Below are 57,671 nucleotides of genomic sequence, written 5' to 3'. Positions count from 1 at the left end.
TCCTTTACCCATCCCTTTATTACCACCCAATTCGTCACCGTTGTCAGAAAAGAGAATACGCAGGAGACCACGCTACGGGCGGGGATGAGTGTGGCGATCGGCGCCGACCACGCGTTACTGGCAAAGCTTAAAGCCCAACACCCCGGCATCCAATGGAAAGAGGTGGAAAACTCCAGCGTAGCCTTGAATCTCGTGGCGACGGGAAAGGTGGACGCGGCCATTTCAAATCAGCTGACGGCCCGCTATATGAGCGAGCATTATTATCCCGATCAGCTCGCCTGGCTCCCGATTCCCGGTGAAGCGCCGGCGGCAATCAGTTTTGCCGTTCCCCGTTCCGAACCGGAACTTCGGCAGATCCTGGACAAAGCCCTGGATGATATTCCGCAAAAAGAGATTTTCCAGATTGTCAGTAAATGGATACGCCTGCCGGACGTCAAAATTGATACCTGGGAGTTGTATAACAGACCGTTTTATCTGGTGGCGATACTGGCGACGTTGCTGGTGGTGAGCAGCTTGCTGTGGGCCGTTTACCTGTCGCGGGAAGTCCGCCAAAGGAAGCGTTCTCAACGCTTACTGGAAGCGGAACGAAACAAGGCACAGCAAGCCAATGAAGAGAAGCGGGAATTTCTTTCCCATATGAGCCACGAGATCCGAACGCCGGTCAGTGCAATTATGGGATTTCTGGAACTCTTGCAGCTCTCCCCCGCTCGCTTCAGCCCTGAGGACAAAGCATCGGTGGATCAGGCCGCCCAGGCCTCGCGATCATTGTTAAAACTGATTGGCGAGATCCTCGATCTGGAAAAGATTGAATCAGGACTCTTAGACACCGTTCCGCAGTGGGTAAATGTTGATGCTCTGATAAAAGAAAAAATGACGCTGTTTAGCGCACTGGCGGCCCAAAAAGGGATCGACCTGCGTTATGACTCGCGGCTGGACCCGCAAGAGGCGATGCATCTGGACCCCCAGTTACTGGGGCAGGTACTCACCAACCTCATTGGCAACGCGGTTAAATTTACGCAGCAAGGGCATGTCAGGATTTCGGCGACAAAGTCCAACGCGATGCTGGCGCTCTCGGTGAGCGACTCCGGTCCGGGTATTAGCACTGAAGAACAGAACCGTTTATTCACCGCCTTTAGTCAGGGGAAAGCGGGTAAGCATCATCGCGGTTCGGGCCTGGGATTAGCGATCAGCCGGGCATTGATGACGCAAATGGGGGGAACCATCGCGCTGCAAAGCGAAATAAACCGTGGAACCACCCTGACGCTGAACCTGCCCGTGCAAACCTCGCGTGATATCACGCCGGTATCTATTGACGCGCCCCCGCCCCCTCCCGTTATTCAGGGGACGCTGCGGGTATTAATCGTTGACGATCATCCCTCCAGTCGACTGCTCCTGAAACGCCAGCTTGCAACGTCAGGTATTGTTGCGGATGAAGCCGAAAACGGCGAAGAGGCCTTACGACACCTTCAGCAACAGCATTATGATTTGCTTATTACCGACCTCAATATGCCCACAATGGACGGCATTGAACTTACCCGTCAGGTACGGAAATTTAATCGCGACCTCACCATCTGGGGGTTGACCGCCTCAGCGCAAGAACATGAACGCGAACGCTGTCTTGCGGCAGGCATGAATGCCTGTATTTTCAAGCCGATTACGTTATCGCAAATCTCGCACTTCCTTTCAGGAATGTGTGAGACAGCCAATACGATGTTTGATATCGAAATGCTGGGTATGCTGGCGCAAGGCAACCGGGCGCTCATGCTTACAGCGTTAAAAGATGCACAGCAGGAGAACCGCCGTGATTTAATCGCCGCCCGACAAGCGGCGCATACTGAAGATTATCTGACCGTGAAGCGCCATATTCATCGCATTAACGGGACTGCCCAACTGCTGGGCGTTAAGGCATTGATGAAGGTAGCGCAGTCGCTGGAAGATAAACTACCTGACGCCATTTCCGCCGCAGACCTTGCCACAGACCTTGATCGCATCGACGCCTTACTTGATGAATTAGATCAGGCTATCGCAACATTCATTCCATAACCTTCCTACACGCGTAGGCGGCGCCTGACAGAAAAATAAGGTGCCGCTGATGTTGTCCCGTTGTTAACCAGGTAAAATTAGCCTTGTTCTGACGGAATATATTTCGTTAATTAAACCTGGGATATTTCCTAAGAAAAATCCATTTTTACCGTCATTTCAAGTTTCAACTATCAAATGACATCAAACCATTAAACCACACCTATCAATAGTGATAGTGTTAAATTTCATCTTTATGGCACATAAATAGTTTTTTATTTCAATAAAGACGGCAATAACTGGATCGTTGTTCTTTTGAAAGGGAACAAATAGAAGAAACGATCGTTTTTATGATTATATTCGAAATCCATTATTTTTGTGGTGTCATCTGATTTTATTTTCTGTAAATTTCACAAAGAAACATGAGGTGAATTTCTGGCGTTAAATAACCAAAGAGGGCATGCCAAAAAGGGAAGTTTTATGGATTTGTCAAACTCCGTTTTTTCTGATGATTATTTTTTTATCGTCGGTATCAGTACGCTGTTAACATCGGAGTTGATTGATGAAAATTACTACATAGTAGATGTTGAGACAACAAACCTCCTGCAGGTTAAAGAGCATTTTTTTGCAGACAGGAAGATTATTGCGTTTATAAGCAATGATCTTGACTACTATGCATTAAAACATCTACGGAGTATTACGTTTGTTGATAAGCGAAGCCGACTTAATGAAATTCTGTCCTGCCTGTTTGTCAATGATTCCCGATATATTTATCGGGTGAAGTACACGCTTTCAATGCGAGAAAGCGAAGTGCTCTCATGTATGCAAAAAGGGCTTGATGCGAATGAGATTGGTAAACAATTAGGTATGACGGTTAAGACATTCTATGCCCACCGGCGCAGTTTGGTTTTTAAACTTCAGGTCGGCAATCGTATATCTTTGTACCGAACTATCGCACGAGTAGAAAGTTATAAGCAGGACACCTGCGAACACAGTATTTCGTTAATCAGACAATGTCATTCGTCAGATAAGTATTTCACTGGAGGGAATTAGCACATTATTAATTAACATTTAAATTATCAGTATATTATTTCTTAAATATTAACTTAACTAACTGGATCTTATATGAAAAAGATTGCACTGATTTCCGCGATTTTATCGCTCTCTGTATTTCAGGCGGCAAATGCTGCTGACGGCGTAATTAGTTTTACTGGCAGCATCACCGGTACGGCCTGTGTGGTGGATACCTCTGCGATTGCGCAGCCTGTCAACCTGGGGACTGTCGCGACAACCGCATTCTCAGGCGGTAGCGGAGCAACGGCGGCGGCAAAGCGTTTTAATATTGTGCTGAAATCCTGCCCGGCCAGCATTTCCAACGCCAGTATTCGTTTTGATGGCATCACCGACACGATTAACCCTTCTATTTTAGCACTGAGCAATGGGCAGACAGCGTCGAATGTTGGTGTCGCGATTTATGAGCAGGACAACTCAACGCTGATCCCTGTGGGTTCCGCATCCTCCAGCGTAGCGCTGGAAGAAGATGTTGATAACACACTGACTTACTTTGCCAAATATATGGCAACCGGCGCTGTTGGCGCGGGTACGGCAAACTCTTCAACCGCGTTTACCGTTATTTACCAGTAAAAGCAGGGCCCTTCGCGGCCCTGAGTAATTCACTCAGGATCTCTTCATGTTTCAGAAAGTCTATAAAAAGATTGCCGTTGGTCTTTTGTTTATCTCCGCAACGGCAATAAGCGGTGTGGAAATAGGCGGCACCCGGCTTATTTATAACGGCAGTGGCAATCAGGCGGCAATCAGCGTTAACAATCCAGATAACAAGCCGTATTTAATTCAGTCATGGGTAAGCAAAAGTGAAAATGGCGACGACAGTGACAATGCATTCATCACCACACCGCCTTTATTCAAATTAAATTCGCAGGCGCAGAATTCAGTACGCGTTATGTTATCAGGCGACACGCTCCCTACGGACAGAGAAAGTGTTTACTGGTTGAATATTAAAGCAATCCCTTCGTCATCACCGGATGCTAAAAATGAATTATTGATTGCGGTCAAAAGTAAAATGAAGCTGTTTTATCGTCCGGCAGGATTAAAAGGCGACCCTTCACTTGCGTATCAGCAGCTAACGTTTTCAAGCGTGGGTGGAAAGTTAAGTGTGCATAACCCCTCGCCGTATAGCGTGTCGCTATACGACATCAAGGTGAATGGGAAACAACTAGCAAAACCTCCAATGGTTTTACCATTTCAAACGGTATCGCTACCTCAGTCGGCGGTAACGGGTGGTGAAGTATCGTGGCGTGCGATTAATGACTTCGGAGGCATTACGGCTGAACATAAATTTAAAATGTAGGTTACAAAGCCATGTTTCATGTCAATGCAGTTTCGGGTTTTGCTAAATTAACTCGGTTATCCACACTTATTTATCTGTGTACGCATACTCCTGCTGTACTGGCTGGCGATTATTTCTCTCCAGATTTTATTGAAACCCGTGGAAATATCCCGCGTGATATTGATATTTCTCGTTTTAATGAAGCTGACGGGCAGGTGCCTGGCGTCTATCACGTTGATGTCTATGTAAATGGAAATTATCTGGCATCACAGGATATTTCATTTATTGACAGTAAGAGTGGGTTAATACCGGTGTTGACTCGTGCAGATCTGGTGCAATGGGGCGTTAAGCGCAATGCACAACCTGAATGGATGCACATAGCAGATACCGCGAACGTTGAACACCTCAGCAAACTGCTTCCCGGCAGCCAGCTTATTTTCCAGTTTGACGGGATGCGCCTGGATCTCTCCGTACCGCAGGAGTATCTACAGCGCGATCCCCGGGGGTCGGTATCGCCTGAGCGGTGGGATGACGGACTGAATATGCTGTTCCTGAACTACAACTTCTCAGGCGCTAACACGCATGGCAGCGACAAGTCGAGTAACGACAGCTATTTGAACCTGCGTAGCGGTATTAACGTTGGGCCCTGGCGATTGCGTCATTACGCCACTTATAACAACAACGATGGCGCTGGTCACTGGAACACCCTTGGCACATCACTGGAGCGTGACATTAAGGCTCTGAAAAGTCAGTTCAGCATAGGCGATGGCTATACGCAGGCCGGTGTGTTCGACAGCGTGAATTTTCGCGGCGCGCAGCTTTATTCAGATGACAGCATGATGCCGGAAAGCGTCCGTGGTTTTGCTCCCGTGGTACGCGGTATTGCACAGACCAACGCGCAGGTCACCATTCGTCAGGGTGGCAACGTTATCTGGCAATCTTATGTGCCGCCAGGCCCGTTCGCGATTGACGATCTGTACCCAACCACCGCCAGCGGCGATCTGGAAGTGGCGGTACGTGAGGCGGATGGGTCGGTGCATCAGTTTATTCAGCCATTTTCCGCGGTGCCGGTGATGCAACGCGAAGGTCAGTTCAAATATGCGCTGGCAGCAGGGAAATATCGCGCGGCAAACAGCAAAGATAAAGAGCCGGAATTTCTACAGGGCACGCTGAGCTACGGTTTACCCTGGGATAGCACGATATATGGCGGCACGCTGGCATCCGCAGATTACTGGGCCGGAGCACTGGGGATCGGAAAAGGGTTCGGTGAATTCGGCTCGCTCTCTTTTGACGCCACTTTCGCCCGTACGCAACTGCCCGGCAAAACAGAAGAAGGCGTGTCGCTACGCGCGCAATACGCCAAAGACTTTGCTTCGACAGGCACCTCATTCAGTTTGATGGGCTATCGCTATTCCTCATCAGGTTTTCGTGATTTCCAGGAAGCGAACGGGGACGTGAATACCTTTCGAATGGGGAGCGACACAATACGTGAAGGCAACAACTGGCGCTATGAACGGAACAAACGCAGCAAGGCGCAGGTGACGCTGAACCAGCGACTTGGCGACTGGGGAAATATAAACCTTTCCGCCTGGCAACAGGATTACTGGGGCGGCGACACCGAGCGCAGCGTTAACGTGGGTTACAACACCAGCATAAACAATATCAACTACGGCCTGAACTACAGCTATTCACGCGGCCCCTGGCACAATGAAAACGATCATATCGTCTCTCTGACGATGCAGATTCCGCTCTCACGTTTCCTGCCAGACAGCTGGATGACGGTATCCGGGAACAGCAACAAAGAAGGCGATACGACTTCGCAGGTGGGGTTATCCGGTTCAGCGCTGGAAGATAAAAACCTGAGCTGGAACGTGCAGCAGGGCTACAACAGCAAAGGCTCGGATGCGATGGGAAGCGCTTCCGTCAATTACAAGGGCCGTCATGGCGAGTATCAGCTTGGTTACAACTACTCTCGCGATAACCGCCAGATGTCGGTTGGAGCGATGGGCGGCATTGTGGTTCACCCTTATGGCGTCTCGGCCACGCAGCCTCTTGGCGAAACCATGGCACTGGTGAAAGCGGACAACGCGGCGGATGTGAAAGTGGCGAATAACAGCGGGATTTACACCGACAGCAGAGGTTTTGCCGTGGTGCCGTATGTCACGCCGTATCGGCAGAACAGTCTGTCATTGGATACCGCATCGCTGAACCCGCATACCGATGTGCTGAATGACACCTACACCGTTGTACCGACCAAAGGCGCGCTGGCGCTGGCTGATTACCCTACCGTCACCGGTTATAAGGTCATGCTTCAGTTCACCGGGAAAGAGATTCCGTTTGGCGCGACGACCCGTATTAAAAATCACGACAACATTCCAGAAGGAATGGTTGACGATCGCAAACGCGTCTGGCTCAACGGCGTACCGGAAAAAGGAAGCGTGATCGTTAACTGGGCCGAGGGAAGTTGTCAGGCAACGTATCAGATAACGCAGATCGCTGACAAACCGCAAACAGTCATCGCGCAATGCCACTGATCTGGAGAGAAAGAAAAATGTATCGAATTTTAATCAGCTTAATTTTTACCTCGCTGGGATTATTTTCACACACCGCCCTGGCGTGGAACTGCACTACGGTTACGTCAACAACAACGATCTCACCGCAGAATGTAACTATCTCGCGGGATCTCCCTGTGGGCTCGATAATAGGAACACAGGTTATTACACCGACAATTAATGCCTTTAACTGTTGGGACTCCGCTGAGGGCGTTATATCCAGGCAGATTTTTGGTATCAGAGCCATTGGCACATTCGATTCGTCACTCAACGGGCGTCAGATATATAAAACGAACATTAGCGGCGTGGGGTATTCCCTGTCCGCCGCAACGACAAAATGTGCCGCAGGCATCGTGACCGTTACGGGAAGCAATACCATACGGGGAGACATAAATACCGCTAAGCTCTGTGAAAATATGGCGGGGATGGTGAACAGCAATTTGGATGGCGTGGTTATCGTGACATTTTATAAGACGGCAGCCGAAACCGGGTCTGGAACCATAACGGCAAGAACCGTGGGATCGCTGGTTATGTTAAATAACGCGCTGCTGTGGCATTCACCCGAATCTTCCGTCAATATCAACGCGTTCACGGTTACCACGCCAGCCTGTAATCTACAAACGACGTTTATCCCCGTGAATATGCAGGACGTAGATAAACAAGCCTTTAATGGCAAAGGCACCACGCCGGGAGACGCACACACAAAGTCTTTCGATCTGCCGATGGTTTGTAATGCCGGAACAAAGGTCAGCGTTAAGATGGAAGGCGATATTTTTGATGCGAGCAAAGGCGTGCTGAAAACCATTGGCGGAAATAATGCCGCCACGGGCGTGGGAATCCAATTACTTTATAACAATCAGCCGATGGCGCTGGGTTCAGATGTCGCCGTTGGCACCTCATCCTCCGGCGGCGGATTCACGGTGCCGCTGAAAGCGCGTTATTACCAGACCGGAGACACCATCACGACCGGTGCAGCGAATGGCGTTTTGTCATTTACCATGACATACCAATAAGACAGTGAGGGGGCGGCAAGACCGAAGCTGAACCACGTCCCCTCGCCATTTATTTTACCGGTTTTCCGTGGCGGTCGCCGGATTACGCAATTGCCCTATCAGCCGCTGCATGTTGTCCTCACAGGAAATCCCGTCAGGCCGGTTTGCAATACTGGCGATCAGACTCAGCAACTCGCCCTTGCTCTCTTCAAGCTGCTTCTGCATGAGTTCAATCTCTGCGATACGCTTCTCCAGGGATTGTATCAACCCCTCGTGATCCCACTTTTTCTGCTCCTGCGGTAAAAAGCAGCGGATCTGCCCAAGTGAAAAACCGGCACGCTGAGCGTTATCAATAATCTTCAGCAGATTCGCCACCTCCGCCGAATAATTACGATACCCGTTGCTCTGACGCTGAGGAGGACTGATCAGCCCTTCTGCTTCGTAAAACCGAATACGGGAGGGCGTAAGCCCCGTTACTTTTGCCAGTTCACCAATCTTCATACCGTTTACAGACCTCTCTTGACCTTAAAGTTAACTTTAAACTTATACTCTCTAAACGGTCAACAGAAGATCGTTGCCGGACGCGCGCGCAGGCCCTGACGTTTCTCCTTTTTCCGGGAGCCAACGTCCTGGCGCTACGCGCAAGACAAGTCTCTCCCTTTAACAACTTACTGAACCGGAGAAACGATATGGGTTACGTAACAACCAGCGATGGCGTTGATATTTTCTATAAGGACTGGGGACCGAAAGAGGGAAAAGTGATCTTCTTCCACCACGGCTGGCCGCTCTCCAGCGACGACTGGGATGCTCAGATGCTGTTTTTCGTGGACAAGGGGTTCAGGGTCGTCGCGCACGACAGGCGTGGTCATGGACGTTCCAGCCAGGTGTGGGACGGTCATGACATGGATCATTATGCCGATGACGTTGCCGCAGTCGTTAAGCATTTAGGCGTCCAGGGCGCAATGCACGTCGGGCATTCAACCGGCGGTGGCGAGGTCGTGCGCTATATCGTGCGTCACGGCGAAGATAACGTCTCCAGGGCCGTGCTGATCAGCGCAGTTCCGCCATTAATGGTAAAAACCGACAGCAATCCGCAGGGTACGCCCCTGTCGGTGTTTGACGACTTCCAGGCACAGCTGGCCGCCAGTCGGGCGCAGTTCTATTACGATATCCCTGCGGGTCCTTTCTATGGCTACAACCGTCCGGGTTCCAGTCCGTCTGAGGCGGTCATCTGGAACTGGTGGCGTCAGGGAATGATGGGGGGAGCCAAAGCGCACTACGACGGTATCGTCGCGTTCTCGCAGACGGATTTCACGGAAGATCTCAAGCGTATCACTATCCCGGTTCTGGTTATCCACGGCGATGACGATCAGGTCGTTCCCTACCATGATTCCGGCGTACTTTCAGCCGGGCTGCTCAAAAACGGTACGCTGAATACGTACAAGGGAGCCCCGCACGGCATCCCCACCACGCATGCAGATCGGGTCAACGCCGACCTGCTGGCCTTTGTGAATAGCTGATATACCAACCACGACGGATGAGCTGGCAAGTCAATTAGCAAAAAAAGGGGTCGCGGGCGGCTGCATTCCAGTTTAAAACATACGAACCTATGTTGAGGAGTCTGACCATGCTGGATCACCGCCCGAACTCACAGGATGATCGCCTGCGGCAGGACACCGCATCGCTGCGTCACGAAATTACCGCAAAAGTCAGAACATATACCGAACATCAGGAGCGGGTCGTTTGCCCGTTCCCCGGTCTGAGCGTTGCTGAACTCCACGGCCCAATGCCGCCGCTTTCTTATATTTACCAGCCCAGCGTGTCGCTGATCCTCCAGGGAGAAAAGCGCGTCACGTTAGGCGATACGGCCTATGTGTACAACGAATCCCGTTTTCTTCTGACGGCGGTCAATCTGCCAACCGTCGCCGAAGTGATGCAGGCCAGCGCCGAGCGTCCTTTTATATCGCTGTTGCTGGAACTGGATTTATCTGTTGCGCGTGAAGTATTGGTTGATATGGAACAGCACGGCAATGACGTGGGATTCGCAGGCGAAGGACTCTCGCTCAGCCATGCCGACCGCTTTTTGTTTGACGCCATACTGCGCTACATCACGCTCGCAGAACACCCGCAGGATAAAGGGTATATCGGCAACCTGATTCAGCGGGAAATTCTGTATCGCATTTTAACCAGCCCGGCAGGTATGACGCTGCGGGAAACCGTACTGACAGGATCGAGCAGCCAGAGGATATCTTCCGCAATCAACTGGTTACGCACGCACTATTCCCAACCGTTAAAAATGGAGGATCTGGCCGGGATTGCAGGAATGGGCGTTTCGACGCTGCATCACCACTTTCGTCGCATGACCAACATGAGCCCGTTGCAGTATCAGAAGCAATTACGGCTCCATGAAGCCAGACGCCTGTTGTTGTCAGATAATGTGGATGCCTCGACAGCGGCCATCAGAGTGGGTTATGAAAGCGTCAGTCAGTTTCACAGGGAGTACAAACGCCTGTTTGGCATCACGCCAATCGGCGATAAAGTGCAGTCGCTGAAAGGCGCAGAACGCGTCCGGGAAGCGGGAACGCTGACCGGGATACCGCGCTGATACACACATATCGGACAGCAAAACAGCCGATCCGATATGCGTTGCTTACCGTCAGTTCGACAGTGAAGCCATATCAATCACAAAGCGGTATTTCACATCACCCCGCTCCATACGCTCAAAAGCCTGATTAATCTGCTGGATATCGATGATCTCACACTCCGGGTACACGCCTTTACGGGCGCAGAAATCCAGCATCTCCTGCGTTTGTGCAATTCCGCCAGACGGTGAACCCGTGATGCGACGACGCCCCAGAATCAGCGGCAAGGTGCTGAACCCTTCCATATTCCCCAGATTACCGACAATAACCAGCGCCCCTTCCACATCAAGTAGCTGAACGTAGGGCGAAACATCATGGCGCGTCGGGATGGTGTCAATAATCACATCAAAAGAGGACGCCGCGTTATTCATCGCCTCTGCGGAGGTCGAGAGCAGAACGTGTTCGGCGCCCAGCTCATGCGCCTCTTTCGCTTTTGACTCACTGCGGGTGATAACCGTCACCTCTGCGCCCAAAGCGGCCGCCAGACGAACCGCAAGGTGCCCCAGGCCACCGATGCCAATCACCCCAACGCGCGATCCGGGGCCAACGTTCCAGGTCCGCAGCGGCGAGTAAACGGTGATGCCCGCGCAAAGCAACGGCGCCGCTCTGGCCGGATCAAGGCCTTCCGGCAGATTCAGGACAAACTCCTCGCGAACCACGATATGTTTTGAGTAACCACCGTAAGTGACGTCTCCTGAGATGCGGTCACGCCCGTTATAGGTCACCGTCGGAAACTCACGGCACATTTGCTCTTCGTGCCTGTGGCACTGATCGCACTCCTGACAGCTATCAACAAGGGTTCCGACCGCCACCTGTTGCCCGACCTGATAACGCGTCACTTTACTGCCGACATCAATCACCCGGCCAATAATTTCGTGTCCGGGAATACAGGGGTAAATCGTCGCGCCCCACTCTTTCCAGTCGTCACGGGTTTGATGCAGATCGCTGTGACAGACGCCTGACCACAGGATTTCGATCGCCACATCATTGGCACGCAATGCGCGTCGTTCAAACGTAAAAGGGGCCAGTGGCGTAGTCGCGTTTAATGCAGCATAACCGATGGTTTTCATAGCAGCTCCAGTTGTTTGTTTTCCACCTGAAACTGTAGCGGCTTGATGAATAGCAGAGTGAGCCTAATCCTGCCGGATGATTGCCTGATACTCCCGACAGAACGTCTGTTACGAATCCCCGGGCATTGAATGGCCCGGGCGGACGCTGGCGCATCACGCCCCAGGCTCTTTTTCAGAAGAGGCTATTCCCCTTTTTCCACAATTAACGGCTCGATATCGCTCTCTTTTTTGATAACCAGCGAATCATCGCCACGCAGACACGTACCGCCATAGTTGCCGCCAACGGTGAAAGTGCAGACCTGAATATACTTCCCGGCCACGTTTGGCAGGCACCACAACTGCTGGTAAATGTTTTTCTGCGCGGCAAATTTCCCACTGGTTTTATCGAGTAACTCTTCCTGATGGCTCACCAGATCGATATTGCTGCCGCAGCGCCCGGCGATCGGTTTCACCGCATAACCGGTGCGCGCCAGTTCGTCATTAACCGTGAAATCGGTATCCAGCAAATAGCGGTGATGCGGGAAGAGCGACCACAGGATAGGCAAAATAGCCTTATTGCCGGGGATCACCGTCCACAGCGGTTCAAACACCAGCACTTCCGGTCGCAATAGCACATCAATCAACCGCACTTCATTTTCAGGATGGCCGGTACGAATCGGCACGGCGGCGTATTCCGTCTCGCTGACTTCACGCACCTGTTCAATTGCGGTTTCCCACGCCCAGGTTTTCCAGACGCAGTTCACCAGGCGGCCATCGCCGTCAATCAGCTGACCGGCATCGTCCCAACGCAGCGCATCCAGTCCCCGGAGAATTTTGCTTTCAAACCCGGCCTGGCGCAGCGCCTGCTGCATAAACTGGGCGTGATAGTTCTCCTCAATGTCCTTATCCTGCATGATGTGGACGAAAGGACGCGCGAGGCTATGTTTCCATGCGCCCGCCAGTTCGTTGATCAACCCTTCCGCCGGATTATGCCCCTTCCCGGTGTAGCCCTTTTCGGCCCAGCGTTCGAGGATCAGCCCCGCTTCGGTATGGCATGATGCGGAATCGGCGTTGTACTCGTACACCTTCAGGCCGCGTTCATCCATACAGAAATCCATACGACCGGTGATCATATGGTGGCGACGACGCTGCCAGGAGAGGCGCAAACGCGGCCAGAGGATTTTCGGAATGTCGAACAGCGCCAGCAGGTTATCGTCTTTCAGCACCTTGTCAGTGGCATGCAGGTACATCAGATGCAGCTCGTTGGTGGCTTTAATCAGCTCCTGCTCGGCGCTTTCCGTAATGGTGAAATACTGATGCGGGTCCTGATTAATCACATGCCCGTTCGCCAGCACATAGGCTTTTTGCAGCGGGTCCCGCTCATCCAGCCATTTGCCGTCAAACTGCCCTTTCTCTTCCAGCCGCGCGCCGCGAATCTTCAGTGGATCGTTGGCGATGTCTGGTTGAGGCAGGCTGTACTGCGTGTCCTCGGTCTGAATCATCCAGCCCAGGATCGTGGTGTCGTCAAAGGTATCGCGCAGGGTATAGCAGCCGTTTTCCACCATCATATCCAGCTCGCGGGTCCACTGTTGCCCTGGGGGCAGAGGCGTGTGGATCACATTCTGTTCGGCGATACGGATCTTGTTGTCCAGCAACTGGGTAATGATCGCCACATGGCCGGTATCTTTAAACTCGCCGCCGTTTTGCCAGATAAGCAGCGCGCCAGCGACCGGCGCGCGGGGCGAACCATTGGGAAACGCCTGTAACGGCAGGATGTTGTCGTTCACCACTTCGCGCAGGAAACGCAGCGAGAAGATCTCCCACGCCATGCCGACATCCGTGAACACAACCCCATAATTGAGAAAGAGAAAGCGGCGGGCGAACTCAACGCACTGCCATTTATGGCCCATATACTCGTTGCCGATGTAGCTGCGAAACGCGGCATCATCGCTGTATTCCCGTGGGTCGAGGGAGCTGTAATCTGAAGAGTAGATTGCTACGCCACCGGGGGCGTAGCCCAATAATGTCCCGAATGGGGCATCCTGACGGGTCGTTCCTTTGCTCATGCACCTTACCTCAAAACAATACAGCCTGAGCAGTATGGCGTGAATTTTTCGCTCTGCTTGCCTGCTCAATAACACTAACCGGACAGAGGTAGATTCATCATACACCTCTACCCGGTCAGACGGCGCACAGAGACAAAAAATTCATAGCGGGAACGATGTTATGTTTTATTGATAACCACCGGCACGCTCTTATAGGCTGGCGTCAGGCTTTCGCTATCGACCGCATCCAGAGATAACAGCACATTCGCTTCCGGCAGATAGGCGCCAATCGATCCTACCGCCATGTTGTAGATCACGACCGTCAGCCCGCGCATCGCGCGATCCTCACAAGGGCGGCCATGATCGTCCAGCGCCTGAATGGTCACCACATCGCCCTGCGCCAGCCCGCGCGCCCTGGCTTCCGCCGCATTTAAAAACACGACGTCACGGCGGCCGGTAATGCCGCGATAACGGTCATTCAGGCCATAAATGGTGGTGTTGTACTGATCGTGGCTGCGCAGCGTTGCCAGCACCAGCGCATCAGCGGGTTGCTGCTGACGCTCAACGGCGCGCTGCTGGCTAACGACAAAGTTGGCTTTGCCATTCCCGGTATGCCACTCACGGCGCGAGGCAGGCGTGTCCATGCGAAATCCGCCCGGCGCGGCAATGCGGGCATTGTAGTCATGAAACGCCGGAATAACGGCTTCAATGGCGTCGCGGATCAGAGCATAGTTTCCCACCATCTCTTCCCAGTTCACCGGCGAACGCGTAAGCGTGGCGCGTGCCATTCCCGCCACAATCGCAGGTTCCGATTTCAGCCACGGCGAAGCCGGTTTCAGAGAGCCGCAGGAGGCGTGCACCATCGACATCGAATCCTCGACGGTGACGGACTGAATCCCCGTCGCCTGAAGGTCGCGCTCCGTTCTGCCCAACGCGGGCAGCAGATAGTTATGCTTCGCCAGCAGCAGGTGCGAGCGGTTCAGTTTGGTTGCCACATGCACCTGCATATCCAGCTTTTGCATTGCCGCAAACGTCCGCTGCGGCTGCGGCATCGCCACGGCCAGATTGCCGCCCATGCAGATTAACGCCTTAGCCTCGCCCCGCTCTATCGCCCGAATGCTCTCCACGCTGGCGCGGCCGTGTTGACGAGGAACGGTAATGGCAAAACGCGCTTCAAGGCGTTGCAGGAAGGCGTCCGACGCTGCTTCGTTAATCCCAACCGAACGGTCGCCCTGCACATTGGAATGCCCACGCAACGGGCAGATACCCGCGCCCGGCTTTCCGATATTGCCTTTCAGCAACAGCAGGTTAACCAGCTGCTGCACATTCCCGGTGCCGTTTTTATGCTGGGTGATCCCCAGGCCGTAGCAAATGATGGTGGCGCGCGATTTATTGTAGCTGTGCGCTAAATCTTCCATCTGGCTGCGCGTCAGACCTGAATCCGCTTCCAGTTCCGCCCAGTTGCACTGGCGCAGGTCATCATACAGCGCCTGATAACCGGCGGTATGCGTAGCAATAAACTCATGATCGAGGCAAGGCTGCTGGTTTAGCAGCAGCCTTGCCTCATCCATTTCAATCAGCGCCTTCATCATGCCTTTGAGCAGCGACGCATCGCCGCCCATTTTCACCTGGTAGTAGCTGCTGCTGAGTTCGGTCGCCTGGCCGGTGAGCATCTCTTTAGGGCTTTGCGGGAAGCTAAAGCGTTCAAGGCCTCGCTCCGCCAGCGGATTGATGGCGATAATTTTGGCGCCGCGCTTTGCCACATCGCGCAGCGTGGTCAGCATACGAGGATGGTTGGTTCCTGGATTATGCCCGATGCAAATCACCAGATCGCAGTGGTCAAAATCCGCCAGTTCAACGGTGCCTTTCCCCAGACCAATAGCGCGCGTCAGCCCTGCGCTGGTCGGGCCGTGGCACATATTGGAACAGTCCGGGAAGTTGTTGCTGCCGTATTCGCGGGCAAACAGCTGATACAGGAACGCCGCTTCATTCGAGGTTCTGCCGGAGGTATAAAACTCTACCTGTTCCGGGGAATCGTAGCTGCGCAGGCGTTCGCCTATTTCCTGAAACGCGATGTCCCATTCCACGGCTTGCCAGGTATCGGTTACCGCATCATATTTCATCGGGTGCGTCAGGCGGCCAATATTTTCCAGCTCGTAATCACTGTACTGCCATAAGGTGGACACCGGATGACGACGGAAAAACGCCGGTGAGGCTTTCTTGCTGGTGGTTTCCCAGGAGACCGCTTTGACGCCATTCTCACAAAGTTCCATCGGCGCCCGATGGCCAGGGTCAGGCCATGCGCAGCCAGGGCAGTCAAAGCCTTTGACCTGATTCATTTTGAACATCGCGATAATATCGCGCGTGACGGCCTTTTGGGAAAACACCGACGCAGAGACCGCTTTCACGGCTCCCCAGCCGCCCGCCGGGCCCTGATAACCGCTTACTCCTGGAACACCATTTTTCATTGTTACTGCTTATTCACTGCCAATTTTTAATGGCGAGTACGGTAACAATTTCCGTCTGATATTGATTTCCTCTTGATGGAGTACAGGCGGGCTACAATTAACGAGTTATATTGTGTTCCCCTTCCAGCGAAAAAACCGGCGCTTAATGTCCCAATCTGTTAAACCGCATGGCCTCCGACTGCTACACTGCTTCAACACACCAACCCAGAAGGCAGGTCAACATGTCAGAGAATACTTATCAACCCGCGAAAGTATGGACGTGGGATAAATCCGCAGGCGGCGGCGCATTCGCCAATATCAACCGTCCCGTTTCTGGCCCGACTCACGACAAGACGTTGCCCGTCGGCAAGCATCCGCTACAGCTCTACTCCCTGGGAACGCCAAACGGCCAGAAAGTGACCATCATGCTGGAGGAGTTGCTGGCGCAGGGCGTGACGGGCGCAGAGTATGACGCCTGGCTGATTCGCATTGGCGACGGCGATCAGTTCTCCAGCGGTTTTGTCGATGTGAACCCAAACTCAAAAATCCCGGCGCTGCGCGACCACTCGCAGAACCCGCCGCTGCGTGTCTTTGAGTCCGGCGCAATCCTGCTCTACCTGGCGGAAAAATTTGGTTATTTCCTGCCGCAGGATCTCGCTAAACGTACCGAAACCCTGAACTGGTTATTCTGGCTCCAGGGGGCGGCGCCGTTCCTCGGCGGCGGCTTTGGTCACTTCTACAACTACGCGCCGGTGAAAATAGAGTACGCGATCAACCGTTTTACGATGGAAGCCAAGCGTCTGCTGGACGTGCTGGATAAGCAGCTGGCGCGTCATCCGTATGTGGCGGGCGATGAGTACACCATTGCCGATATGGCTGTCTGGCCGTGGTTTGGCAATGTCGTGCTCGGCAACGTGTATGACGCCGCAGAATTTCTGGATGCGGGAAGTTATAAGCACGTACAGCGCTGGGCGAAAGAGATTGCGGAACGCCCGGCGGTCAAACGCGGGCGCATTGTGAACCGCACCAACGGGCCGCTCAACGAGCAGCTTCATGAGCGTCACGACGCCAGCGACTTCGACACACAAACCGAAGATAAGCATCAGAGCTAAACCGTGACGCCGGATGAGATTTTAATGTCGCCATCAGGCGTTATATTGCCTGATGGCGCTCCGCTTATCAGGCCCACGGGTTTGTGATAGTCGGCGTTTAATTAAACCCATGTTGCACGAGAATCAGTCCTGCCGGAGTGGAAAGCAGAAATTCGGCAAGCGGTTTTCCGCGCGCCGTCAGACAGGCAAACGCATACTCAGCGATCGGATTATACGGTTCAGGAATATCAACCACGCGCAGAGTACTGATTTGCCGCAGTCTGGGGGCATAGCTGGCATAACCAATAAAAACATCCGTGTAATCGTGGTCGATTAACCATTGCGCCGCCAGCGCTCCGGCGGGAAGCGGCAAAGAATCCCGGCCGCCGACCAGCGCCACAGCACGCGAGCGGATCGCCTCGCCGTCGGCTCCCATTCGCGAAAAAAGCTGTTGCGTGTAATCACCGGAAGGATCGCAGCCCGGCGTTGATGTGCCAATTCGCAGATCCTCGCGCATCAGCAGCGACCGCCAGTCGTCGCCCTCCCGCATAACGTCAGCACGCACGGTCAGGCAGAGGCGATTCAGCGCAAAGGACGAAACCGACAGCGCCCGCCCGCTCGCCAGCAGCGCCTGCGGATGCGCCACATTAGCCGAGGCGAAAAAGTCGCACGGCTCACCGGCTTCAATCCGTTCACGCAGCAATCCCGCCGGGCCAAAATCACAGCGGATCGTCTCTGCCTGAAAACAGGCCATTAGCGGTTGCCAGACGGCACGCAGGCTGCCTGCGGCAAGGATTTTCATCAGTCAACGCCCTGATAGTCAGTGCGATAAAAACGCTGATACCAGTCATTGGCGACCTTGCGCATATCAATATCCTGGAATTTCTGCGGATAGAGTTTTTTCGCCATCCACAGCTCGCCAATGCCCATCGCTTCCGGCATCGGATAGCCCCAGGCCTTCGCGTAGTCCGGCATCAGATAGACGCGATGATTTTTCACCGCATCAATCACCTGCCACTGCGGGCTTTGCAGGATCTCATCCACCACTTTCGGATAGCGATCCTGAACAAAAATCACCTGCGGATTCCAGGCGATAACCTGTTCCATTGCGACCTGCTTAAAGCCTTTAATGGTCGATGCCGCCACGTTCAACGCCCCCGCGTGCGCCATCATCAGGCCAGTATATTTACCGGAGCCGTAAGTGGTCAGTTCCGGGTTCGCCATATAGGCGCGAACGCGTTGATCTTCCGGGATGTCTTTCAGGCGATCGCTCACCATCTTGCGCCCCTTATCCGTTGCGGCAATCAGCGCTTTTGCTTCGTCAGGTTTATTGACGATATCGCCGATCAGCGTGATCCCTTCACGCAGCCCTTGATCGTAAGCCTGCTCTTCATCCGTCATTGTCGGGTTCATTTTAGCCTGTTCGCCCGCCGCATCATGGCGCAGAGAAATCGCCACCACCGAAATGCCCAGGCTGCTGATTTTGTCGATCATTTCCTGCGGCGCATAGTTAGTGACAAACACCACCTGCGGATGCAGCGCGACCAGTTTTTCCGCATCAACGTGGGTTAAATCACCCAACGCGGCTTTCGTTGTCAGCTCCGGCGCCAGGCGGGCATAACCGTCGCCAAGCTGTTGTTTCCAGTTCGCCATCACGCCAACAATTTTGTCGGTGGCGTTCATCTGCACCAGCAAATTCAGCGTCTGATGCTGGAGTACCACCACGCGATCCACCGTATCCGGGACGGTAACCTGGCGACCAATCTGATCGGTAAACGTACGCTCGGCCTGAGCCATAAACGGCAGGGAAAAAAGCAACGCCAGCAGGGAGAGCTGGCGTAAGGATTTAAACATGAGAGATGTCCTCACAATCGATATATATATTAGTATACAACGATTGCAAGGCCGCTTGATAGATTGCCTTCAGGGATTATCAGGCGCTGGTAACGTCATACTCCATTCGGCGTAGCGCGTCTAATGTGGCTTTGGCTTCTTCTTCATCAATGATGCTCATGGCAAATCCCACATGCACCAGCACCCACTGCCCCACCAGCGTTGCAGGGCTGTCTTCGCAGATCAGGGCAATATTCACATCACGCTTGATGCCGCACACTTCAACCTGCGCAAGCTGGTGAATATCTTCACCAACGGACAGAACCTGCCCCGGGACTCCAATACACATAGTTAACCACCTGGACGTTATTCCACTTCAATACTTTTCACTTTCAGCGAGTCGCCGGTATCCACCCGCAGACGATCGCCCTGACAGTGTGGGCACTGCGCGTCATGCTGCGTGATTTCAACCGCCTGGCTGCAATCCCAGCACCACGCCTGAGCGGGTTTATAGTCGATGTGCAACGTACACCCCTGCGCGAGCGTACCCTGGCAAACGATATCAAAGCTGAAGCGCACGGCGCTCTCTTCAACGCACGAGAGCGCGCCAATTTCCAGCCATACGCCGGTGACTCGCGTCACGCCATGCTGTTCTGCCTGCTGCTGGATAATCTCAACCGCGCTCTGGCACAGGGACAGCTCATGCATGCTCGCCGCTCCGGCGTCCAAACAGCAGCGCACGACGCCCTGCCAGCTGCGGCGCATCGGGATCGCTGACCGGCAGCGACAGCAGCATCCGCGCGCAGTCGTCCGCCAGACGCATCCCTTCTTGCGCCGACATACCGTGGTTGAGCGGCGACATCAGCGAGCAGGAGAGGTATTGCGAAACCCCGTCCAGTTCGCCAACGGTAAAGGTCATCGCGCCATACGGCAGACGTAATCCGAGTTTTTCACTGACTTTGCGTACCGGCCAGAGCTGGTCGGGGCCGGGGAAAATCAGCGCGCTCAGCATCCACGGCGCGATCACGCTGCCCGTCCACTGCCCTTCAAACAGGGTGAAGTCAGAGACATACACCGGCATATTCGGGTGCAAAAACGAGAGATCGTGCATTGAGCGTCGGGCAATCTCTTCAAACGCCGCCTGAACCTGCATTCTCGGGGAGGACGGGAACCCTGAAATCTCCTCAGACATGCGCAGCCTCCCGTGGAATAGCCTCAACGCCTGACTCGCGCAGCGCGGCAAGAACCTGCGCCAGAGCAGGTTCAATCATCGCTTCAACCGTTGGCGTCAGGCCGATATGCGGCTCCAGCGATTCCGGGATCACGCCGACCAGCGTCAGCTTTTTCGGAAACTCGCCAGTGAAGCGCAGGGCCGACAGAACGTCGGCCAGGCCAAGCTGATGCGGTGAGATTTTGTTGGTGAACAGCGCAGGCACCTCATCATCACGCAGGATCATAAGGGTTCCCGGCGTGTTCTTTCTCGACACAATGGCGTCCGCGATGATCAGGTGATCTCTGTCCGCCATATCGCCGAGAAGCTCCATTCCCGCCGTGCCGCCATCAAGGATCTCCACGAAATCCGGCAGGATGTACCGCTGTTCTAACGCTTCAACGATACGCACCCCGATGGCTTCATCGGTCAGCAAAATATTGCCGACCCCTAACACTAAAATCCGCATTACAGAACCTTAACTGAGACGACTTCGTTCCCGTCAGCGTCCACTACGTGCACCGCGCACGCCATGCAAGGGTCGAAGGAGTGAATGGTACGCACCACTTCCAGCGGTTTTTCTGGATCGGCGATCGGCGTCCCCACCAGCGACTGCTCGTACGGCCCCACTTCATCGTTAAAGTTACGCGGACCGGAGTTCCAGGTGGACGGAACCACCGCCTGGTAGTTGCTGATAATGCCGTCTTTAATAACCATCCAGTGAGAGAGCATACCGCGCGGCGCCTCAAGGAAGCCCACCCCTTTAAACTCACCCGTCGCCGGGATATCCGGTTTGACGAACGTGGTGTGGTCGCCTTTCCCGATATTGGCGATCAGCGCGCTGTACTGGTTTTGCAGAATACCCTGCAATTCGCAGCAGTGAACGGTGCGGCCAATAATACGCCCCAGCGTGGAGTGCAGTTGCGCTACTTCCAGCGTTTTACCGGTCAGTTTCTGGTAGATCGCGATGATTTCATTCAGTTTGGCCTTCGTGGACTCGCGTCCCGCCGCCAGTTTAACCAGCATATTGGCCAGCGGCCCCACTTCAACGGTTTTGCCGTAAAAGGTCGGGGACTTAACCCACGAGTATTTACCGTCATCAGACCAACCGGTGTATTCCGGGACGGTAGTCCCTTCCCACGGTTCCTGCGGCGCTTCGTCTTTGTACCAGGCGTGCTTCGCGCTCTCCTGAATCCCTTTAATCAGGTATTCATCGGAATGCGAGGCGATCGGGCGATACGTCGACAGATCCGCATTCTGGATATAGCCGCCAGGGAACAGGAAGCTGCCGTTTTTACCGTCGGTCGGAAATTCCGGCGCGCTCAGATAGTTAACCGCGCCTTTTCCGCGCTCCAGCCATTCTGGATAGAACGCCGCGATTACCGCCGTATCCACCTTGTAAACCTGCTCAACAAAGTCGCTCAGCTTGTCGATGAAGGACTTGATGTACATCAGGCGTTCAAGGTTCAGCACGCCGAGACCGTCGAGGTTGATCGGGTTCGCCACCCCGCCCACCGCCAGGTTCTGGATGTGCGGCGTTTTACCGCCCAGCAGCGCCACCACGCGGTTGGCGTCACGCTGGCATTCCAGCGCTTGCAGATAGTGCGCGACCGCAATCAGGTTCACTTCCGGCGGCAGTTTCATCGCCGGGTGTCCCCAGTAGCCGTTAGCGAAAATCCCTAACTGGCCGCTGGCAACGAGGTCTTTGATCTTGTTCTGCACCTTCGTGAACTCTTCCGCGCTATTCAGGTGCCAGCTCGACACGCCGTTCAACAGCGCCGACGCTTTCGCCGGATCGGCTTTCAGCGCAGAGGTGATATCCACCCAGTCCAGCGCAGAAAGCTGGTAGAAGTGCACAATATGGTCATGGGTAGTATGCGCCGCCAGAATGATGTTACGGATGTACTGCGCATTGACCGGAACGTCAATCTTCAGCGCGCTCTCCGCCGCACGAACGGAAGAGATCGCGTGGGTCGTGGTACATACGCCACAGATACGCTGCACAATCATCCAGGCATCGCGCGGATCGCGATTCTTCACGATCTCTTCCATGCCGCGCCACATGGTGCCGGATGCCCATGCTTTTGACACCACACCGTTTTCGATTTCGCAGTCGATGCGTAAATGACCCTCAATACGGGTTACCGGATCAATAGTAATTCTCTGGCTCATGCTTTGCTCGCCTCATGACGATTGTGATCGTTTTGTTTTAATGGAGGAAGTATCGGCAGTAGACGAATGAGTAAGATGTATGCACAAATCTCAATAGCCACAAAACCAATAGAAATCAGCAGTTCTTCCCAGGTGGGGAAGTAGTGGTAGCCGCCGCCGGGATTGAACGCCACCAGCGAGTAGGACATACGCCACGTTGCGCAGCCCAGCAGCATACTGAGGGCGGACAGATACAACATCCGCGAGTCGCCGCGCAGTTTCGGCAGACGGAGCACCACCAGCGGGAAGACCATCAGCAGGACTTCAACCCAGAACAGCAAGGAGTAGTAGTCACCGGCAAACGCATAAGAGAGCTTGTCGCGGTAAATCAGTTCACCAAAACGGCACACGAGGAACAGCGCGATGAAAACGCTGATAGTACCGGTCAGCTTGATAAACAAACTTTTCTCATCCGGGCCGTTGCCTTTTAAGCCGCTCTGCACCAGAGAGCCTTCAAAAATAACGATGGAGAAACCCATGATGAAAGCGGTGAACAATGAGAACAACGGTAGCATTTCATAGCTCTGCCACAGCGGATGTACTTTAATACCGGCGGCAATCATCAACGATCCCATTGACGACTGGTGCATGGTCGGCAGCAACGCCCCGAGGGCGATAACAAAGAACATCACTTTGTTCAGACGCTTCAGCGAGACTTTCCAGCCCAGGCGTTCAAACAGCGCGGGGGCGAACTCCAGCGCCATCACGCCGATGTAGATGGTCATACAGACCGCCGTTTCAAACAGCACCGAGTTCACATTGAAGTGCCCTGGGATGTAGAAATACGGCAGGTTCCAGTAACGACCAACGTCAATGGTGATCGACAGCCCGCCCAAAGAGTAACCGAACAGGCTTGCCAGCAGCGCCGGGCGCACCAGTGGATGGTATTGCCCCCGGTTGAAGACATACACCGCCCACGCCAGCGCCCAACCGCCGCACGCGAAGCCGGTGCCGATCAGCAGGTCAAAAGCGATCCACACGCCCCAGGGGAAGCCGCCGTTCAGATCGGAGACCGATCCCAGCCCGAAGACCAGACGTTTCACAATGAGAAGCATGCACAGGACGACAAGCGGCCCGAAGATGATGATCGGTTTACTGATTATTTTCCCGCCCAGCGGTTTAGGATCATGACTCATGATCGTCTCCTCCGTCGTGATGCTCGTTTTTCGTATTACGACGAACCATCACGGTTAAGCCCGCCAGCACAGCCAGTGGCAGCATCATGCCTTTATACAGGGTGTGTTGAATGTGTTCAGAACGCGCGCCAGTTGACAGATCGGCCAGTTGAGGGAGATCCAGATTCTGGTAAGGAACGCCGGTCAGCACCAGCACCTGCGTGCCGCCGCCTTCTTTTTCACCGTACAGATGCGGGTAATACTTCGGTACGGTATGCAGATACGTATCGCCAGTCTGCAACGTCTGGCGCGGATAGTGGTATTCGCTGCCAGGCTTCAGCGCCAGGCGTTTTTGCGCCTCCGCCATTAGCTCTTCTCGCGTACCAAAAATCACCGCGCCCGCCGGACATACCTCAACGCACCCCGGCAGACCGCCTTTGTCCAGGCGTTCAACGCCCTTCTGGTTGCACAGTTCACACTTGTGCAGCGCGCCAAACGGGTTGTTGTAGTCGTATTTCGGCACGTTGTACGGGCAGGCGACCATGCAGTAGCGACAGCCGGTACAGACGTCTTTGTTGTAATGAACGATGCCGGTTTTCGGGTCTTTCTTCAGCGCGGATACCGGGCAAACGGAGACGCAGTTAGGGTCAACGCAGTGCATACACTGTTTCTTAATGTACGCGTAGCCGTTCTCTGTCTGATCTTTATTGACGCCACTTCCACTATGCCACACCTGAATGATGTTATTGGTGTAAGGCGACAGCTTGTCGTTATTCGACCAGGTTTGCGCCCCTTCCGGGTTACGCGCCGGGAAGTTGATATCCTGGCATTTGGTCACACACGCCTGACAGCCCACGCACAGCGTCGAGTCATACAGCATCCCCAGGGAACCCGGGATAGGCGGACGGTTTTCCGCAGCCGCATGGCTGATGGACGGCGACGCGCCCAGCAGCAATGCCCCGCCAGAGGCTGCTTTAATAAAGTTACGTCTGTTCACGGTTATTCTCCCCGTGAGTCAGCGTTATCTTTCTTCTGCTGACGCCCCAGTTCACGTACCGCCATCACACTGACACCGGCAACCAACCCAACCACGCCGCCAAGCAGCCCGACGGCGCCAGCGGAAATGTGGCCGCCCTCTTTCAGGTTGACATCCGGCTTCTCGGAACGCGGGGTTTGATTTTCCACATGGGCGAGTTGGTGGATGCCTTTATGAAAGCCAACGCCTTCCTCGTTACAGCCGTAGCAGGGGTGTCCAATCGCCACCGGCCATACGCCGCCGACATCGCAGAACTGCAACGTCGAACAGTTGCCGTAGGTTTCAGGCCCTTTACAGCCCAGATGGTAGAGGCACCAGCCTTCACGGTGGCCTTCATCGCCGAACTCTTTGGCGAAGCGACCGGCGTCAAAATGCGGGCGGCGTTCGCAGTGTTCGTGAATCAGACGACCATAGGCGAAGGTTGGACGGTTTTTGGCATCCAGCTTCGGCGGTTTACCGTAAGTGATGATGTGGGCAACCGTTGCCAGGAAGTTATGCGGGTTCGGCGGGCAGCCCGGGATATTGATAACGGTTTTGCCCGGCAGGACTTCCTGCAACCCGACGGCGCCGGTCGGGTTCACGCCAGCGGCAGCGACGCCGCCCCACGCGGAACAGGAGCCGATCGCGATAATCGCCGCCGCGCCTTCCGCCGCCTTGCGGATGTGATCCACAATCGGCTCGCCGGCAACCATGCAGTAAATACCGTTATCTTTTAATGGGATGGAACCATCGACAACCAACACATACTGCCCTTTATACTTCTCCAGAGCGTTATGCTTGTTCTCTTCAACCTGATGGCCGAAGGCGGCGGAGAGAACCTCGTGGTACTCCAGAGAGATCGTTTCCAGAACGAGGTTTTCTACCGTTGGGTGGGTCGCGCGAAGGAGCGATTCGGTACATCCCGTACATTCCTGAGCGCCGATCCAGACGACGGGTGGGCGCTGCGGACGGGAAACCGATTCGGCCATTTCTGCGGCGGCTTTGCTACTGAGCCCCATGGTTGCGGCCAGTGCTGCACAAAGCTTCATGAAATCACGACGATTAACGCCGTGAGAAGTGATGAGAGTATTATCTCCAGTCATTTTATTGTTATTCCGTTGCAAAGACCTGGCTCTATTTTGCACCGTTCACAAATAACTTATTGCGATCGGCGCGCCATTTACCACACTTTCTTTATGGTTATTGAACCATGATACTTTGACGGAACAACAAAACGAAGGAGTAAGACAATAGTGTAATTAATTAAACCGGGGTAATACCCCCTTCGGATCAATTTTCGAGACGATAACCCGCCATAAAGAACCGGATAGTCGTATTCGATTGATTCTCCCGAAAGAAGTCCATCACCATATCTTTGTCCAGGCCATAACGGCGCGTCAGAATCCCCGCTTCCCAGGCGCTTAATTGTCGATCGCCGGTTTTTTCAAACATGCGATGCGAAAATCCTAATACGAATCCGCGCTTATAATCAGAACAAAAACCCGCCACGTTACGCGCGCTATCGGCACACGTTGCGTTTAATCCGGCCATCAGGCCCTTACCAAAATGATTGTCCATGATACCTCCAATCGCTATATAACAAATTATATAGCGATTTTTTAAGCGAACGCCAGAGGTATCACATACTTTTTTTTACCGGATCAGAAGGCGACCCATTCATCGCCTGACTTCGCGGCAGACGCCCCGCGCGGACTGGCTGGAGGGACCGTTTTCGCCGGGCTGATTTGCGCGTCATTATGAGAAAGGCGGAACTGTTGCACAGAGCGTTGCAGCTCTTCCGTTTGCCGTTCCAGCGCCGCCGCTGCCGCAGAAACCTGCTCCACCAGCGCGGCGTTTTGTTGGGTCACGCTGTCCATCTGGGTTATCGCCACGCCAACCTGAGAGATCCCTTTGCTTTGTTCTTCGGAAGCGGCGGCGATCTGCTTCATGATGGTGGTGACTTCGGTTACTCCGCGCAGAATGGCCTCCATCGTCGCGCCCGTCTCCTGCACCAGCTGCGCGCCCTGCTCGACGCGACGCACGGATTCAGCGATCAGCGTTTCAATCTCTTTGGCGGCCCCGGCGCTACGGCTGGCCAGATTACGCACTTCACCGGCGACGACCGCAAACCCACGCCCTTGTTCACCGGCTCTGGCGGCTTCAACGGCGGCGTTCAGCGCCAGAATATTGGTCTGGAAGGCAATACTGTTGATGACATTCGTAATTTCGGCGATCTGTCTGGAGCTGGCTGAAATACCGTCCATCGTCTCGACCACCTCAGAAACCAGCGTGCCGCCTTTTCCGGCCGTCGCGGAAGCGGCATCAGCAAGCTGACTGGCCTGGCGCGCATTATCCGCATTCAATTTCACCGTCGCGGTGAGCTGTTCCATGCTTGCAGCGGTCTCTTCCAGCGCCGCCGCCTGCTCTTCCGTACGGGAAGAGAGATCGTTGTTGCCGCTGGAGATCTCTGTCGCGCCGCGCCAGATATTGTCACTGCCTGAACGAATCGAACTGACCGCTTCTCGCAGGCTATCCTGCATCGCGCTCAGTAGCGGCACCAGGCGACCGACACAGTTACGGCCAAACTCTTCAATCGGCTGGCTCAGATCGCCTTGCGCAATCTGGCGGAACTGTTGGCGAATGCGCGCCAGCGGTTTCACTAACATCGTGACCAGGTAACGGTCGGTAAAGAAAAGAATCACAATTCCCAGAATAACGGCGGTGATAATCAGGGTACGGATAATTGACGTTTTGCCGTCCACCATCACGCGGGTGCTGTCCAGCATCGTGCCGGCCGCGCTGTTAAAACGTTCTGCGCTGGCGCCGAAGGCGCGGCTCAGGGCGGGGGTGACATTATTCGCCTGTTCTGCAAATTCGGTGAGCGTACCCTGCTGCGCCAGTTGCATCTGCGGCGCGACGCCCTTATCAAGCAACGCCTGCCAGTTTGCCAATACCGCAGCGGCGATCTCCGGGTCCATCGGCCCTGGAGAGAGCGTTTTCATCTCTTCCAGCTTTTTGCTCATATTGTCCAGCGCCTGCTGTACTGGTACAAAATCGGGCGTACCGCCGCCGATTTTAACGTCCATCGCACGGCTTAAACGCGTGACAAAACGAAAATACTGATCGTTCCCCTGACTTAGCACCGTCATCTGACGCACAATATGACGATCGATATCATTTCCTTCCGCCACTTTAGATAATGCATGGACGCTGAATAAACCAACGCCCGACCAAAGAAGACAGAAGAGCCCCAATATTGTCAGCATGACAATACGAATAGTGAAGTTTTGCAGCAAACGCATAAGAATTTCCTTGCCGTACTTGAGGGATTCGCCATCAGGCGACACTTATCCTCGTTATCGGCAGAGAATGCAGAATATATACTTTCTTTATTGTTTTTTTACTTAACTAAGTATACGAATCATCGTCAGCACGCTATTCCTGTGAATGCTTATAAAGCATAACGGCATTATTATGCCGCAAAGCAATATGCCGCACCTGAAATAATCGTTTGTTTTTCATTGTAAATATTTCTCAAACCAGGCCAGAGTGCGCGCCCAGGCCAGATCCGCTGCGGCCTTATCATAGCGGGGAGTCGAATCATTATGAAAACCATGATTCACCCCAGGATAGATATACGCTTCATAGACTTTATTATTCGCCTTCAGCGCCGTTTCGTAGGCAGGCCAGCCTTCATTAATTGAGGTATCTAACTCGGCGTAATGTAATAATAAAGGCGCATTAATTTTAGGTACATCTGACGCCGGAGCCTGACGACCATAAAAAGGAACGGCGCACGCCAGTTCTGGATAGGCCACCGCCGCCGCATTTGATACGCCGCCGCCATAGCAGAATCCCGTAATAGCCACTTTTCCGCTGGCCGCCGGATGGCGCTGCATAAACTCAATCGCGGCAAAGAAATCATTCATTAATTTTGTGGGATCAACCTGCTGCTGTAATTCCCGGCCCTTATCGTCATTACCGGGGTATCCGCCTACCGAGCTTAATCCATCAGGCGCCAGCGCAATATAACCCGCTTTCGCCACGCGTCGTGCGACATCCTCAATATAGGGATTCAGCCCCCTGTTCTCGTGTACGACCACGACCGCAGGCGTTTTACCCGTTGCCTTCGCCGGTTTCACCAGATAGCCGCGCACCTCGCCATGCCCGTTCGGTGACGGATACGTAATGTATTCCGGCAAAATGTCCGGGTCGGTAAATTCCACCTGCACCGCCAGCGCGTAATTCGGCTTCAGGAGATTAAACAGCGCAAGCGCGGTCACGCCGCCGACGGCATACTTTGCCGCGAGGTTAAGAAACTCGCGTTTAGAGATTTTTCCATGTGCATAGTAGTCATAGTAATCGAGCAACTCCTGCGGAAAGTCTTTGGCAGTCAGACGCGGCATAGTTTCACTCCTGAGTTGATGTTTTTTTAAGCAAAGCATAACGACGTGTTTTTGCCCAATTTTTCGCATCAATGTGACCTGACGAACGGGATAAACCCCGCTGAGCCGCTAGAATAGAAACGTTGTTTTGAAATTCACTTTCTCTAAGGAGATGACATGGCCTGGTTAGCCAACCCCGAACGTTATGAGCAGATGCTTTATCGCTACTGCGGTAAAAGCGGTTTGCGTTTACCCGCGCTATCGCTGGGTTTGTGGCACAGTTTCGGCCACGTTCAGGCGCTGGATTCACAGCGTGCGCTGCTGCGTAAAGCCTTTGATTCAGGCATCACCCATTTTGATTTAGCCAATAACTACGGCCCGCCGCCGGGAAGCGCAGAAGAGAACTTTGGCCGTTTGCTGCGGGAAGATTTTGCGCCGTATCGCGATGAGCTGATCGTTTCCACCAAAGCGGGTTATGACATGTGGCCTGGGCCATACGGCTCCGGCGGGTCGCGTAAGTACCTGCTCGCCAGCCTCGATCAGAGCCTGAAGCGGATGGGGCTGGACTATGTCGATATCTTCTATTCCCACCGTGTCGATGAAAACACGCCGATGGAAGAGACCGCATCCGCGCTGGCGCAGGCGGTACAAAGCGGTAAGGCGCTTTACGTCGGCATCTCCTCCTATTCGCCTGAGCGAACTCAACGAATGGCGGAACTGCTGCGCGAATGGAAAATCCCGCTGCTGATTCATCAGCCGTCCTACAACCTGCTCAACCGCTGGGTGGATAAAAGCGGCCTGCTGGATACGCTGGCGGCCAACGGCATGGGTTGCATTGCGTTCACACCGCTGGCTCAGGGATTGTTAACCGGAAAATACCTAAACGGTATACCGGAAGGTTCACGTATGCAGCGTGAAGGGAAAAAAGTTCGCGGTCTGACGGAGAATATGCTGACGGAAGCGAATCTGAACAGCCTGCGTTTACTCAATGAGATGGCGCAACGTCGCGGCCAGTCAATGGCGCAGATGGCGCTTAGCTGGCTGTTGAAAGATAATCGCGTAACGTCGGTGCTGATCGGCGCCAGTCGACCAGAGCAGCTGGAAGAAAATGTGCAGGCGTTGTCGAACCTGACATTCAGCGCTGACGAGTTAGCGCAAATCGATAAACATGTCGCGGACGGCGAGCTGAACCTCTGGCAAGCCTCATCGGATAAATAACGCTTTCGGGCACGCGCGCCGGGTGGCGGTTTCGCCTTACCCGGCCAACGTCAGGCGCGTTTATTAAACCTCTTCCGGTTTGATTAGCGGCCGCTGATATTCAGGCCACACCAGAGCAACCAGGGAGGGATACGCCTCCAGGCTAAATTCCCGGAAACATTGCCGCAAGTTAAGTACATCCAGATCGGAATGCGGAACCTTTTCCCCGTTCAGACAACGCTTTTTAATGTTGTCATAATATTTATAGACCGCAGAGTTGAGATCGCTGCAACGGCGCTGCGCATCAAATAACCCCGGCGTGCCGTTTAGCTCCGCCATCGTCATCCGCTTTATCGTTGCGTGAAGAAAATCAATATATTCGTGATTGACTCGCCAGTACCATACCGGTGTAATAGTATTCATGAGCGACGAAAAATGATCTTCGCCCTCCTCTTTGGACAAGGGTTCCGCTTGATTTACTGGATTAGACGCCTCAGCAGAGCGCTGTTTATTAAATTCGTGCATCAAGAAAAGCACGCCGCCAGTGAGTAATAGCAGAGTGATAATAGAATAAAAAATGCTGTTCATATGCCGACTCCATTTTTTTTGATTTTAAAATTACACCATGCTATTGTCAACGAGACCTGCCTTATAAAAAACAATATACTATTGATAGTAAAGGACATTCCAACATGCTTCCCGAGCATCTTGTGCCGACTCGTTTTCATTTATCTGCCTCGCCAGGCGATGCTGAGACCGTAGAAAATAGTGAAAATTTGACTCAGGGAAAGAAAACGCTGAGCGATTACGAGCCAGATATTTTAATTAGCGCCACACCGACTGGTCAATCTAAAAACATGTTACTTGAAGAACGTGACCGTCATTTAAAAGACCGGCTTTATCGCGTAGCTAAAATTGAGACGTTTGCTCGTCTTATTAATAGCCTACAGGCGGAAGGCGATGTTGATGCTCAGGCATTAAGTAAAATTCTGGCAGATGCCACAACAAAAATAAACGATCACGGCAATGAAATTTGGCTTAATCTCATAACCAGAGAGAAAAACTCTCCCGTTTTTTATTCTCTGGAAGAGAAATAATATGAAAGACGTTGAAGATAATAATGTTTATTTAGCTTTAGATAATAATAAAAGCGATGAATTTATCTTAAAGCAAAATCTTAAAGCGCTTATCGCCAATAAAAACGCGACCCTCGAACAGGTGGCGCAGGAGATCGTGTCGATTCCCGCCGCGTTAGTACGGCTGAAATGGCAAAATCGCCGTGAAATCTATGCGCTCCAGGTCAAAGAAGAGATCTACGGTTCGGTTATCAATACGATTATTGAGCAACATCCCGAGATGCGGGACAAAATCATGGCGCGCCTGGAGAGCACATATCAGCACTTACTGGCGCGAGAAACGGCGACCCTGCGCCTGACCCGTAAGCTATCCGATGGCGATTACCGAACGACCAATATCACCACCGTCGCGCTGAATGAAAAACGGTTCTCCACGACGAAGTAATCTGGCGAGTCAGCGATACCGCATCATGCAGGCCTGGTAAGCGCAGCGCCATCAGGCAATAAAAAAGCCGGGTACGGCTTGCGCCCTACCCGGCCTGTCTGTCTGCCCATCAGCAACAACGATTACTTCGCTTTCGCGACCTCTTCACCCACGAGACCAATTTTCAGGTAACCCGCCTGGTGCAGCGTATCCATCACTTTCATCATTGTTTCATAATCAACGGTTTTATCCGCACGGAAGAAGATCGTCGTGTCTTTCTTCCCTTCGGTTAACGCGTTCAGCTCGCCGATCATGGTTTCATCCGTTACCTGATCGTTGCCGATAAACATGCTGTTGTCGGCCTTCACGGACAGATAAACCGGTTTTTCCGGGCGCGGCTGCGGGGTGCTGGTGGACGCAGGAAGATTCACCTTCACGTCCACCGTTGCCAGCGGCGCGGCCACCATAAAGATAATCAGCAGAACCAGCATGACGTCGATAAACGGCGTCACGTTGATTTCATGCATTTCACCGTTATCGTCCAGATTTTCATTAAGACGCATTGCCATGGAACATTATCCTACACGTAATTTCTGCGCGGTACGTACCGGCTGAGCGGAAGCGCTCGCGTTCAGATCCAGATCGCGGCTTTGCAGCAACAGAATCTGTGCCGCCACGTCGCCCAGCGTCGCTTTGTAGCTGCCGATCTGACGTGCGAAAATGTTGTAAATCACAACCGCAGGAATTGCCGCGACCAGGCCGATCGCCGTAGCCAGCAACGCTTCCGCGATACCCGGCGCGACAACCGCGAGGTTGGTGGTCTGGGTTTGCGCGATGCCGATGAAGCTGTTCATGATACCCCATACCGTACCAAACAGACCGACAAACGGAGAGATGGCGCCGATGGTCGCCAGGTAGCCATTACCGCGTCCCATATGACGGCCAACCGCCGCTACGCGACGCTCCAGGCGGAACCCGGTACGCTCTTTAATACCTTCATTGTCTTCACTGCCTTCCGACAGTTCCAGCTCGTTCTGCGCTTCATAGAGCAACTGTGAGCTTAAACTTTTTGCCGCGAATGCGGAGGCAATATTGCTGGCCTGGTCTAAAGAACGCGCTTCAGCCAGCTGCTGTTGTTCACGCTTGAGCCGACGCTTCTGCGTAAAGAACTCAAGACTCTTACTGAAGAAGATAGCCCAGGTGACTACTGACGCCAGAATCAGACCAATCATCACGCACTTAACCACGATGTCGGCGTGCTGATACATACCCCAGACGGAGAGATCCGTCTGCATCAAATTATTACCCACTCTGTATCTCCAGGACGCAAATCACAAATTCTGAGCGTAATAATATCAAAACGACGTCGAATTGATAGTCGTTCTCATTACTATTTACATAGTGCCGCACCTTTGGTTTCTTTTCCTTGCGCTTACGCAGTAAAAAAGTCACCAGATGTCATTTTGAGAAAATTTTCTGCTTTATGCCGATTCTTCAGGATGCGTCACCCATCATTCATGATAGTTTAGACATCCAGACGTATAAAAATGGGTACTCCAACATGGCAGAAAAACATCTTGAAACCAAACTGGTGAGCGCAGGACGCAGCAAAAAATACACGCTGGGATCGGTGAACAGCGTCATTCAGCGCGCCTCCTCGCTGGTATTTGACACCGTAGAAGCCAAAAAGCACGCCACCCGCAACCGCGCCAATGGCGAACTTTTCTATGGACGTCGCGGAACGCTAACCCATTTTTCGCTACAGGAAGCCATGTGCGAACTGGAAGGCGGCGCCGGATGCGCGCTCTTCCCCTGCGGCGCGGCGGCTGTCGCCAACACGATTCTGGCCTTTGTGGAACAGGGCGATCACGTCCTGATGACCAACACCGCTTACGAACCCAGTCAGGATTTTTGCACCAAAGTTCTCGCCAGACTCGGCGTGACGACCGGCTGGTTTGATCCGCTGGTCGGCGCGGATATCGTGAAGCATATTCAGCCCAATACGAAAGTAGTGTTTCTCGAATCCCCTGGCTCCATCACGATGGAAGTGCATGACATCCCGGCGATTGTCGGCGCGGTAAGACGCGTTGCGCCAGACGCTGTCATTATGATTGATAACACCTGGGCGGCGGGCGTGCTGTTTAAGGCGCTGGATTTCGGGATCGATATCTCCATCCAGGCAGGAACGAAATACCTGATTGGTCACTCGGATGCGATGGTCGGCACAGCCGTGTCTAATGCGCGTTGTTGGGAGCAATTACGCGAAAACGCCTATCTGATGGGGCAAATGCTGGACGCGGATACCGCTTATATGACCAGCCGTGGGCTACGTACGCTGGGCGTGCGCTTACGCCAGCATCATGAAAGCAGCCTGAAAGTCGCCGAGTGGCTGGCGAATCACCCTCAGGTCGCCCGCGTTAATCATCCCGCCCTTCCTGGCAGCAAAGGCCACGAATTCTGGAAGCGCGATTTCACGGGCAGCAGCGGGTTGTTCTCGTTTGTGCTGAATAAAAGGCTGAGTAATGAGGCGCTTTCCGCTTATCTGGATAATTTCAGCTTGTTCAGCATGGCTTACTCCTGGGGCGGCTTTGAATCCTTAATTCTGCCTAACCAGCCGGAACATATCGCCGCCATTCGTCCCGAAGGCGACGTTGATTTCACCGGCACGCTGATCCGTTTGCACATCGGTTTAGAGAATGTTGACGATCTGATTGCAGATTTAGCCGCAGGATTCACGCGTATTGTGTAAAGTTTCCGGTCATGGACAGAATTGCAGACACTCCGGGCAGAAAAGTCTGCATTTGTTGCGTCCGGGATCAAGGCATCCCGGGCAATTCAGGAGTACAATAGCCCCATAAACGCGGTTCCACAGGAAAGTCCATGGCTGTCATTCAAGATATTATCGCTGCGCTCTGGCAACACGATTTTGCCGCGCTGGCGGACCCACACGTTGTTAGCGTTGTCTACTTTGTGATGTTTGCCACGCTATTTTTAGAAAATGGCCTGCTCCCGGCCTCTTTTTTACCCGGAGACAGCCTGCTCTTACTGGCAGGCGCGCTGGTTGCACAAGGTGTCATGGACTTTGTCCCCACTATCCTTATTCTGACGACAGCCGCCAGTCTCGGCTGCTGGCTGAGCTATATTCAGGGGCGCTGGCTGGGAAATACGCAAACGGTGAAAGGCTGGCTGGCGCAGCTTCCCGTTAAATACCATCAGCGCGCGACCTGTATGTTCGACCGGCACGGCCTGCTGGCGCTGCTTGCCGGACGCTTTCTGGCGTTTGTGCGCACCCTGCTGCCCACAATGGCGGGGATTTCAGGGCTGTCCAGTCGCCGGTTTCAGTTTTTTAACTGGCTGAGCGGGCTGCTGTGGGTCGGCGTGGTGACCAGTTTCGGCTACGCGCTCAGCATGATCCCATTCGTGAAACGTCATGAAGATCAGGTGATGACGTTTTTGATGATCCTGCCGATTGCCCTGCTGGCCGCCGGTTTGATCGGCACATTATTCGTCGTGATCAAGAAGAAGTATTGCAGCGCCTGATTTGCTGATTGCCGGATGGCGCTCACGCTTATCCGGCTTACACATGATTAGCTTCCCTGCATCATTCTCATTCGTGCCGCATCCTCCCCCGGCGTTACGCCAAAATAGCGTTTGAACTCCCGACTGAACTGCGACGCGCTCTCGTAGCCAACGCGCATCGCAGCGGCGCTGGCTTTCATCCCGTCGTGAATGATCATCATCCGCGCTTTATGCAGACGATAGGTTTTCAGGTACTGCAACGGCGAGGTACTGGTAACGGATTTAAAATTATGATGGAACGCCGAGACGCTCATGTTGGCTTCCGCCGCCAGTTGCTCAACGTTCAGGTTCTCGGTGTATTTGGTTTCAATCCGCTTCAGCACCCGGCTAATCAGGCTGAAATGGGTCTGGCGGCTGACCAGCGCCAGCAGCGCGCCGCCACGCGGCCCCATCAGAACGTGATACAGAATTTCGCGAATAATCTGTTTCCCCAGAATACGCGCATCCAGCGGCCTTTCCATCACATCTAACAGGCGTTCCGCCGCACAAAGAATGTCATCCGACAGCGTGGCGGAGTTAATCCCGCTTGCCGCCATCGACGGTTGAAACAGATCGTCCTCACCAATGTCCATCAGCAACTCCTGCAATTGCAGGATATCAACATTCAGACGAATCCCCGCGAGCGGTACTTCCGGCGTCGCATAAGTTTCACATTCAAAGGGTAAAGGTACTGTCAGCAGCAGATATTCATTGGCATCGTACTGAAATACGCGTTCATTGATATAACCGATCTTATGCCCCGAAAAGAGAAATATGATGCCAGGCTGATACATCACAGGCGTGCGCAACCCCGGCTCCGTGCCGTAGAGCAGACGCACGTCGGGCAGGCAGTCATTCAGGTTATTTTGATTGTTTATCAGCTGTTTAATTTTATCTGTCAGCAACAGGCAGATGGCTTCACGGTTCATGGCGCGCTTTTTTCTCATCGGTTTACGACGCTTTGATTGTGCGCAAATTTATCTTTTTTCTCCAGCGCTCTGGAGAAATGGGCAAGACATTGGCAGAAATGAGCATTGAGAGGAAGGCGGCTGGCGACCACAATGTTCACCATCAGGCAGACATTCGCCTGCCCACTTTTTTACCCACATAAGGGAACGAGCAATGAACAACTTTAATCTGCATACCCCAACCCGCATTCTGTTTGGTAAAGGCGCGATTGCCGATCTGCGCGATCAAATCCCTCAGGGCGCCCGCGTATTGATCACCTACGGCGGCGGCAGCGTGAAAAAGACCGGCGTACTGGATCAGGTACATGACGCGCTGAAAGGTCTGGACGTGCTGGAATTTGGCGGCATCGAGCCAAACCCGTCTTATGAAACGCTGATGAACGCCGTCAACATTGTACGTGATGAGAAAGTGACGTTCCTGCTGGCGGTCGGCGGCGGTTCCGTGCTGGATGGCACTAAATTTATCGCGGCGGCGGCGCAATATGACGAAGGCGTGGACCCGTGGCGCATTCTGGAAACTCGCGGCAACGACGTGAAAAGCGCCGTACCGATGGGATCGGTGCTGACGTTGCCGGCAACGGGTTCAGAATCTAACTCCGGGGCGGTAATTTCCCGTAAAACCACCGGCGATAAGCTGGCCTTTATGACGCCGTTCGTCCAACCCGTGTTTGCGGTGCTCGATCCGGTTTATACCTACACCCTGCCGCCGCGTCAGGTTGCTAATGGCGTTGTGGATGCATTCGTTCACACCGTTGAGCAGTATGTCACTTATCCGGTTGACGGAAAAATTCAGGATCGCTTTGCCGAAGGTATCCTGCTGACGCTTGTCGAAGAAGGCCCGAAAGCGCTGAAAGAGCCGGAAAACTACGATGTCCGCGCCAACGTAATGTGGGCGGCCACTCAGGCGCTGAACGGTCTGATCGGCGCGGGCGTCCCGCAGGACTGGGCAACGCATATGCTGGGTCATGAGCTGACGGCGATGCACGGCCTTGATCACGCGCAGACGCTGGCTATCGTCCTGCCTGCGCTGTGGAATGAAAAACGCGATACCAAACGCGCCAAACTGTTGCAGTACGCAGAGCGAGTCTGGAATATCACCGACGGTTCCGACGATGCGCGTATTGATGCCGCCATCGCCGCCACCCGCCGCTTCTTTGAGCAAATGGGCGTACCGACTCGCCTGTCTGATTACGGTCTGGACGGCAGTTCCATTCCGGCATTGCTGGCAAAACTGGAAGCGCACGGCGGCACAAATCTGGGTGAACATCAGGACATTACGCTTGATGTCAGCCGTCGGATTTACGAAGCGGCTCGCTAAGGTTTTTTCGCCTCTGGCTTTCGTTTTTGGACATTTCGTCCAGACTTAAGTCACACAACCTCACCGGAGTTTGCTCCGGTGAGATCGCATAAAGGAGGAACGCATGGCTAATCCAACCGTTATCAAGCTACAGGATGGCAACGTAATGCCACAACTGGGCCTGGGAGTCTGGAAGGCAAGCAACGAGGAAGCAATTTCCGCCATTCATAAGGCGCTGGAAGTGGGATATCGCTCCATTGATACCGCTGCGGCGTACAAGAATGAAGAAGGCGTCGGAAAAGCGTTAAAAGATGCCGGTATCGACCGGGAAGAGCTGTTTATTACCACCAAACTGTGGAATGACGATCAGAAACGCCCTCGAGAAGCCTTGCAGGAAAGCCTGGATAAGCTCCAGTTGGATCACCTCGATCTCTATCTGATGCACTGGCCCGTTCCGGCTATCGACCATTATGTTGACGCCTGGGAAGGGATGATTGAACTGCAAAGAGAGGGGCTGGTGAAAAGCATCGGCGTGTGTAACTTCCAGGTAAACCACCTCCAGCGTCTGATCGATGAAACCGGCGTTACACCGGTGATCAACCAGATCGAATTGCATCCGCTGATGCAACAGCGTCAGCTGCATGCCTGGAATGCGACGCACAAGATCCAGACCGAGTCCTGGAGCCCGCTGGCGCAAGGCGGCGCAGGCGTTTTCGATCAGAAAATCATTCGCGATCTGGCGGATAAGTACGGTAAATCTCCGGCGCAAATTGTGATCCGCTGGCATCTGGATAACGGGCTGGTGGTGATCCCTAAATCCGTCACCCCTTCACGTATTGCGGAAAACTTCGACGTCTGGGATTTCCGTCTCGACAAAGACGAATTAAGCGAAGTGGCCAAACTTGACCAGGGTAAACGCCTGGGGCCGGACCCGGATCAGTTCGGCGGCTAACCTTCCTTTCCGGCCCGACATTTCTGTCGGGCTTTTTGACTACCAGGCGGGTTTGGTAGAAAGTGTTGAGTCGGTACGACGCGAATTGTGAACTCAGCAACGGAGAAAAGGAATGAGCTGTATTTTTTGCCAAATCGTTGAGGGTAAAGCCCCCTGCCATAAGATCTGGGAAGACGAGCATCATCTGGCCTTCCTCTCCATCTTCCCGAACACCGACGGTTTTACGGTGGTGATCCCGAAGAAGCATTATCCCAGCTATGCGTTCGACTTGCCGCCGCAGGCGCTGGCCGATCTGATGCTTGCCACCCAAAAAGTGGCGAAAAAGCTGGATAACGCCTTCCCGGATGTGGGACGTACGGGAATGTTTTTTGAAGGATTTGGCGTGGATCATGTGCACAGCAAGCTCAGCCCGATGCACGGCACCGCTAACCTGAGCGAATGGAAGCCTATTGAATCGCGGCAGGCGAAATTCTTTGAACAGTACGAAGGCTATTTGTCATCGCATGACCACGAGCGGGCGGATGACGAAAAACTGGCAGCGCTGGCCGCCAGAATTCGTGAAGCGAACGCGTAATCCGTCCGTTTGCCGGATAGCGGTGCAGGCACCTTATCCGGCAAACAGCTAACGGGTTTAACGTCCGGCTACCTTGCTGCGTTTTTTATTGCCCGCAGGCGTCTGACGCTGATGCGCCACTGGCGTATGCTTAGTCAACGCCGGGCGCGTGTTGCGGTTCTGACGACGGGCTTCACGCATCTCGTCCAGCGTAGGCGCCGGAACCAGACACTCGCGACGACTGCCAATCAGATGCTTTTTCCCCATCTCTTCCAGCGCCTGGCGAATCAGCGGCCAGTTCGCCGGATCGTGGTAACGCAGCAGCGCTTTATGCAGACGACGCTGTTTGTCGCCTCTCGGCACCACCACGTCTTCACTCTTATAGCCAATTTTACCCAGCGGGTTTTTCCCGGTGTAATACATGGTCGTTGAGTTCGCCAGCGGCGACGGATAGAAGTTCTGCACCTGATCCAGACGGAAGCGATGGCGTTTCAACCACAGCGCCAGATTCACCATATCTTCGTCCCGCGTACCGGGGTGCGCAGAGATAAAATACGGGATCAGGTACTGCTCTTTCCCGGCCTGTTTTGAGTAAAGGTCGAACAGTTCTTTGAAGCGATCATAGCTGCCCATGCCCGGCTTCATCATCTTCGACAGCGGCCCTTCTTCGGTATGCTCCGGCGCAATCTTCAGATAGCCGCCCACATGATGGCTCGCCAGCTCTTTGATATAACGCGGATCTTCAACGGCAATGTCGTAACGCACGCCGGAGGCGATCAGGATCTTCTTGATGCCTTTCAGATCGCGGGCGCGGCGATAGAGGTTGATCGTCGGCTCATGGTTGGTATCCATATGCGAGCAGATATCCGGGTACACGCACGACAGGCGGCGGCAGGTTTGTTCCGCGCGCGGCGACTTACAGCGCAGCATATACATGTTGGCCGTCGGCCCGCCGAGATCGGAAATCACGCCGGTAAAGCCCGGTACGGTATCGCGGATCGCTTCGATCTCATTGATGATCGAATCTTCTGAACGGCTCTGAATAATGCGGCCTTCATGTTCGGTAATCGAGCAGAACGAGCAGCCGCCGAAACACCCGCGCATGATGTTAATCGAGAAGCGGATCATTTCGTAAGCCGGAATGCGGCTGTCACCGTATGACGGATGCGGCACGCGCTTATACGGCAGCGCAAAAACGCTGTCCATCTCTTCGGTAGAGAGCGGAATGGCGGGCGGGTTGATCCAGATATAGCGATCGCCATGCTTTTGCATCAGCGCACGCGCGCAGCCAGGGTTGGTTTCGTGATGCAGAATACGCGACGCGTGCGCATACAGCACCTTATCGCCCTTCACCTTCTCAAAGGACGGCAGCAGCACGTAGGTTTTCTCCCACGGCTTCGGACGCGGCGGCTGAACGGTCACGGCTTTGGCTTCCTGCTTTTTCGGCGCAACCGGTTTGTTATCCGCGCACGGCAGATCTTCGCCATACGGATGGGGGATCGGATCAATTTTCCCCGGCGTATCCAGACGCGTGGAATCAACCCCACTCCAGCCCGGCAGGGCTTCTTTAACAATAATCGCGGTGTTACGCACATCGCGGATCTGGCCGATCGGCTCCCCCATTGCCAGGCGGTGCGCAACTTCAACCAGCGGGCGCTCGCCGTTGCCGAACATCAGCATATCGGCTTTCGCATCCACCAGCACCGAGCGGCGTACGGTATCAGACCAGTAATCATAGTGCGCGGTACGACGCAGGCTGGCTTCAATACCGCCGAGGATCACCGGCACGTCTTTCCAGGCCTCTTTACAGCGCTGGGTATAGACCAGCGTCGCACGATCCGGGCGCTTGCCCGCCACGTTATCCGGCGTATAGGCGTCGTCATGGCGCAGTCGGCGATCGGCGGTATAACGGTTGATCATCGAGTCCATGTTGCCCGCTGTGACGCCGAAAAACAGATTCGGTTTCCCCAGACGCATAAAGTCATCTTTGCTGTTCCAGTCCGGCTGGGCAATGATGCCGACACGGAAACCCTGCGCTTCCAGCATACGACCGCAAATCGCCATCCCAAAGCTCGGATGATCGACATACGCATCACCGGTAACCAGAATAATGTCGCAGCTATCCCAGCCAAGTTGATCCATTTCGTCGCGTGACATCGGCAAAAAAGGCGCGGGACCAAAACAGGCCGCCCAGTATTGAGGCCAGGAGAAAAGATCTCTGTCTGGCTGGATCAGGGATATTGCGCTCATAATGCTTCCAAAAAATGGTAAAAAAATAATCAAAGGCCGGGGATTATATGCCGGAACGAAAGAGAAAGGTATTCACTTCTCGCCCTTGCGGGCGAGGGAAGATTTACGGCGCCGGGTTCACCAGCATTTGTCCGATAGACCCCCGGTCGGCCATTTCCAGCGTCTGGCTGTTGAAGTAGAACGGGAAGTGCGCCCAGGAAGGCTGTCCGTAATAAACCAGTAATTCCACCTGTCCGTCCACCCATACCGTATCTTTCCAGCCCCGATCTTCCGGGAACGGCATGGCGCCATTGACGTTGCGGATCAGGAAAGAGACACCCTCAATATGGAAAGGCTGCGGCATATCGGCGCGAACGGTCCAGCGCTCCCAGGAACCTTGCTGGGCGGTGATATCAATGCGGTTGACGTCCCACAATTGCCCGTTGATGCCGGGATCGTCCCCGAGGCTGATATCCCGGCTGCGAATCGGCGCGCCGCTGACAATCTCCGTGGGCAATAAACGCATCGGCAGGCTGTCAGTCACCAGCGGCAGCAGCCCGGTTGGCCGTAAGGTCAGCACCAGCGTAGAGACCAGAATGCTGGAAGGTTCAAAGAAGCCACGGATGCGATCGACAATACTGGCCGCTTCCCCGCAGGTGATCGACACCTCATCGCCGTTGGTCATATCGACCAGAATTTCCCGCCGTTCACCGGGCGCCAGCGACAGTTGTTTAACGGACACCGGCGCGGGTAAAAGGCCCTGATCGCCAGAAATAACATGCAGCGCGCGACCGTCGCTCATTTGCAACTGGTAACGGCGAGAGTTTGACGCATTCAGCAAGCGCAGGCGTACCCAGCCGCGGGAAACCTCCACGTAAGGACTCTGTGCGCCGTTGACCAGCAGCGTATCGCCAACAAACCCGCCGCTGCCCGGTTCGCTGTACTCCGGCGTACCGAAATTATCCAGCCGCTTATCCTGGATAATGATCGGGAAATCATCCACGCCGTAATGATTGGGGATCGGCAGCGATTTGCTGACCTCATCCTCGATCAGCCACATCCCGGCAAGGCCGTTATAGACCTGCTGCGCGGTACGGTTTGGCGTATTGGCGTGATACCACAGCACGGCGGCGTTCTGACGAATCGGCAATACCGGCGCCCAGTCAGCGTTGGGCGACATCATCCGCGCAGGGCCGCCCATCAGCGGCCCCGGCACCTGCAATCCGCTGACGGTCATGGAGACATTTTCAGTCAGGCGGTTGCTGTAGATGAGCTTAACGTCATCCCCTTTCCAGACGCGAATCGTCGGCCCCAGGTAACGCCCGTTAATCCCCCAGACGGGCGCGCGCGTACCCTGCGTAAAGGACCAGTGCGCGCGCTGCAACGTCATAAACAACGGCTGCCCGCGACGGGACTCCAGCAGCGGCGGAACGGGCAGAGGCTGCTGCTGACCGGCAGCATTAGCCTTCAGCGGAACGGCACCGGCACACAGTGCGATCCCCGAAGCCTGAATGAACTGACGCCGACTGAGTGACATATAAGCTCCATTTAAAACAGACAAAGAGTGCGCAGGAAGTCGTTTCCCACAAAAACGCGATCACACTGATTCAGACTTTGCCGGTCGCTTCGCGCTCTGCAATTTCCTGATCGAGTTCTGCAATTTTTTGTTCCATCAACGAGCGGCAATGCGCCGCCAGTTCACGAACCTGATCCTTACCAAACTGGCTGATGTCCACCGGCGGCAGCATCTCTACAATCACCAGACCGTTATTCAGTCGGTTAAGCTTAATTTTATTCGATGTATTGGAAACACACACCGGAATCACCGGAACACCGGCGGCGATAGCGGCATGAAAGGCGCCGGTTTTAAACGGCAGCAGGCCACGGCCACGGCTGCGCGTTCCTTCCGGGAACATCCAGATAGAGATACGGCGCTTTTTAAAATGGCTCACCACTTCAGCGATTGTGCCGTGCGCTTTGGCACGATTATTTCGGTCAATCAACAAGTTACCGGTTAACCAGTACAGCTGGCCAAAAAACGGGATCCAGACCAGGCTCTTTTTGCCGACCGTCACCGTAGGCGGTTGCACAATGTTGGCTGCCGTCACCATATCGTAGTTGTTCTGATGGTTAGCGATATAGATAGCGTTGCCATAGCTTTCGGCATCAGCAGGCTTACGGCACTCCACCTTCAGGCCATAAAGCGGCGCCAGACGGCCAAACATATGGCCAAACGTCGCGACATGCTTCGGGTTACGCGGGCTGAAAAGGCAGTAGATCGAACCGAAAATGCAGACAAGAATGCAGTAAATAACGGTAATGATTAGACGAAAGATATATAGCATAACAACCTCTGAAGGCCTAAGAGCGTCGCATTCTACGTCACCTGATATCAGGTTAGGGCTTTGTTAAGAGCGGCTCTCTGGAAAAGCGTATTGTTAATCGCAATGCGCGAATAAACAACGGTTTTACGGGAAATTTTATTGTTAATCCGGCCTGACAGCATCGTTAAAACCGCAGGCCGGACAAGGCGTTTACGCCGCCATCCGGCACAATGAGATGGCCTGATGGCGCTTAAAATCGCCTTATTCTTCGCTGTCGCCGTCGCGGGCGCGTCGTGGCGAGTCAATCTCAATACGATCGATGCGCTGCAAACCGCGCATCAGCGTACCGCGACGACCGCGCTCGCCGGTCACTTTTTGCAGCTCTTCAGGGCGCAGTTTGATTTTGCGCTTGCCGACATGAATCGTGAGCGTGCTTTGCGGCGGCAGAACGTAGAGCTGGGCCAGCGTATCGTCGCCTCTGGCCGCTTCCGCAGACGGAATGTTGATGATCTTGTTCCCTTTCCCCTTCGACAACTGCGGCAGATCGCTGACCGGGAACATCAACATACGCCCGGCGGCGGTGATCGCCAGCAGCATATCGGTTTCATCTTCAATCACCACCGGCGGCATAACGTGCGCGTTTTCCGGCAACGTGATCAGCGCTTTACCCGCGCGGTTGCGGGCCACCAGATCGTTAAAGGTACAGACGAAACCATAGCCGGCGTCCGAGGCCATCAGCAGTTTCTGCTCATCCCCTTCCATCAGCATATGCTCTACGGTCGCGCCCGGCGGCAGCGTCAGCTTACCGGTCAACGGCTCGCCCTGACCACGCGCCGACGGCAGCGTAATCGGGTCGATGGCGTAGCTGCGCCCGGTCGTGTCGATAAACACCACCGGCTGGTTGCTCTTGCCTTTCGCCGAGGCTTTCCAGCTGTCGCCCGATTTATAGTTCAGACCCTGCGCGTCAATATCATGGCCTTTGGCGCTACGCACCCAGCCCATCTGCGACAGCACGATCGTCACCGGTTCAGACGGCAGCATGTCATGCTCGCTCATCGCTTTAGCTTCTTCACGCTCGCGCAGTGGGGAGCGGCGATCGTCGCCATACGCGTCTGAATCCGCCTGCAACTCTTTCTTCAGCAGGGTGTTCATTTTGCGCTCGGAGGCCAGAATGCCCTGCAATTGATCGCGCTCTTTCGCCAGCTCATCCTGTTCGCCGCGAATCTTCATCTCTTCCAGTTTGGCGAGATGGCGCAGTTTCAGTTCGAGGATGGCTTCGGCCTGAGTTTCCGTGATGCCAAAACGCGACATCAGCGCCGGTTTCGGTTCATCCTCATGGCGGATTATCTCAATCACTTCGTCGATATTGAGAAACGCCACCAGCAAACCTTCCAGAATATGCAGGCGCTTGAGGACTTTCTCCAGACGATAGTTCAGGCGGCGGCGCACGGTATCGCGACGGAACGCCAGCCATTCGGTCAGGATCTCCAGCAGGTTTTTCACCGCCGGGCGACCGTCCAGACCGATCATATTCAGGTTGATGCGGTAGCTCTTTTCCAGATCCGTGGTCGCAAACAGGTGGTTCATCACCTGCTCCATATCCACGCGGTTGGAACGCGGCACGATCACCAGACGGGTCGGGTTTTCGTGATCGGACTCGTCGCGCAGATCGTCAACCATCGGCAGCTTTTTGTTCCGCATCTGGGCGGCGATCTGCTCCAGTACGCGAGCGCCGGACACCTGGTGCGGCAGCGCGGTAATCACCACCGCGCCATCTTCTTTTTTCCATACCGCGCGCATACGCACGGAGCCGCGACCATTTTCGTAAATCTTACGGATTTCCGCACGGGAGGTGATGATTTCCGCTTCGGTCGGGTAGTCCGGCCCCTGCACGATATCCAGCACCTGCTCAAGCGTTGTTTTCGGCTGCTCAATCAGGGTGATCGCGGCTTTCGCCACTTCGCGCAGGTTATGCGGCGGAATGTCTGTCGCCATCCCAACGGCGATGCCGGTGGTGCCGTTGAGCAGAATATTGGGCAGACGCGCAGGCAGCATCTTCGGCTCTTGCAGGGTGCCGTCAAAGTTCGGCACCCAGTCCGCCGTCCCCTGACCGAGTTCGCTCAGCAGGACTTCCGCGTATTTCGACAGACGGGATTCGGTATAACGCATCGCCGCGAAGGATTTCGGATCGTCCGGCGCGCCCCAGTTCCCCTGCCCGTCAACCAGCGGGTAACGGTAAGAGAACGGCTGCGCCATCAGCACCATCGCTTCATAACAGGCGCTGTCGCCGTGCGGATGGTATTTACCCAGCACGTCGCCGACGGTACGGGCGGATTTTTTAAATTTGGCGCTGGCGTTCAGCCCCAGTTCAGACATCGCGTACACGATGCGACGCTGAACCGGCTTCAGTCCGTCACCAATAAACGGCAACGCCCTGTCCATGATGACGTACATGGAGTAGTTCAGATAGGCGTTTTCCGTGAATTCATGCAGCGCAAGGCGCTCTGCCATATCGCTCATTAATCGTGGTTCCTCAACTGTTAGCCTGAACAATAACCCAGTATCCGTCAGGCAATATTGCCGCAGATACTACCTTATCTGGCGCGTTGAGTCACAAAGAAAAAGGGCCGCGAGTGCGGCCCTGATGGGGTTTATTTGGCGACTTTGGTGATTTGCTTCACGTCGATTTCAACGGAATTCCAGTCTTTATCCACTTCGCCCTGGATTTCAACCAGGTCCTGCGGCGTTACGGTAACGCCGTTCCAGCGTTTGTGGTCGATATCGACATTCACCGTCCCGGTGGCGTCCTTGAACAGATACAGATCGTCAGAGATACGCTCAACGATGTTACCGCGCAGCGTGACCCAGGCGTCATCACGCATTGATTTCGCGCTTTCTACGGTCGTATTACTCCCGTTCGGGCCAACAAACCCGCCGCCCTGACTTTGCGTCGCCGTCGGGCCAGAAAATCCACCTTGCTGAGCCGCCAGAACCGGAGCGGAACACAACGCCATTACGGCAACCATTGCAGCCAATTTTTTCATGACTCTCTCCCTTTTTACGCTGTTTCGTCTCAATTAAATAAGGTAATCCTTAACAACTTCTTAAGGCAAAAAAAGATACTTTTTTTTCTGTACAACGCGCGCCACGACAGGGTTTACTGGCGAGAGAAAGAGTCACCGCAGGGATGAACATATGCGTATTTTACTGGTAGAAGATGACGCGCTGATTGGCGACGGCATCAAGGCGGGTTTAAGCAAAATGGGATTCAGCGTCGACTGGTTCACCGAAGGTCGTCAGGGTAAAGAAGCGCTCTACAGCGCGCCTTATGATGCGGTGATCCTCGACCTTACGCTACCGGGGATGGACGGGCGGGATATCCTGCGCGAATGGCGTGAACAGGGAAAACGCGAACCCGTATTGATTCTGACGGCGCGCGATGCGCTGGCGGAACGCGTGGAGGGGCTACGTCTGGGAGCGGACGACTATCTGTGCAAACCTTTCGCGCTGATTGAAGTCGCCGCCCGCCTGGAAGCGCTGTTACGCCGCGCTAACGGCCAGGTGAGCAACGAACTGCGCCACGGCCAGGTTACGCTCAATCCCGGTAATCTGGTCGCGACGCTGGCAGGTGAGCCGCTGCCCCTGAAGCCGAAAGAGTTTGCCCTGCTGGAGCTGCTGATGCGCAACGTCGGGCGCGTGTTGCCGCGTAAGCTCATCGAAGAGAAGCTGTATACCTGGGACGAAGATGTCTCCAGCAATACCATTGAGGTACATGTTCATCACTTACGCCGTAAGCTGGGCAGTGATTTTATCCGCACCGTACACGGGATCGGCTACACCCTAGGCAACCCATGAAACTCACACAACGTCTCAGCCTGCGCGTCAGGCTCACGCTTATTTTTCTGATCCTGGCCGCCATCACCTGGGTGGCCTCCAGCTTCGTGGCCTGGAAACAGACGACCGACAACGTCGACGAACTGTTTGATACCCAGCTCATGCTGTTTGCGAAGCGCCTTATTACTCTGGATGTCAACGAAATCTCGGCGCCTGAACGGATGGCGCAGACGCCGAAAAAATTGAAGCATGGTCATGTCGATGACGATGTGCTGGCCTTTGCGGTGTATACCGCCGACGGCAGAATGGTGCTGAACGATGGCGATAATGGCCGGGATATTCCCTACAGCTACCGTCGGGAAGGTTTTGATGACGGATACCTGAATGGCGATGATGATAAATGGCGTTTTGTCTGGCTGACCTCTGCGGATGGCAAGTACCGTATCGTCGTCGCTCAGGAGCTGGAGTACCGCGAGGATATGGCGCTGGCGATTGTCACCGCGCAGCTAACGCCGTGGCTGATCGCGCTTCCGCTGATGCTGCTCATCCTGATTGTGCTGCTTAGCCGGGAGCTCAGGCCGCTGAAAAAGCTCGCCCAGGCGCTGCGTTTGCGCTCCCCGGAATCGGAAGAGCCGCTTGACGATAAAGGTGTGCCAAGTGAGGTTCGTCCGTTAGTCGGCGCGCTCAACCAGTTATTTGCCCGTACGCATTCGATGATGGTGCGCGAGCGGCAATTCACGTCGGACGCGGCGCATGAGTTACGCAGCCCGCTCACTGCGCTGAAAGTACAAACCGAGGTGGCGCAGCTCTCGGACGACGACCCGCAGGCGCGTCAAAAAGCGCTCATGCAACTGCATACGGGGATTGAGCGCGCCACGCGCCTGGTGGATCAGCTCTTAACCCTTTCACGGCTCGACTCGCTCGATAACCTGCAAGATGTCGCGGAAGTCTCGCTGGAGGCGCTACTGCAATCCGCCGTGATGGATATCTGGCAACCGGCCCAGCAGGCGCATATTGACGTGCGTCTGCACGTTAACGCCCACAACGTCACGCGCACGGGCCAACCGCTGCTGCTCAGCCTGCTGGTGCGCAATTTGCTGGATAACGCCATTCGTTACAGTCCACAGGGCAGCGTGGTGAACGTGACGCTGAATGCCCGGTATTTTACCGTCCGGGATAATGGCCCCGGCGTTTCGCCGGCGGTGCTGGCGCGTATCGGCGAACGATTCTATCGCCCGCCAGGTCAGAGCGTCACCGGCAGTGGTCTGGGTTTGTCGATTGTCCGCCGCATCGCCTCGCTGCATGGGATGAGCGTCTCGTTTGGCAATGCGCCGGAAGGAGGCTTTGAAGCCGTAGTAACCTGGTGATCGCGAGATTATTGCGCGATGAGCAAAAGACTTTGCACATTTTGCTCATTTCGCCGGGCCGCTCATCTACGTAAAATCTGTTTCAAATGCATTCCTGAGAGGACAAATAATGAGCAACATTCTGATTATCAACGGGGCGAAAAAATTTGCGCACTCCAATGGTCAGTTGAACGATACCCTGACCGAAGTGGCGGATGGCCTTCTGCGCGACCTCGGGCATGATGTCAAAATCGTCCGCGCTGAAAGTGATTACGATGTCAAAGCCGAAGTCCAGCACTTCGTCTGGGCTGACGTGGTTATCTGGCAGATGCCTGGCTGGTGGATGGGCGCGCCGTGGACCGTGAAAAAATACATGGATGACGTCTTTACCGAAGGCCACGGTACGCTGTACGCCAGCGATGGCCGCACCCGTTCGGACGCGTCAAAAAAATACGGTTCCGGCGGTCTGATTCAGGGGAAAAAATACATGCTTTCTCTGACCTGGAACGCACCGATGGAGGCTTTCACCGACAACGATCAGTTCTTCCACGGCGTTGGCGTGGATGGCGTATACCTGCCGTTCCACAAGGCCAATCAGTTCCTCGGAATGGAAGCGCTGCCGACCTTTATCACCAATGACGTCATCAAAATGCCGGATGTCCCGCGTTATATCGCAGAATATCGCAAGCATCTGAGCGAGATTTTTGGTTAACTAGTAGCCTGGAATTAGAAGGAGTTAACCATGCTTACCGTCATTGCTGAAATCCGTACCCGTCCAGGTCAACATCACCGTCAGGCGGTACTGGATCAGTTTGCCAAAATCATTCCGACCGTACTGAAAGAAGAGGGTTGCCACGGCTACGCGCCGATGGTCGATCACGCTGCGGGCGTGGCCTTTCAGACGACCGCACCTGACTCAATCGTGATGGTTGAACAGTGGGAAAGCGTTGCGCATCTCGAAGCGCATTTGCAAACCCCGCATATGAAAGCCTACGCCGAAGCCGTTAAAGGCGACGTGCTGGAAACAAGTATCCGTATTCTGGAGTCAGGCGTTTAAGTTTTGCGCTAAATGCCGGATGGCGCTTCGCTTATCCGGCCTACAGCACGACAGCGCATTCCCTGAATGTAGGCCCGGTAAGCGCAGTGCCACCGGGCAATTCCAGGCAATTCCGGGCAATATGGTTACCAGTACAGCTTCCAGCACTGGGTAAAACGCGTTAACGCTTCCACGTAGAAATAATCCCCCCAGCTTGCACACTCATCGACCCCTTTGTTGCTCGAAAGGTGGTACACCGAATGTTTCAACAGCCCGTTCCCCTTCTCATTTTTCGCCATCAGATAGCCCTTCGTTAGCGATGACATGATTCCCATCGCCCACTGCTGATAACGCTCACGATCCGGATCGGTCACGGGCAGGTGTTTGATCAACTCCAGCAGGCCACACACGGCAATCGCCGCCGACGAGGCGTCACGCAGCGCGTCTGTCCCCACCAGCGCCAGATCCCAATGGCAGACCGCGTCTTCCGGCAGGCGATTAAGGAAATAGTTCGCCAGCTTTTTCGACAGCGCCACCATCTCTTTGTCGCCCGTATAGATATAGCTCAGCAGGAAGCCATAAATCCCCCACGCCTGACCGCGCGACCAACATGAATCATCCGCATAACCCTGCTGGGTGTTGCCGTAACGCGGCGCGCCGGTTTTCACATCCATGTAGTAAGTATGGAAAGTGGATGCATCTTCACGAATCAGGTATTTCGCGGCCTGCGCCACATGGGCTTTTGCCGCCTCGGCAAAACGCGGATCGCCCGTCTGCTCGCTCGCCCAGTACAGCAGCGGCAGGTTCATGTTGCAGTCGATGATCATCCGCCCGGCCTGTTCGGGATCGTTAAGATCGCCCCACGCCTGGATAATCTGCGCCTTTTCATGGAAACGCTCCAGTAGCGCTTCTGCCGCCATCAGCGAAAAACCACGCGCATCGCGGTTGCCCGTCAGTCGCCAGGCTGCGACGCAGGACAGGGTATAAAGGAACCCCAGATCGTGGGTGTTGGTGTCGTGGCGTCCGGCAATACGCAGGCCAAAAGAACGCACATGTTTTTCCGCCAGTTCACGATATTTCGCCTCGCCGCTCATCTCCCACGCCAGCCACAGCTGCCCGGTCCAGAAGCTGGTGGTCCACTCAACGTTGTCAGTTAACGGGTAATAACCTTTAACGCAGGTTTCGGCAGGAAATTTTTCACCGAATTCCGTTAAATGACGGCTAATCAGTTCGAGGACGTGTTCACGCGCGCCGATCATTTCATCCTGAAAAGTTCCGGCGTCAACCGGGCTGCCAGGAAATGCGCGCAACGTTTCCTCAACGATATGATTTAACATATTTCGGTTCCTTCTAAATTAAACCCAATGAAATTTAATGCGCCGTATTATTTTCGGCGATCTCAATAGCGGTACGATGGTGGGATTTACTCTGACATGCCGATAAGGTAAATGCCGAAATAAGCGTAAAGGTCAGAGCAATAATCCCCATGATGATATACGTTTTCTCAAAACCAATTCGGTCATACATTAATCCGGCAGGTGAAGAGATCACCACATTGCCGACATACAGCATCGCCTGATAGCCCAATAAATACATGGTCGCATTGACGCGTTTATCAAAGTGTTCAGCAATGTATTTAAAGACCGAAACCAACAGCAGACAGATTTCCAGACCATACAGCGGCTTCAGTACGGAGATGAGCAGGTGTGAATCACACAGCCCGGAAATAATCAGACGCGCGCCAACCAGCGCCCCCACAATCAACAAACCGCGTTTAGCGCCGATCGCGTTAACAAATAATGGAACCACCATATACATGACAAATTCCATTCCCGACTGCACGGTTCCCAGATAGCCAAACACCGCGTTGCCTTCATGTACGTCAGAGAAGAAGGTGACAAAGTAGCGGGAGAACTGCTGCTCTGCGATAAACATCATCCACGCCACGCCGGCGACATACAGGCAGAACGCCCAGAACTTACGGCTGCGCAACAGCGCGTAGACATCCGCCGGGACGATTTTCTCTTTTGTCAGCACGTCCGCTGCGTTTGCCGCATTCACATTCACTTTCAGACTCAGCAGTACCACCAGCATCACTACCGACGCCACGCTGCCCATAATGAAGTTATATGCCGGAGAGAGGTTAAACAGCAGGCCGGAAAACGACGACGCCACCGCCCACCCCAGCGAGCCCCACATGCGGATTTGGCCAAACTCCATGCCGTTAAGACGGCTGAAGCGGTCAGAGTAGGATTCACAAGCCGCCACGCCAGCATACCAGGCAAAGCTCAGGTAAATCGCGCCGATAACAATGCCCAGCATGGTGTTTGAAAGCAATAATGGCTGATAAACATAAATAAAGAATGGCGCCATTAGTGCCGACATCATCACAACAAAATAGAGCAGGTATTTGCTCATGCCGATTTTATCGAGAATGTAGCCATAAATGGGCTTCAGAATGACCGCAAAAATACCGTTTACCGCAAACACCGTACCAATAACCGTGCCGCTTAGCTGTGCTTTCTGCCCCAGCCAGATGGCCAGTAAACCAATACTGGCAGACCAGGTAAAGAAATAGAGGAATATAAAGCTACTGATTTTATAATATTCAGTTCTGTTATTTGTTGAACAATTTTTCATACCATCCTCGCCAACGTGTAGGGGCCAGAGTTTTATAAAAAGAACGATAACTGGCGTGCGCTTTCTGGTTCGCGAATAACCACCTGGTTATCGTTTATTTGCAGTTGCGGAATTGCCGTATATTTTTTCTGTTGCCCGGAAGCAGAAACCGCGCAACACAGCCAGCTTTCGCCCTGTGCAATTTCTGCGGTAAGCAGTGGAATCGCGGCGCATTGTGCAAACATAATGCTGCTGTTCGGCGGAGTAATAATGCTGTCCGGCTGGCGGGCCAGCGCGGGCGACAGATCGACGATCGTGCTGCATCCATTCTCCGCCGCCAGGTAGCATCCGCGCTCACTGAGCTGATGCGCCGTTTTCATCACCGCAAAGCCGCCTTCCACGGTTTGCAACGTTCGCGCGCTGTGGATGCGGTGCAGGCGGAGATGCCACTCGCCGAAGGGCGCCAGCCAGGTCTCGACAGTGACGTCATGCCACGGAGACCAGCGGGAAAAAATAAAATTCTCATCGACCCGCACTTCGTCGCAGCGACGGCGGCCACGGAAATAGTTGTCGCCATCCGCCAGCAGCAGCATGGAGTCGCACGCCGCATGTTTAAGGCCATAGCGTCCGCGTTCAATGGTGAAACCAAAACGGCTGGAGTAGGCAAACTTCGTGTATTTCGCTTCGGTGTTAACGTAGTTATTCAGTTCAAGCTGGCCCGAAGTCAGCATCGTGACATGGTCTGAATTTTCGCTGTGCTGCAAAATTTGTGCGGCATGGGGAATAACGTGTTTTTCTGCGCATTGCGGCAGCGGGAGCTCTTCGGCCTGCCAGAAGGCGTGATCGTCCGGCAAGGCGAGGATCAAAAAGACCTTCAGCGCCCAGTAAGGGGAGCCAGGCGAGTTGTAATCTTCACACATCGCCAGATTCGGATAAGCAAACCCCAGCGTCAGAATGCCGTCACGATCAACGATCGGCTGCTGCTGCCACCAGCGCAGATGCCGCAGGATCACCCCTTTAATCACGCCCGGCGAGAAGACATCCAGCTCAGCAAACGCCGCCGCACTCCAGAACGCGACCATCGCAAAGCGATAGGTCAGACTGCGGCCAAACGGTACGGATGCGCCATCTGCTGCCGACATGTAGATAAAATCAGCGGCAAACAGGCGAGCGCGTTCGCGCAGGGTGGCGGCACGGGCAGCATCTTCCGGGTTCAGCGTGGCGTACAGCAGCCCGTAAAAATGGAAAGCCATTGAGATGTAGTAATCTTTTGGGCGACCGGGGCCATCGGCATACCAGCCGTCACCCAGGTAGTACGCTTCCATCATCGTAAAACGGCTGTCGATCACCGCCTGATCGAACGGCAGCCCGGCACGTTTGAAACCCAACTGGACGATAATCGCAAAGTAGTTCCAGTTGCTGTCCGGCATTTGCGCGTCGGTGATCTGGTTTAGCCAGCGATGAAGATTCGCCAGTTCCGTTTCGCTGAACTTGTCGGTTAAACGCGTTTGCAGCAACGCCAGGCCGAGACCGTAGACGGCCATCTCAACCAGACGCTGATCGTAGGGGTCGGTATCGCCCCAGTAGTGCGGACTGAGTGGATCGGTGCCGAGTTTAATCGCCTGAATATACTTATCAGCAAACGGCACCTCAGCGCCGCCAGCCATCAGAGGAAACAGACCCCATAACGCTCTGGAGAGCCCTTCCATGCAGGCGATATCCACACTGTAGTGCGCGCAGGTGTCACCCAGTGAAAACTGCGCCGCCCCTGCGGGAAACTGTTTATCCAGCGCGCTCAGCATCGTTGTGACGGCGCTGATTACGTCTTCACGGAATGACAATGGATTTGATTTTTCTTCAGTTGCCGACCACATACTCTGCCCCTCTGAATTAAGTGGCTAAAGGATAGTGAATCGCCGACAAGCGGAAATGTTATCTCAATCACACCAATAGAATTAAAATAAAACAGTGATTGAAAAAATTTAAAAACAAGGTTTATAAACCAGAATTCAGCGGCAAAAATTTAAATCTGTTGCACTATGAATGCACCCTCATCTCAGGAACATCTGGAACTGATCGCGCTCAATGACGCCATTGCGTCATTTAGTCGATTATTTGCTAACTCGGTTCGCTATCACCACTGGCATCAGTGTCTGGAGGTGCTGTATGTGGAGGAAGGATTTGGCGTGGTGATCGTCGATCACCAGCAATACACCATGCGGCCAGGTCGATTGTTCTTTTTCCCACCCTTTACCCTGCATAAAATCATGGTGGATGAGCAGGCGCAAGACCACTACCGCCGAACCATTATTCACCTCGATCAGCATGCGGTACTGAAAGTGCTGCGCGATTTTCCGCTTAATCAACAGCGTCTGCAAAGTCTGACCGTACGTGGCGGCGAGGCCAGAGTATTCGATGTGGCGGATATTCACCCGCACGTTGATTTTCTCTTCAGCCGTTACGAGAAAATGGCAGCGCTCAAGCCGCTTAATGCCGAACAGATTTCCTGCCTGTTATTGAGTTTATTTAGCCTGTTGCCCGAAGATAACGTCAATATGACGGAGATTGGCACCGGAATAGCAAGCCAGGTGATGTTCTGGCTGGATGAGAATTACACCCGTAAATTCAGCCTCAGCGAGCTGGCAGAAGAGTCAGGAAAATCAAAAAGCTACATTTCCCGGCGCTTTCATTTTGAAACCGGTGAAAGCATCCTCAATTATCTCAATACCCTTCGGTTACGCAAAGCCTGCGAAGCGTTGTTACACAGCGAGGAGAGTGTGCGGGAGATTGCCCGACAGGTGGGGTTTTCAGACGTGACGTACTTTATTAGCGCCTTTGGCAAAGGGATTGGCGAAACGCCGTTACAGTATCGCAAGCGGCATAGACAGTAACGCCGGATGACGCTTCGCTTATCCGGCCTACGGGCACAATGCGAGCGTAGGCCGGATAAGGCATTCAATGGTCGATTACGCGTCGAGATCCGCCATATCGCCTTTTTCCTGCAACCAGTTGCGGCGGTCTTCGGAGCGTTTCTTCGCCAGCAGCATATCCATCATGGCGTTGGTACGCTGATCGTCTTCGTCGCTGATAGTGAGCTGCACCAGGCGACGGGTGTTCGGATCGAGCGTGGTTTCACGCAGCTGCATCGGGTTCATTTCACCCAGACCTTTAAAGCGCTGCACGTTCGGCTTGCCTTTCTTACGCTTCAACTGTTCCAGCACGCCCGCTTTCTCTTCTTCCGTCAGCGCATAGTAGACCTCTTTGCCGAGATCGATACGGTACAACGGCGGCAGCGCAACGTAGACGTGCCCGTGCTTCACCAGCGTGCGGAAGTGCTTCACAAACAGGGCGCAGAGCAGCGTGGCGATGTGCAGACCATCGGAGTCCGCATCCGCCAGGATACAGATCTTGCCGTAACGCAGTTGGCTCAGATCGTCGCTGTCTGGATCGATGCCGATCGCCACAGAAATATCGTGTACTTCCTGCGATGCCAGCACTTCATCGGAAGAGACTTCCCAGGTGTTGAGGATCTTACCTTTCAGCGGCATGATCGCCTGATATTCACGATCGCGCGCCTGCTTGGCGGAACCGCCCGCCGAGTCCCCTTCCACGAGGAACAGTTCGGTACGATTGAGATCCTGCGCGGTACAGTCCGCCAGTTTACCCGGCAGCGCCGGGCCGCTGGTCAGCTTTTTGCGCACCACTTTCTTCGCCGCGCGCAGTCGACGCTGGGCGCTGGAAATGGCCATCTCCGCCAGCAGCTCCGCAGACTGAACGTTCTGATTCAGCCACAGGCTGAAGGCGTCTTTCACCACGCCCGACACAAACGCCGCACACTGGCGCGAAGAGAGACGCTCTTTGGTCTGCCCGGCGAACTGCGGGTCCTGCATCTTCACCGAGAGCACGTAAGCGCAGCGATCCCAGATATCTTCCGCAGACAGCTTCACGCCGCGCGGCAGAATATTGCGGTATTCGCAGAATTCACGCATCGCGTCCAGCAGACCCTGGCGCAGCCCGTTCACATGAGTGCCGCCCTGCATCGTCGGTATCAGGTTAACGTAGCTTTCGGTCAGCAGCTCGCCGCCTTCCGGCAGCCACAGCAGCGCCCAGTCTACGGCTTCCGTATCACCGGCAAAATTACCGATAAACGGTTTTTCAGGAAGGGTCGGCAGGCCGTTAACCGCTTCGCCCAGATAGTCGTTCAGGCCATCCTGATAGCACCAGCGCTGCTCGCTATTGTTGACCTCATCTTTAAAGGTGATTTCAACGCCAGGGCACAGCACCGCTTTCGCTTTCAGGATATGGGTTAAGCGAGAGACGGAAAAACGCGGGCTGTCGAAAAAGGTTTCATCCGGCCAGAAGTGAACGCTGGTGCCGGTATTACGTTTACCGCATGTCCCGACAACCTGAAGATCCTGCACTTTCTCGCCGTTTTCAAAGGCGATGCTATAGACCTGAGCATCACGACGCACGGTGACTTCCACGCGTTTTGACAAGGCGTTGACGACGGAAATCCCCACCCCGTGCAGACCGCCGGAGAACTGGTAGTTCTTGTTGGAGAACTTACCGCCCGCATGCAGTCGGCAGAGGATCAGTTCAACCGCCGGAACGCCCTCTTCCGGGTGGATATCCACTGGCATCCCACGGCCATCATCAATCACTTCCAGTGACTGATCGGCATGTAAAATCACATCCACGCGTTTTGCGTGACCCGCCAGTGCTTCATCCACACTGTTATCAATCACTTCCTGCCCAAGATGGTTCGGGCGGGTTGTATCGGTGTACATCCCCGGGCGGCGGCGTACCGGCTCTAGCCCAGTGAGTACCTCAATGGCATCAGCGTTATAAGTTTGCGTCATGATTTAAATTAGCAATTCGAATTGATTGTCAGAAACTGTGCAGTCCAAGGAAATCGACAATCTGGTTGAAATAATCTTCGAAGCCCGTGAATGCATGGTTTCCGCCCTCGATAACGGTCTGGCGGCAGGAGGCGTAATACGCCACCGCCTGGCGGTAGTCCAACACTTCATCCCCCGTCTGTTGCAGCAACCAGATCAAATCCGGCGCTTCCAGCGGGTCAATCTGCATGACTTTAAGATCGTAAATATGGCGAGACTCTAGCACATATTGCTGCCCGGTGTAGGGGTTCTCGTTCTGACCGAGGTAGTCGGTCAACAGTTCAAACGGCCGCACCGCCGGGTTCACCACCACCGCAGGCAACATAAAACACTGCGACAGCCAGGTGGCGTAATAGCCGCCCAGCGACGATCCAACGACGCCGAGCGGCGCTCCACCGTGTTCAAGC

At 54.2% G+C, this 57,671-nt stretch carries 53 protein-coding genes (2 of these 53 running past the window's edge); 22 read left to right on the top strand and 31 right to left on the bottom strand.

The features are described from left to right. The 6 genes from OGX93_RS15575 to OGX93_RS15550 all read left to right on the top strand — a co-directional run. Positions 1 to 2,043 carry the 3' portion of a response regulator gene (locus OGX93_RS15575; RefSeq protein ID WP_286449045.1) on the top strand. 1,116 nt of this gene lie to the left of the window's left edge, so only the last 2,043 of its 3,159 coding nucleotides appear in the window; the start codon falls outside the window, past its left edge; it ends in the stop codon at positions 2,041 to 2,043. Positions 2,044 to 2,499: 456 nt separating this feature from the next. Next, positions 2,500 to 3,072: a helix-turn-helix transcriptional regulator gene (locus tag OGX93_RS15570; protein WP_012135108.1), complete on the top strand. Its 573-nt coding sequence runs from the start codon at positions 2,500 to 2,502 to the stop codon at positions 3,070 to 3,072. 72 nt (positions 3,073 to 3,144) lie between these two features. Further along, the gene (locus OGX93_RS15565) at positions 3,145 to 3,663 is read left to right on the top strand and encodes a fimbrial protein (RefSeq protein ID WP_012135109.1); all 519 of its coding nucleotides are present in this window, start codon (positions 3,145 to 3,147) and stop codon (positions 3,661 to 3,663) included. Positions 3,664 to 3,709: 46 nt separating this feature from the next. After that, positions 3,710 to 4,387, top strand: a complete 678-nt coding sequence (locus OGX93_RS15560) for a fimbrial biogenesis chaperone (protein ID WP_012135110.1) — start codon at positions 3,710 to 3,712, stop codon at positions 4,385 to 4,387. Between the two features lie 11 nt (positions 4,388 to 4,398). Further along, complete coding sequence (locus OGX93_RS15555) at positions 4,399 to 6,900, top strand: fimbria/pilus outer membrane usher protein (protein ID WP_286449047.1); 2,502 nt, start codon at positions 4,399 to 4,401, stop codon at positions 6,898 to 6,900. Continuing rightward, positions 6,891 to 7,931 carry a fimbrial protein gene (locus OGX93_RS15550; RefSeq protein ID WP_227657976.1) on the top strand — a complete coding sequence of 347 codons (1,041 nt, stop codon included), beginning with the start codon at positions 6,891 to 6,893 and terminating at the stop codon, positions 7,929 to 7,931. Before OGX93_RS15555 ends, OGX93_RS15550 begins: the two co-directional genes overlap by 10 nt. Before the next feature lie 54 nt (positions 7,932 to 7,985). On the opposite strand, the gene OGX93_RS15545 is transcribed toward OGX93_RS15550, so the two are convergent. Then, positions 7,986 to 8,411 carry a MerR family transcriptional regulator gene (locus OGX93_RS15545; protein WP_286449049.1) on the bottom strand — a complete coding sequence of 142 codons (426 nt, stop codon included), beginning with the start codon at positions 8,409 to 8,411 and terminating at the stop codon, positions 7,986 to 7,988. A 188-nt stretch (positions 8,412 to 8,599) separates the two neighbouring features. Here OGX93_RS15545 and OGX93_RS15540 point away from each other — a divergent pair, with 188 nt between their 5' ends. Both OGX93_RS15540 and OGX93_RS15535 read left to right on the top strand, forming a co-directional pair. Next, positions 8,600 to 9,430 carry an alpha/beta fold hydrolase gene (locus OGX93_RS15540; protein ID WP_275055533.1) on the top strand — a complete coding sequence of 277 codons (831 nt, stop codon included), beginning with the start codon at positions 8,600 to 8,602 and terminating at the stop codon, positions 9,428 to 9,430. A 107-nt stretch (positions 9,431 to 9,537) separates the two neighbouring features. Next, positions 9,538 to 10,515, top strand: a complete 978-nt coding sequence (locus OGX93_RS15535; RefSeq protein ID WP_275055532.1) for an AraC family transcriptional regulator — start codon at positions 9,538 to 9,540, stop codon at positions 10,513 to 10,515. A 51-nt stretch (positions 10,516 to 10,566) separates the two neighbouring features. On the opposite strand, the gene OGX93_RS15530 is transcribed toward OGX93_RS15535, so the two are convergent. The 3 genes from OGX93_RS15530 to OGX93_RS15520 all read right to left on the bottom strand — a co-directional run bounded on the left by OGX93_RS15530 (position 10,567) and on the right by OGX93_RS15520 (position 16,114). Continuing rightward, entirely contained in the window at positions 10,567 to 11,622 is a 1,056-nt protein-coding gene (locus OGX93_RS15530) for an NAD(P)-dependent alcohol dehydrogenase (RefSeq protein ID WP_286449052.1), read from the bottom strand. A 182-nt stretch (positions 11,623 to 11,804) separates the two neighbouring features. Next, positions 11,805 to 13,667, bottom strand: a complete 1,863-nt coding sequence (gene gss / locus OGX93_RS15525) for a bifunctional glutathionylspermidine amidase/synthase (protein ID WP_286449054.1) — start codon at positions 13,665 to 13,667, stop codon at positions 11,805 to 11,807. Positions 13,668 to 13,825: 158 nt separating this feature from the next. After that, positions 13,826 to 16,114, bottom strand: a complete 2,289-nt coding sequence (locus OGX93_RS15520; RefSeq protein WP_286449055.1) for an FdhF/YdeP family oxidoreductase — start codon at positions 16,112 to 16,114, stop codon at positions 13,826 to 13,828. Between the two features lie 221 nt (positions 16,115 to 16,335). Between OGX93_RS15520 and yghU the strand changes: the two genes are divergently transcribed. Then, entirely contained in the window at positions 16,336 to 17,205 is an 870-nt protein-coding gene (gene yghU / locus OGX93_RS15515; protein WP_286449056.1) for a glutathione-dependent disulfide-bond oxidoreductase, read from the top strand. Positions 17,206 to 17,302: 97 nt separating this feature from the next. Here the strand turns inward: yghU and OGX93_RS15510 are convergent, their stop codons facing one another. The 13 genes from OGX93_RS15510 to yghX all read right to left on the bottom strand — a co-directional run bounded on the left by OGX93_RS15510 (position 17,303) and on the right by yghX (position 28,974). After that, positions 17,303 to 17,986 (bottom strand): molybdate ABC transporter substrate-binding protein, encoded by a 684-nt coding sequence (locus OGX93_RS15510; protein WP_286449057.1) that lies wholly within the window; start codon positions 17,984 to 17,986, stop codon positions 17,303 to 17,305. Further along, positions 17,986 to 19,038 carry an ABC transporter substrate-binding protein gene (locus tag OGX93_RS15505; RefSeq protein WP_104868186.1) on the bottom strand — a complete coding sequence of 351 codons (1,053 nt, stop codon included), beginning with the start codon at positions 19,036 to 19,038 and terminating at the stop codon, positions 17,986 to 17,988. Before OGX93_RS15505 ends, OGX93_RS15510 begins: the two co-directional genes overlap by 1 nt. A 79-nt stretch (positions 19,039 to 19,117) precedes the next feature. Continuing rightward, the gene (gene hybG, locus OGX93_RS15500; RefSeq protein WP_012135123.1) at positions 19,118 to 19,366 is read right to left on the bottom strand and encodes a hydrogenase maturation factor HybG; all 249 of its coding nucleotides are present in this window, start codon (positions 19,364 to 19,366) and stop codon (positions 19,118 to 19,120) included. Between the two features lie 17 nt (positions 19,367 to 19,383). After that, positions 19,384 to 19,725, bottom strand: coding sequence for a hydrogenase maturation nickel metallochaperone HypA (hypA, locus tag OGX93_RS15495; RefSeq protein ID WP_104868185.1), 342 nt, complete (start codon positions 19,723 to 19,725; stop codon positions 19,384 to 19,386). Further along, the gene (hybE, locus tag OGX93_RS15490) at positions 19,718 to 20,209 is read right to left on the bottom strand and encodes a hydrogenase-2 assembly chaperone (protein ID WP_012135125.1); all 492 of its coding nucleotides are present in this window, start codon (positions 20,207 to 20,209) and stop codon (positions 19,718 to 19,720) included. The genes hypA and hybE overlap by 8 nt, the downstream gene beginning before the upstream one ends. Next, a complete protein-coding gene (locus tag OGX93_RS15485) occupies positions 20,202 to 20,696 on the bottom strand; it encodes a HyaD/HybD family hydrogenase maturation endopeptidase (protein WP_047461208.1) in 495 nt (164 codons plus the stop codon). Before OGX93_RS15485 ends, hybE begins: the two co-directional genes overlap by 8 nt. Further along, entirely contained in the window at positions 20,696 to 22,399 is a 1,704-nt protein-coding gene (hybC, locus tag OGX93_RS15480) for a hydrogenase 2 large subunit (RefSeq protein WP_012135127.1), read from the bottom strand. The genes OGX93_RS15485 and hybC overlap by 1 nt, the downstream gene beginning before the upstream one ends. Further along, on the bottom strand, positions 22,396 to 23,574 hold the full coding sequence (gene hybB, locus OGX93_RS15475; RefSeq protein WP_012135128.1) for a Ni/Fe-hydrogenase cytochrome b subunit: 1,179 nt from the start codon (positions 23,572 to 23,574) through the stop codon (positions 22,396 to 22,398). Before hybB ends, hybC begins: the two co-directional genes overlap by 4 nt. Beyond that, positions 23,564 to 24,550, bottom strand: coding sequence for a hydrogenase 2 operon protein HybA (gene hybA / locus OGX93_RS15470; RefSeq protein WP_024130950.1), 987 nt, complete (start codon positions 24,548 to 24,550; stop codon positions 23,564 to 23,566). The genes hybB and hybA overlap by 11 nt, the downstream gene beginning before the upstream one ends. Before the next feature lie 2 nt (positions 24,551 to 24,552). Then, positions 24,553 to 25,671, bottom strand: a complete 1,119-nt coding sequence (hybO, locus tag OGX93_RS15465; RefSeq protein WP_012135130.1) for a hydrogenase 2 small subunit — start codon at positions 25,669 to 25,671, stop codon at positions 24,553 to 24,555. A 187-nt stretch (positions 25,672 to 25,858) separates the two neighbouring features. Further along, positions 25,859 to 26,146: a DUF2623 family protein gene (locus OGX93_RS15460; protein ID WP_012135131.1), complete on the bottom strand. Its 288-nt coding sequence runs from the start codon at positions 26,144 to 26,146 to the stop codon at positions 25,859 to 25,861. An 83-nt stretch (positions 26,147 to 26,229) separates the two neighbouring features. After that, on the bottom strand, positions 26,230 to 27,870 hold the full coding sequence (locus tag OGX93_RS15455; RefSeq protein WP_153259008.1) for a methyl-accepting chemotaxis protein: 1,641 nt from the start codon (positions 27,868 to 27,870) through the stop codon (positions 26,230 to 26,232). Between the two features lie 216 nt (positions 27,871 to 28,086). Continuing rightward, positions 28,087 to 28,974 carry a YghX family hydrolase gene (gene yghX, locus OGX93_RS15450; protein ID WP_047461196.1) on the bottom strand — a complete coding sequence of 296 codons (888 nt, stop codon included), beginning with the start codon at positions 28,972 to 28,974 and terminating at the stop codon, positions 28,087 to 28,089. A gap of 156 nt (positions 28,975 to 29,130) precedes the next feature. On the opposite strand from yghX, the gene OGX93_RS15445 reads away from it, so the two are divergent. Continuing rightward, positions 29,131 to 30,171 (top strand): aldo/keto reductase, encoded by a 1,041-nt coding sequence (locus OGX93_RS15445; protein WP_047461193.1) that lies wholly within the window; start codon positions 29,131 to 29,133, stop codon positions 30,169 to 30,171. 63 nt (positions 30,172 to 30,234) lie between these two features. Here the strand turns inward: OGX93_RS15445 and OGX93_RS15440 are convergent, their stop codons facing one another. After that, the gene (locus OGX93_RS15440; protein ID WP_012135136.1) at positions 30,235 to 30,738 is read right to left on the bottom strand and encodes an ESA_00282 family adhesion-associated protein; all 504 of its coding nucleotides are present in this window, start codon (positions 30,736 to 30,738) and stop codon (positions 30,235 to 30,237) included. A gap of 104 nt (positions 30,739 to 30,842) precedes the next feature. Between OGX93_RS15440 and OGX93_RS15435 the strand changes: the two genes are divergently transcribed. Next, the gene (locus OGX93_RS15435) at positions 30,843 to 31,247 is read left to right on the top strand and encodes a hypothetical protein (RefSeq protein WP_012135137.1); all 405 of its coding nucleotides are present in this window, start codon (positions 30,843 to 30,845) and stop codon (positions 31,245 to 31,247) included. Position 31,248: 1 nt separating this feature from the next. After that, positions 31,249 to 31,671 (top strand): hypothetical protein, encoded by a 423-nt coding sequence (locus OGX93_RS15430; protein WP_012135138.1) that lies wholly within the window; start codon positions 31,249 to 31,251, stop codon positions 31,669 to 31,671. 122 nt (positions 31,672 to 31,793) lie between these two features. On the opposite strand, the gene exbD is transcribed toward OGX93_RS15430, so the two are convergent. Both exbD and exbB read right to left on the bottom strand, forming a co-directional pair. Beyond that, entirely contained in the window at positions 31,794 to 32,219 is a 426-nt protein-coding gene (gene exbD / locus OGX93_RS15425) for a TonB system transport protein ExbD (protein WP_012135139.1), read from the bottom strand. 6 nt (positions 32,220 to 32,225) lie between these two features. Further along, complete coding sequence (gene exbB, locus OGX93_RS15420; protein WP_024130953.1) at positions 32,226 to 32,960, bottom strand: tol-pal system-associated acyl-CoA thioesterase; 735 nt, start codon at positions 32,958 to 32,960, stop codon at positions 32,226 to 32,228. Between the two features lie 251 nt (positions 32,961 to 33,211). On the opposite strand from exbB, the gene metC reads away from it, so the two are divergent. After that, a complete protein-coding gene (gene metC / locus OGX93_RS15415; protein ID WP_024130955.1) occupies positions 33,212 to 34,399 on the top strand; it encodes a cystathionine beta-lyase in 1,188 nt (395 codons plus the stop codon). A gap of 131 nt (positions 34,400 to 34,530) precedes the next feature. Beyond that, positions 34,531 to 35,190, top strand: coding sequence for a DedA family general envelope maintenance protein YghB (gene yghB, locus OGX93_RS15410; protein WP_012135142.1), 660 nt, complete (start codon positions 34,531 to 34,533; stop codon positions 35,188 to 35,190). A gap of 47 nt (positions 35,191 to 35,237) precedes the next feature. On the opposite strand, the gene OGX93_RS15405 is transcribed toward yghB, so the two are convergent. Further along, the gene (locus OGX93_RS15405; RefSeq protein WP_137675730.1) at positions 35,238 to 36,137 is read right to left on the bottom strand and encodes an AraC family transcriptional regulator; all 900 of its coding nucleotides are present in this window, start codon (positions 36,135 to 36,137) and stop codon (positions 35,238 to 35,240) included. Positions 36,138 to 36,330: 193 nt separating this feature from the next. Here OGX93_RS15405 and yqhD point away from each other — a divergent pair, with 193 nt between their 5' ends. From yqhD to OGX93_RS15390, 3 genes are all read left to right on the top strand, one after another. Next, positions 36,331 to 37,494, top strand: a complete 1,164-nt coding sequence (yqhD, locus tag OGX93_RS15400; protein ID WP_012135145.1) for an alcohol dehydrogenase — start codon at positions 36,331 to 36,333, stop codon at positions 37,492 to 37,494. Between the two features lie 103 nt (positions 37,495 to 37,597). Further along, entirely contained in the window at positions 37,598 to 38,425 is an 828-nt protein-coding gene (gene dkgA, locus OGX93_RS15395) for a 2,5-didehydrogluconate reductase DkgA (RefSeq protein ID WP_012135146.1), read from the top strand. Between the two features lie 112 nt (positions 38,426 to 38,537). After that, a complete protein-coding gene (locus tag OGX93_RS15390; protein WP_012135147.1) occupies positions 38,538 to 38,999 on the top strand; it encodes an HIT family protein in 462 nt (153 codons plus the stop codon). A gap of 57 nt (positions 39,000 to 39,056) precedes the next feature. On the opposite strand, the gene OGX93_RS15385 is transcribed toward OGX93_RS15390, so the two are convergent. From OGX93_RS15385 to OGX93_RS15365, 5 genes are all read right to left on the bottom strand, one after another. Further along, positions 39,057 to 41,228 (bottom strand): YgiQ family radical SAM protein, encoded by a 2,172-nt coding sequence (locus OGX93_RS15385; protein WP_286449058.1) that lies wholly within the window; start codon positions 41,226 to 41,228, stop codon positions 39,057 to 39,059. Positions 41,229 to 41,331: 103 nt separating this feature from the next. Continuing rightward, entirely contained in the window at positions 41,332 to 42,744 is a 1,413-nt protein-coding gene (gene ftsP, locus OGX93_RS15380) for a cell division protein FtsP (protein WP_012135149.1), read from the bottom strand. A gap of 70 nt (positions 42,745 to 42,814) precedes the next feature. Beyond that, positions 42,815 to 43,552: a 1-acylglycerol-3-phosphate O-acyltransferase gene (plsC, locus tag OGX93_RS15375; protein WP_047461176.1), complete on the bottom strand. Its 738-nt coding sequence runs from the start codon at positions 43,550 to 43,552 to the stop codon at positions 42,815 to 42,817. A 240-nt stretch (positions 43,553 to 43,792) separates the two neighbouring features. Further along, on the bottom strand, positions 43,793 to 46,051 hold the full coding sequence (gene parC / locus OGX93_RS15370; protein ID WP_012135151.1) for a DNA topoisomerase IV subunit A: 2,259 nt from the start codon (positions 46,049 to 46,051) through the stop codon (positions 43,793 to 43,795). A gap of 131 nt (positions 46,052 to 46,182) precedes the next feature. Next, complete coding sequence (locus OGX93_RS15365; protein WP_012135152.1) at positions 46,183 to 46,575, bottom strand: YgiW/YdeI family stress tolerance OB fold protein; 393 nt, start codon at positions 46,573 to 46,575, stop codon at positions 46,183 to 46,185. Between the two features lie 151 nt (positions 46,576 to 46,726). On the opposite strand from OGX93_RS15365, the gene qseB reads away from it, so the two are divergent. The 4 genes from qseB to OGX93_RS15345 all read left to right on the top strand — a co-directional run bounded on the left by qseB (position 46,727) and on the right by OGX93_RS15345 (position 49,768). Next, complete coding sequence (qseB, locus tag OGX93_RS15360) at positions 46,727 to 47,386, top strand: quorum sensing response regulator transcription factor QseB (protein ID WP_049009957.1); 660 nt, start codon at positions 46,727 to 46,729, stop codon at positions 47,384 to 47,386. Next, entirely contained in the window at positions 47,383 to 48,732 is a 1,350-nt protein-coding gene (qseC, locus tag OGX93_RS15355; RefSeq protein WP_049009955.1) for a quorum sensing histidine kinase QseC, read from the top strand. The genes qseB and qseC overlap by 4 nt, the downstream gene beginning before the upstream one ends. A gap of 109 nt (positions 48,733 to 48,841) precedes the next feature. After that, the gene (locus OGX93_RS15350) at positions 48,842 to 49,423 is read left to right on the top strand and encodes an NAD(P)H-dependent oxidoreductase (RefSeq protein WP_047461170.1); all 582 of its coding nucleotides are present in this window, start codon (positions 48,842 to 48,844) and stop codon (positions 49,421 to 49,423) included. 30 nt (positions 49,424 to 49,453) lie between these two features. Beyond that, entirely contained in the window at positions 49,454 to 49,768 is a 315-nt protein-coding gene (locus tag OGX93_RS15345; protein WP_012135156.1) for a putative quinol monooxygenase, read from the top strand. A 125-nt stretch (positions 49,769 to 49,893) separates the two neighbouring features. Here OGX93_RS15345 and OGX93_RS15340 read toward each other — a convergent pair whose 3' ends face one another. From OGX93_RS15340 to OGX93_RS15330, 3 genes are read right to left on the bottom strand one after another with little or no spacing between them, the layout of a single operon-like run. Next, the gene (locus OGX93_RS15340) at positions 49,894 to 51,084 is read right to left on the bottom strand and encodes a glycoside hydrolase family 88 protein (protein ID WP_115181102.1); all 1,191 of its coding nucleotides are present in this window, start codon (positions 51,082 to 51,084) and stop codon (positions 49,894 to 49,896) included. 34 nt (positions 51,085 to 51,118) lie between these two features. Beyond that, positions 51,119 to 52,387: an oligosaccharide MFS transporter gene (locus OGX93_RS15335; RefSeq protein ID WP_286449059.1), complete on the bottom strand. Its 1,269-nt coding sequence runs from the start codon at positions 52,385 to 52,387 to the stop codon at positions 51,119 to 51,121. 32 nt (positions 52,388 to 52,419) lie between these two features. Continuing rightward, positions 52,420 to 54,240, bottom strand: a complete 1,821-nt coding sequence (locus OGX93_RS15330) for a DUF2264 domain-containing protein (RefSeq protein ID WP_286449060.1) — start codon at positions 54,238 to 54,240, stop codon at positions 52,420 to 52,422. Between the two features lie 165 nt (positions 54,241 to 54,405). Between OGX93_RS15330 and OGX93_RS15325 the strand changes: the two genes are divergently transcribed. Then, on the top strand, positions 54,406 to 55,257 hold the full coding sequence (locus OGX93_RS15325) for a helix-turn-helix transcriptional regulator (RefSeq protein ID WP_012135160.1): 852 nt from the start codon (positions 54,406 to 54,408) through the stop codon (positions 55,255 to 55,257). Positions 55,258 to 55,332: 75 nt separating this feature from the next. Here the strand turns inward: OGX93_RS15325 and parE are convergent, their stop codons facing one another. Further along, positions 55,333 to 57,225 (bottom strand): DNA topoisomerase IV subunit B, encoded by a 1,893-nt coding sequence (gene parE, locus OGX93_RS15320; protein ID WP_012135161.1) that lies wholly within the window; start codon positions 57,223 to 57,225, stop codon positions 55,333 to 55,335. Positions 57,226 to 57,253: 28 nt separating this feature from the next. Beyond that, a protein-coding gene (yqiA, locus tag OGX93_RS15315) for an esterase YqiA (RefSeq protein WP_012135162.1) crosses the window boundary here: on the bottom strand, positions 57,254 to 57,671 show its 3' portion. Its footprint extends 164 nt past the window's final position; only the last 418 of its 582 coding nucleotides appear in the window; its start codon lies beyond the right edge, outside the window; its stop codon occupies positions 57,254 to 57,256.

It is taken from the genome of Citrobacter sp. CK195, from assembly GCF_030333365.1.
Classification (GTDB): domain Bacteria; phylum Pseudomonadota; class Gammaproteobacteria; order Enterobacterales; family Enterobacteriaceae; genus Citrobacter_B; species Citrobacter_B koseri.
This window is presented reverse-complemented; position numbering and strand designations above follow the sequence as displayed.

Bases quoted from the DNA above. Each gene is read 5' to 3' on its own strand.
- yghU (WP_286449056.1), top strand. From the start codon at position 16,336: ATGTCAGAGAATACTTATCAACCCGCGAAAGTATGGACGTGGGATAAA.
- OGX93_RS15440 (WP_012135136.1), bottom strand. From the start codon at position 30,738: ATGAACAGCATTTTTTATTCTATTATCACTCTGCTATTACTCACTGGC.
- OGX93_RS15570 (WP_012135108.1), top strand. From the start codon at position 2,500: ATGGATTTGTCAAACTCCGTTTTTTCTGATGATTATTTTTTTATCGTC.
- yghX (WP_047461196.1), bottom strand. From the start codon at position 28,974: ATGCCGCGTCTGACTGCCAAAGACTTTCCGCAGGAGTTGCTCGATTAC.
- OGX93_RS15565 (WP_012135109.1), top strand. From the start codon at position 3,145: ATGAAAAAGATTGCACTGATTTCCGCGATTTTATCGCTCTCTGTATTT.
- qseC (WP_049009955.1), top strand. From the start codon at position 47,383: ATGAAACTCACACAACGTCTCAGCCTGCGCGTCAGGCTCACGCTTATT.
- parE (WP_012135161.1), bottom strand. From the start codon at position 57,225: ATGACGCAAACTTATAACGCTGATGCCATTGAGGTACTCACTGGGCTA.
- OGX93_RS15330 (WP_286449060.1), bottom strand. From the start codon at position 54,240: ATGTGGTCGGCAACTGAAGAAAAATCAAATCCATTGTCATTCCGTGAA.
- metC (WP_024130955.1), top strand. From the start codon at position 33,212: ATGGCAGAAAAACATCTTGAAACCAAACTGGTGAGCGCAGGACGCAGC.
- ftsP (WP_012135149.1), bottom strand. From the start codon at position 42,744: ATGTCACTCAGTCGGCGTCAGTTCATTCAGGCTTCGGGGATCGCACTG.
- OGX93_RS15530 (WP_286449052.1), bottom strand. From the start codon at position 11,622: ATGAAAACCATCGGTTATGCTGCATTAAACGCGACTACGCCACTGGCC.
- OGX93_RS15340 (WP_115181102.1), bottom strand. From the start codon at position 51,084: ATGTTAAATCATATCGTTGAGGAAACGTTGCGCGCATTTCCTGGCAGC.
- OGX93_RS15345 (WP_012135156.1), top strand. From the start codon at position 49,454: ATGCTTACCGTCATTGCTGAAATCCGTACCCGTCCAGGTCAACATCAC.
- OGX93_RS15325 (WP_012135160.1), top strand. From the start codon at position 54,406: ATGAATGCACCCTCATCTCAGGAACATCTGGAACTGATCGCGCTCAAT.
- OGX93_RS15540 (WP_275055533.1), top strand. From the start codon at position 8,600: ATGGGTTACGTAACAACCAGCGATGGCGTTGATATTTTCTATAAGGAC.
- gss (WP_286449054.1), bottom strand. From the start codon at position 13,667: ATGAGCAAAGGAACGACCCGTCAGGATGCCCCATTCGGGACATTATTG.
- yghB (WP_012135142.1), top strand. From the start codon at position 34,531: ATGGCTGTCATTCAAGATATTATCGCTGCGCTCTGGCAACACGATTTT.
- OGX93_RS15445 (WP_047461193.1), top strand. From the start codon at position 29,131: ATGGCCTGGTTAGCCAACCCCGAACGTTATGAGCAGATGCTTTATCGC.
- OGX93_RS15545 (WP_286449049.1), bottom strand. From the start codon at position 8,411: ATGAAGATTGGTGAACTGGCAAAAGTAACGGGGCTTACGCCCTCCCGT.
- OGX93_RS15335 (WP_286449059.1), bottom strand. From the start codon at position 52,387: ATGAAAAATTGTTCAACAAATAACAGAACTGAATATTATAAAATCAGT.
- OGX93_RS15455 (WP_153259008.1), bottom strand. From the start codon at position 27,870: ATGCGTTTGCTGCAAAACTTCACTATTCGTATTGTCATGCTGACAATA.
- plsC (WP_047461176.1), bottom strand. From the start codon at position 43,552: ATGCTATATATCTTTCGTCTAATCATTACCGTTATTTACTGCATTCTT.
- hybB (WP_012135128.1), bottom strand. From the start codon at position 23,574: ATGAGTCATGATCCTAAACCGCTGGGCGGGAAAATAATCAGTAAACCG.
- OGX93_RS15430 (WP_012135138.1), top strand. From the start codon at position 31,249: ATGAAAGACGTTGAAGATAATAATGTTTATTTAGCTTTAGATAATAAT.
- yqhD (WP_012135145.1), top strand. From the start codon at position 36,331: ATGAACAACTTTAATCTGCATACCCCAACCCGCATTCTGTTTGGTAAA.
- hypA (WP_104868185.1), bottom strand. From the start codon at position 19,725: ATGCATGAGCTGTCCCTGTGCCAGAGCGCGGTTGAGATTATCCAGCAG.
- parC (WP_012135151.1), bottom strand. From the start codon at position 46,051: ATGAGCGATATGGCAGAGCGCCTTGCGCTGCATGAATTCACGGAAAAC.
- OGX93_RS15505 (WP_104868186.1), bottom strand. From the start codon at position 19,038: ATGTTTAAATCCTTACGCCAGCTCTCCCTGCTGGCGTTGCTTTTTTCC.
- hybE (WP_012135125.1), bottom strand. From the start codon at position 20,209: ATGTCTGAGGAGATTTCAGGGTTCCCGTCCTCCCCGAGAATGCAGGTT.
- hybG (WP_012135123.1), bottom strand. From the start codon at position 19,366: ATGTGTATTGGAGTCCCGGGGCAGGTTCTGTCCGTTGGTGAAGATATT.
- OGX93_RS15385 (WP_286449058.1), bottom strand. From the start codon at position 41,228: ATGAGCGCAATATCCCTGATCCAGCCAGACAGAGATCTTTTCTCCTGG.
- OGX93_RS15520 (WP_286449055.1), bottom strand. From the start codon at position 16,114: ATGAAAAATGGTGTTCCAGGAGTAAGCGGTTATCAGGGCCCGGCGGGC.
- exbD (WP_012135139.1), bottom strand. From the start codon at position 32,219: ATGGCAATGCGTCTTAATGAAAATCTGGACGATAACGGTGAAATGCAT.
- OGX93_RS15535 (WP_275055532.1), top strand. From the start codon at position 9,538: ATGCTGGATCACCGCCCGAACTCACAGGATGATCGCCTGCGGCAGGAC.
- OGX93_RS15405 (WP_137675730.1), bottom strand. From the start codon at position 36,137: ATGAACCGTGAAGCCATCTGCCTGTTGCTGACAGATAAAATTAAACAG.
- OGX93_RS15485 (WP_047461208.1), bottom strand. From the start codon at position 20,696: ATGCGGATTTTAGTGTTAGGGGTCGGCAATATTTTGCTGACCGATGAA.
- OGX93_RS15435 (WP_012135137.1), top strand. From the start codon at position 30,843: ATGCTTCCCGAGCATCTTGTGCCGACTCGTTTTCATTTATCTGCCTCG.
- OGX93_RS15555 (WP_286449047.1), top strand. From the start codon at position 4,399: ATGTTTCATGTCAATGCAGTTTCGGGTTTTGCTAAATTAACTCGGTTA.
- OGX93_RS15460 (WP_012135131.1), bottom strand. From the start codon at position 26,146: ATGGACAATCATTTTGGTAAGGGCCTGATGGCCGGATTAAACGCAACG.
- OGX93_RS15390 (WP_012135147.1), top strand. From the start codon at position 38,538: ATGAGCTGTATTTTTTGCCAAATCGTTGAGGGTAAAGCCCCCTGCCAT.
- qseB (WP_049009957.1), top strand. From the start codon at position 46,727: ATGCGTATTTTACTGGTAGAAGATGACGCGCTGATTGGCGACGGCATC.
- dkgA (WP_012135146.1), top strand. From the start codon at position 37,598: ATGGCTAATCCAACCGTTATCAAGCTACAGGATGGCAACGTAATGCCA.
- OGX93_RS15365 (WP_012135152.1), bottom strand. From the start codon at position 46,575: ATGAAAAAATTGGCTGCAATGGTTGCCGTAATGGCGTTGTGTTCCGCT.
- hybO (WP_012135130.1), bottom strand. From the start codon at position 25,671: ATGACTGGAGATAATACTCTCATCACTTCTCACGGCGTTAATCGTCGT.
- OGX93_RS15510 (WP_286449057.1), bottom strand. From the start codon at position 17,986: ATGAAAATCCTTGCCGCAGGCAGCCTGCGTGCCGTCTGGCAACCGCTA.
- OGX93_RS15350 (WP_047461170.1), top strand. From the start codon at position 48,842: ATGAGCAACATTCTGATTATCAACGGGGCGAAAAAATTTGCGCACTCC.
- OGX93_RS15550 (WP_227657976.1), top strand. From the start codon at position 6,891: ATGCCACTGATCTGGAGAGAAAGAAAAATGTATCGAATTTTAATCAGC.
- hybC (WP_012135127.1), bottom strand. From the start codon at position 22,399: ATGAGCCAGAGAATTACTATTGATCCGGTAACCCGTATTGAGGGTCAT.
- OGX93_RS15560 (WP_012135110.1), top strand. From the start codon at position 3,710: ATGTTTCAGAAAGTCTATAAAAAGATTGCCGTTGGTCTTTTGTTTATC.